40 protein-coding genes and 4 tRNA genes (2 of these 44 only partly in view) are annotated in these 57,671 nt (G+C 37.5%); 10 read left to right on the top strand and 34 right to left on the bottom strand.

Annotation, left to right across the window (positions count from 1 at the left end):
- The 5 genes from csuD to csuAB form a co-directional block, all read right to left on the bottom strand.
- On the bottom strand, positions 1-1,567 hold the 5' portion of the coding sequence (csuD, locus tag F984_RS06390; protein WP_004707974.1) for a Csu fimbrial usher CsuD. It extends 923 nt beyond the left edge of the window; 1,567 of the gene's 2,490 nt are visible here — the first part of the coding sequence; its start codon is at positions 1,565-1,567; its stop codon lies off the left edge, out of view.
- Positions 1,564-2,397, bottom strand: a complete 834-nt coding sequence (csuC, locus tag F984_RS06385; protein WP_004707971.1) for a Csu fimbrial biogenesis chaperone CsuC — start codon at positions 2,395-2,397, stop codon at positions 1,564-1,566. The genes csuD and csuC overlap by 4 nt, the downstream gene beginning before the upstream one ends.
- Entirely contained in the window at positions 2,391-2,909 is a 519-nt protein-coding gene (locus F984_RS06380; RefSeq protein ID WP_004707969.1) for a Csu type fimbrial protein, read from the bottom strand. The genes csuC and F984_RS06380 overlap by 7 nt, the downstream gene beginning before the upstream one ends.
- Positions 2,910-2,913: 4 nt before the next feature.
- On the bottom strand, positions 2,914-3,462 hold the full coding sequence (locus F984_RS06375; protein ID WP_004707967.1) for a spore coat protein U domain-containing protein: 549 nt from the start codon (positions 3,460-3,462) through the stop codon (positions 2,914-2,916).
- A 73-nt stretch (positions 3,463-3,535) separates the two neighbouring features.
- Positions 3,536-4,072, bottom strand: a complete 537-nt coding sequence (gene csuAB, locus F984_RS06370) for a Csu fimbrial major subunit CsuAB (RefSeq protein WP_002049140.1) — start codon at positions 4,070-4,072, stop codon at positions 3,536-3,538.
- Positions 4,073-4,654: 582 nt separating this feature from the next.
- On the opposite strand from csuAB, the gene F984_RS06365 reads away from it, so the two are divergent.
- From F984_RS06365 to F984_RS06355, 3 genes are all read left to right on the top strand, one after another.
- On the top strand, positions 4,655-5,293 hold the full coding sequence (locus F984_RS06365) for a TetR/AcrR family transcriptional regulator (RefSeq protein ID WP_004707965.1): 639 nt from the start codon (positions 4,655-4,657) through the stop codon (positions 5,291-5,293).
- Between the two features lie 209 nt (positions 5,294-5,502).
- Positions 5,503-5,889: a DoxX-like family protein gene (locus tag F984_RS06360; RefSeq protein WP_002049193.1), complete on the top strand. Its 387-nt coding sequence runs from the start codon at positions 5,503-5,505 to the stop codon at positions 5,887-5,889.
- Between the two features lie 46 nt (positions 5,890-5,935).
- Entirely contained in the window at positions 5,936-6,769 is an 834-nt protein-coding gene (locus F984_RS06355) for an SDR family NAD(P)-dependent oxidoreductase (protein WP_004707963.1), read from the top strand.
- Between the two features lie 139 nt (positions 6,770-6,908).
- Here the strand turns inward: F984_RS06355 and F984_RS06350 are convergent, their stop codons facing one another.
- Together F984_RS06350 and gltS are read right to left on the bottom strand one after the other, a co-directional pair.
- Positions 6,909-8,744 carry a monovalent cation:proton antiporter-2 (CPA2) family protein gene (locus F984_RS06350; RefSeq protein ID WP_004707961.1) on the bottom strand — a complete coding sequence of 612 codons (1,836 nt, stop codon included), beginning with the start codon at positions 8,742-8,744 and terminating at the stop codon, positions 6,909-6,911.
- Positions 8,745-8,936: 192 nt separating this feature from the next.
- Positions 8,937-10,172 (bottom strand): sodium/glutamate symporter, encoded by a 1,236-nt coding sequence (gltS, locus tag F984_RS06345; RefSeq protein WP_004707959.1) that lies wholly within the window; start codon positions 10,170-10,172, stop codon positions 8,937-8,939.
- Positions 10,173-10,534: 362 nt separating this feature from the next.
- Between gltS and F984_RS06340 the strand changes: the two genes are divergently transcribed.
- Both F984_RS06340 and F984_RS22765 read left to right on the top strand, forming a co-directional pair.
- On the top strand, positions 10,535-11,686 hold the full coding sequence (locus F984_RS06340; RefSeq protein WP_004707957.1) for an alpha/beta fold hydrolase: 1,152 nt from the start codon (positions 10,535-10,537) through the stop codon (positions 11,684-11,686).
- Between the two features lie 713 nt (positions 11,687-12,399).
- A complete protein-coding gene (locus F984_RS22765) occupies positions 12,400-12,726 on the top strand; it encodes a hypothetical protein (protein ID WP_004707954.1) in 327 nt (108 codons plus the stop codon).
- Here F984_RS22765 and F984_RS06330 read toward each other — a convergent pair.
- From F984_RS06330 to F984_RS06305, 6 genes are all read right to left on the bottom strand, one after another.
- Positions 12,723-13,193 carry an AnBLUF65 family BLUF photoreceptors gene (locus F984_RS06330; protein ID WP_002049354.1) on the bottom strand — a complete coding sequence of 157 codons (471 nt, stop codon included), beginning with the start codon at positions 13,191-13,193 and terminating at the stop codon, positions 12,723-12,725. The genes F984_RS22765 and F984_RS06330 overlap by 4 nt on opposite strands.
- Before the next feature lie 163 nt (positions 13,194-13,356).
- Positions 13,357-13,719, bottom strand: a complete 363-nt coding sequence (locus F984_RS06325) for a NirD/YgiW/YdeI family stress tolerance protein (protein WP_004707950.1) — start codon at positions 13,717-13,719, stop codon at positions 13,357-13,359.
- A gap of 282 nt (positions 13,720-14,001) precedes the next feature.
- On the bottom strand, positions 14,002-14,646 hold the full coding sequence (locus tag F984_RS06320) for a glycosyltransferase family 2 protein (protein WP_002049169.1): 645 nt from the start codon (positions 14,644-14,646) through the stop codon (positions 14,002-14,004).
- Positions 14,643-15,242 carry a class I SAM-dependent methyltransferase gene (locus F984_RS06315; protein WP_004707947.1) on the bottom strand — a complete coding sequence of 200 codons (600 nt, stop codon included), beginning with the start codon at positions 15,240-15,242 and terminating at the stop codon, positions 14,643-14,645. The genes F984_RS06320 and F984_RS06315 overlap by 4 nt, the downstream gene beginning before the upstream one ends.
- Complete coding sequence (locus F984_RS06310) at positions 15,217-16,011, bottom strand: PIG-L deacetylase family protein (protein ID WP_004707944.1); 795 nt, start codon at positions 16,009-16,011, stop codon at positions 15,217-15,219. Before F984_RS06310 ends, F984_RS06315 begins: the two co-directional genes overlap by 26 nt.
- Complete coding sequence (locus F984_RS06305) at positions 15,999-16,973, bottom strand: acyl-CoA dehydrogenase family protein (protein ID WP_025469285.1); 975 nt, start codon at positions 16,971-16,973, stop codon at positions 15,999-16,001. Before F984_RS06305 ends, F984_RS06310 begins: the two co-directional genes overlap by 13 nt.
- Positions 16,974-17,271: 298 nt before the next feature.
- Between F984_RS06305 and F984_RS06300 the strand changes: the two genes are divergently transcribed.
- Positions 17,272-17,505 carry a DUF2171 domain-containing protein gene (locus F984_RS06300; protein WP_000105754.1) on the top strand — a complete coding sequence of 78 codons (234 nt, stop codon included), beginning with the start codon at positions 17,272-17,274 and terminating at the stop codon, positions 17,503-17,505.
- Between the two features lie 149 nt (positions 17,506-17,654).
- On the opposite strand, the gene F984_RS06295 is transcribed toward F984_RS06300, so the two are convergent.
- From F984_RS06295 to F984_RS06285, 3 genes are all read right to left on the bottom strand, one after another.
- Positions 17,655-19,052 carry an amino acid permease gene (locus F984_RS06295; RefSeq protein WP_004707938.1) on the bottom strand — a complete coding sequence of 466 codons (1,398 nt, stop codon included), beginning with the start codon at positions 19,050-19,052 and terminating at the stop codon, positions 17,655-17,657.
- Between the two features lie 104 nt (positions 19,053-19,156).
- The gene (locus tag F984_RS06290) at positions 19,157-20,725 is read right to left on the bottom strand and encodes a CoA-acylating methylmalonate-semialdehyde dehydrogenase (protein WP_004707937.1); all 1,569 of its coding nucleotides are present in this window, start codon (positions 20,723-20,725) and stop codon (positions 19,157-19,159) included.
- A 106-nt stretch (positions 20,726-20,831) separates the two neighbouring features.
- A complete protein-coding gene (locus F984_RS06285) occupies positions 20,832-22,214 on the bottom strand; it encodes an omega-aminotransferase AptA (RefSeq protein WP_080631533.1) in 1,383 nt (460 codons plus the stop codon).
- Between the two features lie 97 nt (positions 22,215-22,311).
- Between F984_RS06285 and F984_RS06280 the strand changes: the two genes are divergently transcribed.
- The gene (locus F984_RS06280) at positions 22,312-23,229 is read left to right on the top strand and encodes a LysR family transcriptional regulator (RefSeq protein WP_004707932.1); all 918 of its coding nucleotides are present in this window, start codon (positions 22,312-22,314) and stop codon (positions 23,227-23,229) included.
- Positions 23,230-23,473: 244 nt separating this feature from the next.
- On the top strand, positions 23,474-24,631 hold the full coding sequence (locus F984_RS06275; RefSeq protein WP_004707930.1) for a hypothetical protein: 1,158 nt from the start codon (positions 23,474-23,476) through the stop codon (positions 24,629-24,631).
- Positions 24,632-24,686: 55 nt separating this feature from the next.
- Here F984_RS06275 and F984_RS06270 read toward each other — a convergent pair whose 3' ends face one another.
- The 18 genes from F984_RS06270 to F984_RS06190 form a co-directional block, all read right to left on the bottom strand.
- Positions 24,687-25,247: a TetR/AcrR family transcriptional regulator gene (locus tag F984_RS06270; RefSeq protein WP_004707928.1), complete on the bottom strand. Its 561-nt coding sequence runs from the start codon at positions 25,245-25,247 to the stop codon at positions 24,687-24,689.
- Positions 25,248-25,885: 638 nt separating this feature from the next.
- On the bottom strand, positions 25,886-26,794 hold the full coding sequence (locus F984_RS06265; RefSeq protein WP_004707925.1) for a hypothetical protein: 909 nt from the start codon (positions 26,792-26,794) through the stop codon (positions 25,886-25,888).
- Positions 26,795-27,648: 854 nt separating this feature from the next.
- Complete coding sequence (locus tag F984_RS06260; RefSeq protein ID WP_004707918.1) at positions 27,649-28,074, bottom strand: Imm42 family immunity protein; 426 nt, start codon at positions 28,072-28,074, stop codon at positions 27,649-27,651.
- A gap of 71 nt (positions 28,075-28,145) precedes the next feature.
- Positions 28,146-28,688, bottom strand: coding sequence for an Imm42 family immunity protein (locus tag F984_RS06255; RefSeq protein WP_004707917.1), 543 nt, complete (start codon positions 28,686-28,688; stop codon positions 28,146-28,148).
- Positions 28,689-28,864: 176 nt separating this feature from the next.
- Positions 28,865-29,314 carry a hypothetical protein gene (locus F984_RS06250; protein WP_004707915.1) on the bottom strand — a complete coding sequence of 150 codons (450 nt, stop codon included), beginning with the start codon at positions 29,312-29,314 and terminating at the stop codon, positions 28,865-28,867.
- A gap of 688 nt (positions 29,315-30,002) precedes the next feature.
- On the bottom strand, positions 30,003-30,524 hold the full coding sequence (locus F984_RS06245) for a hypothetical protein (RefSeq protein ID WP_004707913.1): 522 nt from the start codon (positions 30,522-30,524) through the stop codon (positions 30,003-30,005).
- 133 nt (positions 30,525-30,657) lie between these two features.
- On the bottom strand, positions 30,658-31,209 hold the full coding sequence (locus tag F984_RS0103725) for a hypothetical protein (RefSeq protein WP_004707911.1): 552 nt from the start codon (positions 31,207-31,209) through the stop codon (positions 30,658-30,660).
- Between the two features lie 221 nt (positions 31,210-31,430).
- On the bottom strand, positions 31,431-31,835 hold the full coding sequence (locus F984_RS06240) for a hypothetical protein (RefSeq protein WP_004707909.1): 405 nt from the start codon (positions 31,833-31,835) through the stop codon (positions 31,431-31,433).
- Positions 31,836-31,846: 11 nt separating this feature from the next.
- Entirely contained in the window at positions 31,847-32,389 is a 543-nt protein-coding gene (locus F984_RS06235; protein WP_004707907.1) for a DNA/RNA non-specific endonuclease, read from the bottom strand.
- Between the two features lie 580 nt (positions 32,390-32,969).
- The gene (locus F984_RS06230) at positions 32,970-33,371 is read right to left on the bottom strand and encodes a DUF5376 family protein (protein ID WP_004707905.1); all 402 of its coding nucleotides are present in this window, start codon (positions 33,369-33,371) and stop codon (positions 32,970-32,972) included.
- Between the two features lie 14 nt (positions 33,372-33,385).
- Entirely contained in the window at positions 33,386-50,587 is a 17,202-nt protein-coding gene (locus F984_RS23000; RefSeq protein WP_004707903.1) for a filamentous hemagglutinin N-terminal domain-containing protein, read from the bottom strand.
- Between the two features lie 60 nt (positions 50,588-50,647).
- Positions 50,648-52,405, bottom strand: a complete 1,758-nt coding sequence (locus F984_RS06220) for a ShlB/FhaC/HecB family hemolysin secretion/activation protein (protein ID WP_025469283.1) — start codon at positions 52,403-52,405, stop codon at positions 50,648-50,650.
- 188 nt (positions 52,406-52,593) lie between these two features.
- A tRNA-Trp gene (locus F984_RS06215) sits at positions 52,594-52,667 on the bottom strand.
- Between the two features lie 67 nt (positions 52,668-52,734).
- A tRNA-Leu gene (locus tag F984_RS06210) sits at positions 52,735-52,819 on the bottom strand.
- Positions 52,820-52,846: 27 nt separating this feature from the next.
- Positions 52,847-52,920: transfer RNA gene (locus F984_RS06205), tRNA-Trp, on the bottom strand.
- Positions 52,921-52,973: 53 nt separating this feature from the next.
- A tRNA-Leu gene (locus tag F984_RS06200) sits at positions 52,974-53,058 on the bottom strand.
- A gap of 102 nt (positions 53,059-53,160) precedes the next feature.
- Entirely contained in the window at positions 53,161-53,967 is an 807-nt protein-coding gene (locus F984_RS06195; RefSeq protein ID WP_004707899.1) for a protein kinase domain-containing protein, read from the bottom strand.
- Positions 53,954-55,462 (bottom strand): DUF3336 domain-containing protein, encoded by a 1,509-nt coding sequence (locus F984_RS06190; protein ID WP_002049303.1) that lies wholly within the window; start codon positions 55,460-55,462, stop codon positions 53,954-53,956. Before F984_RS06190 ends, F984_RS06195 begins: the two co-directional genes overlap by 14 nt.
- Positions 55,463-55,640: 178 nt before the next feature.
- Between F984_RS06190 and F984_RS06185 the strand changes: the two genes are divergently transcribed.
- Together F984_RS06185 and F984_RS06180 are read left to right on the top strand one after the other, a co-directional pair.
- Complete coding sequence (locus tag F984_RS06185) at positions 55,641-56,522, top strand: ATP-binding protein (RefSeq protein WP_002049146.1); 882 nt, start codon at positions 55,641-55,643, stop codon at positions 56,520-56,522.
- Between the two features lie 101 nt (positions 56,523-56,623).
- Positions 56,624-57,671, top strand: the 5' portion of a protein-coding gene (locus F984_RS06180) for a DUF6670 family protein (protein ID WP_004707896.1). It continues 56 nt past the right edge of the window; the window shows 1,048 of its 1,104 coding nt (coding positions 1-1,048); its start codon is at positions 56,624-56,626; the stop codon falls past the right edge of the window.

Here is a 57,671-nt window from a genome sequence, read left to right as displayed (position 1 = left end):
AGAAGCGGTTTTTAAAGTCATTTGCTTTAGTATTGATATAACCAACACCAAAGGTGCCTGAGTTTTTAGTGGCAAAGTAAGTATTAGCAGTTAGGCTTTTATTACTATTCACTGAAATTAAGTTGCTATATTGCAGCCGTGAAAGGTCGGTATATTCATCATCACGCTGGTTATGGTTAATACTAAAACCAAACCGATTACGGTTATAGCTGTACCCAACCGTATATTGTTTCCCTTCCAAGTCTTTCGTCCGATCTTCAGACATAGATTTATCGGCTTTACTTTGGCTAAAAGAAGCACTCAGTACACCTAAGTTTGCAAGTTTGAGTACAGACCCTGCACCGAATAGCTGTAAGTCTGAAGAAAGCTCGGTACGCCCTTCTACCGTAAACCAGTCATTTACCCCATAACGGGCATCGGCTGCACTTGCAAATTTCCCATAAGAAAAATTCTTAAGTCCGTAGTCTTCACGGATTTTCCCTAAAGACAATGAGTAGTCAAATAAGCCGGGCTTTAGCAAAGTATTAGAAATATAAAACGGGACTGCTGTTGTGACCTGACGTCCGACTGCATCGGTCGTGACCACTACGGCTTCCCCTTTACCGTTAATAAAAGGAACATTATTTAAAATAAACGGCCCGGACTGTACTTCTGTTGAGCTGGTCTTTTGCCCGTTAATAATTAAATCGACTGTGCTGGGTAACGCTGCTTGCCCAATAAACTGCGGCAATGGATAGGTAATTAAATCTGGTCGGGTTGAATAGTTTCTTTGTATCTGAAAACCGCCCAGACGAACAGAACTTCCCCAAGTCGTTTTACTACCCGTAATAATGTCACCAAGCACAAAAGATGTAGCGTTCTTTTGATTATCGAATTGCCAAGAGGTGTCATAACGACGATAGCCGTCATTGTCTAAAGACTCGGCATTACCTTCATTTTTAAATTGATTTTTAACATAGACCCCAGAATTTTTAATTACACCGAGCGGTGAGAAAAAGCGCTGCTCTGTAAATAAACTGCTGGTTGAACCACCCTGATGTGGTCTATAAGTATAAAAATCATAGTTATTGAGCAGCCCTATACCCGACTGAGCAACGACAGGCTTATACCATGAGTCTTTACCTAAAACTTGGGTCGGCATCCAAGCGGGTGGAAAATTAAGCTTAAAATATTGATTTGATGATTGATACTCATAGCTCACATCTTTTAATTTATCTAAAGATATCCAGTCACTCGCATCGCCACTAAATCCCAAAGTTAAAACATCTTGATTGGTTAAAGTAGTCTGGTTGTTGGCCAATAACTCTTGAGGAATTTGAATTTCCAACTCATCAATCAACTTTTTCTTTTGTATAAAGTACTCATCATTTTTAACAATAACAGGTACGACTTGCTGAATTGAATATTGGTTTACGACTAAATCCAGATATAATTTAAAAAGTTGATTAATCTCATTAATATTTTTTGGTGGTGGAGGTAAATCTCCAGCAAGAGCAATATTTAAGCAACCACCCGACAACAAAATTAGCAAAATACTTTTGCATAAATTATTATGCCGACGGATCATGTTGGATCCTCCATTTTGCTGATTTCGATCAACTCTTGTTTTATGCCAGAGCTATCAACACCGTAAATTTTAGAGGTTTTTGACAACTCATTTGCAGTCGACTTATCAATGGTAAACTTCACAGTACTATTCGATAACACATAGCCGAAAGCAGCTTTTCCTAAAGAAATATCATGACCAGTTTTTGATGTTTTAAGCGCAGAAAGACGAGCAAATTTCTGTCCATTATTTTTTAAATATAGCTCAGACTGGCCTTTGTCATTGTTGCGGACTGACCACTGTAAAACAGGTTTGGCTAAAGGATTTTTTGCATTCGCTTTTTGGCTCTCTTCAGTTAAGCCACTGCCTATACCTTTTCCATAGGCAAACAACGGAATTGAATAACGCATTTGGAAACTTACTTTAGAAGCATCTTGTTCATTTCCATCAGAAAGGCGAATCGGTAACTCATCTACAATCAAACGATATGACTGCTCTTTGCCATCTGGCAAATTGGCACTTTTGGTTAAACGAAGCATATGCTTCTCGCCTGCTTTAATTTTAGCTACAGGCGGGCTAGGTATAATTTCTGATTGCTCGCTATAGTCATCTTTTAAACCATTTTGACTCCATTTAAACACCCGAATTTGCACCATCGCATCGGTCTTGCCAGTATTTTGGAGCCAAACCGCGGTTGCTTTTTCATTGGCTTCTATTTTTGGATAAATTGGCCAAATTAAGAAGGTTGCTTGCGCCATCACAGGTGTAACAAGTGATAATGTACTTGCAAATAAAAAAGATTTTAAAATGCCATTTTTAATAAATGCAGAATTGTTCATACAAATCACCATGTAATCATTATTGAAACAGTATCTTTATAAATTCCAGCCGCATGTGATTCATTATTATTTTCTAAATCAACGACACCATATATTTCAAAATTTGCTAGACGGTTTGTAGGTGTTGTAGCAGGCAATAAATATTTATTACCAACTACATATTCACTAGCCAAACTACTCGAATTATATAATTTGTAAGGTAGATAATTAGAAGATGAGCTATTTCTCATTCGCCTTATATTATTTTGTAGATTTTCACCACCATCTATAGAAATACTTACAGGTAAACTTTCTGTACAGCGTATATTCCAAGAACTTTTACTATTTATAATACTAGCAACCACTTTATCTTTTGATAAAGCCGAGTATTGACCAAAATCAATCTTTTGTTCGACATTATCTATCGAACAACCATTTTCAATTTTAGCTTGAACTTTAAAACTCGAATTTAATTGAGGATCAGCTGCATATATAAGTTGACTCATAGATAGCAACAACATTGCCTTAAAATAAAAAAATTTCATTTTCTTAAAACTCAATTGTAATTGGTACTATATCTTTATATTCACCCTTAGATATACCACTACCATCATGTACAGCTTGACCAAAAATATCGATATTCTTTTTAGTATTCATATCATTAAGTATAAAAACATCATTTGCTCTAATGACTTGTTTATTTAAACCATAGAGTAAATTATAAGCGATAAAATCTTTACCATTACTTAATGCATGATAATAATTTTGTGAGAATGAAATAGGAACTTTACTATCATTATTTCCAGATCCAAATATTATTTTTACAGTTGAAATACCAGCACATTGTATTTGTAAGCCGGAATTTCCGTTATTTATTAAACTTGCTTCCAACACCCCATTAAAAGCAGTTGTAGCTTCTCCAAAATCTACAGATCCAAAATTTAAATTTGCTGTATTATTTTCTACAACTTTATTATTGATAGAACAAGAAGGTAATAATTCAATTTGACTTGTTAATTTAGCTCCAATTTCACCCGCATTTAATGAAGTAATTAAAAAATATGAAAATATAAATGCTGAACCGCGATTGAATATCATCTTCCCTCCATTTAAAACAGGTTCACTCGTCTCTGAGTAAACCTGTCACTCAATTAATTATTTCTTTTTATATTTAGAAATTTACAGTGACTAATAGAGTATCTTTATAATCACCTTGTGCTTTTGCTGTACCTGTATTTGGTGCAATTGCACCGAAAATTGGCACCGCTGTAGCTTGTCCACTCACTGTAGTGAACTGTTGTGGTTGGTTCACAACATAGAGGTTTGTACGTGCAGCATCACGGTAAACGTTATATGCAACTACATCAGCAGAAGCAGTATTTTTTAAAGTACGGTCTGTACGTTCACCACCATCAATTGCGACTGTAAAATCAACAGGATCTGTGCCGTCACAAGTTACAGAAATATTGCCACCTGTTGCAGCTGAAGCAACTTCAGCCGTTAATACGTTGTTCCAAGTACCGGAAGTTTTACCAAAATCTAAAGTACCAAACTTGTTCATATTTCCTTCAGTTTGACTACCACCTACAGTACAGCCTGTCGAGATATTTAATTTAACGTCAACCTGTCCAGTAACAGCTGCTTGAGTATTTACCGCATAACCAGCAACTATTAATGCTGCAAGAAGTGATTTCTGAATGTTTTTCATATTCATAACCTACATATATAATGATTAGATTTGTAGAACAAAATGAATCAAACTTGATAAATAAAATACGGCTAATTTGTTTTATATATAAAACAAACTATCTTTTACTATTGTGTGATTCTTTTCACAATTTAATAACAATTATTTAACTTGTATACATACATTACAAAAAGACTATGTTTACTTATTTAAAATTCTTTTTCTAAAGACCATTAAAAAACAAGATTAAATACCCACCCCTACTTTATAAAAATGACTGAAAATCAAAAAAAACAAATATCACTCTTTAAATAAAAATTAGTCAATATTTATTCAAATACAATCATTTATAGACTATGTAAAATTGAACACTATTTATTCTTATTTAAATAGGTCAAATGACCTATTTAAACTATTTCTAAAGAAAAGGAATTAAGTCGCTCGACCTATTTTTTAATTTTAGATTGGGTCGCCTGACCTAAATTATAAAAATATAGGTCATATGACCTATATTTAGTTTAATAGAATTTAAATATTTTATTTATATTTTTCTAATTTCATGGTTTAGAATGCCTTTTTTAAATAGTACTTACAGGCTGGATAATGATCAAAATTGATACCTTTGATACTATACAAATAAAGAAGTCCTTTACTACACTAAAAGGGCAAGAAAGAATAAAGCAAATCTTAAAAAATGCTGAAATAGTTTTTCTTACGAAAGGTTATTCTGGTTTTAGTATGAGAGGAGTTGCCACCCAATCTAATATTAGTTTAAGTACCCTACAGCATTATTTCAAAAACAAAGATCTTTTATTAAAAGCTTTACTTAATAAATTAATTTGTGACTACATACAGCGGATTGAAATTTTAATTAATTTAAATGTGAATGAACCTCCTTTACATCGGTTTATGAATATTATCACCAATATAATGTATGAAATAGAACAACCGATCATTACTCATACATTTAAAGAGGTGTTTTCTATTTCAGACCATCTCCCCTATGTTTACGATTTTTTGTCAATGATACAAAAGTATAATTTCGAACTGATATATAAAATTATACTTCCCATTCATAGTGAAATATCTTCAGAAGAATATAAAGAAAGAGCTATTATTATAATTACCCAACTTAATGGATATTTAGTTCAACATTCAAATAAAAACACAGATGAATATTATAAAGAATTTCTAAGAAATATAATTTTAAAAAATATATCAAGATTAGTGAGTGAACCATAAATTTAGAAACATAGGAGCACTTCTCCTATGTTTTAATAAAAAAACATAAATAGATTAGTCGTATTCTATACAATAATATTCTTAAAAAATAACAATCAAAAAATGATTAAAAAAACAAACCAAATTTCATTTTTATTGAAGAAAAATTTAAATCGAAACATAATAGTTACTATGATGAAAATAGAATTTTGAACTTTTAGAGAGTCTCAATGGGTAATGCTAAAGCGTTAAAATTTATAAACTTTGTACTCGCTTTCTTATGGATTTATCAAGGCGTCGTTCCTAAAATCATTTTTATTAACTCTGATGAAATTTTTGTCTGGCAAACGATAGGACTTTCTTTTGATTATGCAAAACTTGCAGGTCGTGGCAGTGGTATAGCTGAAGTGATTTTTGGTTTATTATTTCTTTTCTCTCCTCACAAATATATTCATTATTTAAGTATTTTAGGATTATTGGGTTTACTGCTGTTAATTGGTTTTTTAATACCCTCTACACTTATTTCACCTTATAACCCTATCGTAATGAATATTTCGATGATAAGTTTATCGATTATTTATCTGCTTTTATTAAAAGAGCAAACCGCTCATTTATGAAAAATTGCTCAATAGCTTTGAGTTTTAAAAATTTATAGAGATTTCAATGAGTTTATCTAACTGTGAAGCTGGTTGTGTAGTCATTACTGGAAGTACAAAGGGTATTGGTTTAGCACTTGCCCATGCTTTTTTAGATCTTGGTTGTTCCGTTGTAATAGCGGGACGAAATGTTGAGCATCTTAATCATGCCCTGTCTCATTTAGAAACTCATTTCAATAAAGAGAAATTTATTGGTTTATGCTGCAATGTGACACAAATTGCTGATGTACAAACACTGTGGGATCGAGCAATTCAGCATTTTGGGCAAGTTAATGTATGGATTAATAATGCAGGTAGTTGCCACCCTACAAAAGAGCTCATTGACCTTCAACCAGATGAATTGAAAACAACCATATCGACTAATATTTTAGGCACAATGCTCGGTTCGCAAGTAGCTCTAAAAGGCATGCTTAAACAAGGTTATGGCCAAATCTTTAACATGGAAGGTTGGGGAAGCAATGGCGAATGGAGTGCTGGAATGACTGCCTACGCGACAACTAAACGGGCGGTAAGTTATTTTAGTAAAGCACTTTATAAAGAGACTAAGTCGACTCCTATCTTAACTGGTACTCTCAGCCCGGGTATGGTAGCAACCGACTTGTTAGTTTCATCTTGGACCCATGGCAATATACAAAACTGGAAAAAGATGAAACGCTTATTCTTTTTTGTAATTGACCCTCCTGAAGTTGTTTGTGCGTATTTAGCAAAACAAATTATTCAAAATAAAAAAGCTAACCGTCGAATCGCATGGATAACACCTTGGAAACTTTTCCTTAGATTTTTACAGCCTTACTACTGGCGCAGAAATCCTGTTAAAGGCACAGCCTTAGAGCATCTCTAGGTTAACTTAATATGATTAGCCATTTAACTTACTAAAGTAAGACAGTTTGATTGGTAAATGGAGGACTTCGTTGTTAGGTACTTCCTCCTATAGAAAAGCTCAGTAAAAGTTCTTTTAAAGCCATTACTGAGCGTTATAACTAATCAGTTCCCTCATTCTCTGAGGCATTATCTTTATTTAGAATACGTCCTTCCCGCTTTGGTCGAATCAATGGTGCAGTTGGTCTTGGATGATAAGTATGGGTATATTGCATACCTACTCCTGCATTTACGTCATCTGCTGCGATTTCAGTCTCAAAGCGTTCATTATCAAGATCACGTATTTCCTCGGTAATTCTTTCTACTTCGTCTTCATCTACACCAAGTTCTTGTAAAATCACTCCACCAAACTTAATCGCAGATTCAAACGTTTCACGGATCATAAAGTCTACTTTTTGTTTGACTAAATGCAGTGAATGCTCACGGTCATATGAACGGACTAATAATTTTGCCAAAGGAAATTCGTGAGTAACCAATTCAACAATTCGATTAGTCGTTTCCTTACTATCTACACACACCACAATCGCCTGTGCTGTTGCAGCACCGGAAGCATGTAAAATATCTAAGCGACAGCCATCCCCATAATAAATTTTAAAACCAAACTTTTCAGCGTTTCGAATCATGTCGGTATTATTATCAATAATGGTGACATCTACGCCTCTTGCCAACAGTAATTGACTGGTGACCTGCCCAAAGCGCCCGAAGCCAATCATTAAAACACTACCGCTTAGTCCATCAGCAATATTGATGTCTTCCAATGAAACCTTTGCTTTAGCTTGAGTAAATCGTTTAAAAATAATACCGACAATTGGAGTCAATACCATTGAAAGTACAACAATCGCAGTTAAGTTAGATTTGACAGTACTATCAATAACTTGGGCACTTAATGCAGCAGAGAAAAGTACAAAGGCAAACTCTCCCCCTTGAGCCATCAGTAAAGCACGGTCTAATGCTTCTGTATGAGGACTTTTGGTTACTCGAGCGACAATATAAATCATGAGCGCTTTAACAAACATCAGGGCCACTACGCCACTTACAATGAGTTGCCAGTTTTGAGCAACCACTGATAAGTCCAGTGACATGCCAACACCAAGGAAAAAGAGACCCAGTAAAATTCCTCGGAATGGCTCAATATCGGCTTCAATTTGATGTCTAAACGTTGATTCAGATAAAAGTACACCCGCCAAGAAAGCTCCCATTGCCATAGTCAAACCACTGACTTGCATGAGCAATGCCGCACCCAACACAACCAGTAAAGCTGCGGCCGTCATGACTTCTCGCGCTTTAGCAGCGGCCAAGAGTCTAAATAACGGATTAAGTAACCAATAGCCTGCCGCAATGAGACCTGCAATTGCCAGTAAACCAATTCCAATGTTTTCCAGACGTACAGATGTGCTTTCGACTACATGATTTGGTGCCATAAAAGCAACAATAGCCAGTAGTGGCACAATTAATAAATCTTCAAAAAGTAAGATGGCTACAATTTTTTGCCCACGTGGTTGAGTCAAGTCACCCCGATCGCCCAATAACTGCATCACAATCGCAGTCGAGGTTAGTACAAACCCTGCCGCGCCAATAAAAGCGACTTGCCATGTGAAACCAAACAATAGCCCTACGCCAGTCAAAGCTAACGCACAAATAATGATCTGCAACGTACCAAGACCAAAAATTTCTCGTCTAAGGCTCCACAAATGTGATGGTTGCATTTCTAAACCAATCACAAAGAGGTACATCACTATTCCCAACTCGGCAATATGTAAAATTGCTGTGGAATCTTGAAAAAATGCAAAACCAAATGGGCCAATAATCAGTCCTGCGATTAAATAACCTAATACTGAACCCAAACCAATGCGTTTAAAAATAGGGACTGCAATGACAGCAGCTGCCAATAACACTACTGGAGCAACTAAGCTTATTGAATGTGCTTCTGAGCTCATACATTTCTCATTTTATTTATCTGCAATTTATTCTATGTGAAACTTGGTGTAAGGGCGATTACTAGTTTTGAGAAAAAGCATCCTAAAAATAAAATGGCTTAAATCATCGGGAAATAAAAATTGAGCCTATACAGGGAAAGAAATATTCATAAACAAACACCCATAAAAAAAGCCCTACCGGGCTTTTTTTAATTAAGCAATAAATTTCAACATGAGCTGAATGACCGTCGCATTAATTAAGTCGACAAAGAATGCGCCACAAAGTGGAACAATCAAAAACGCCTTATGCGATGGACCATACATATTGGTAATGGCTTGCATATTTGCAACGGCAGTTGGTGTAGCCCCCATACCGAAACCACAGTGACCTGCTGCTAATACTGCCGCATCGTAGTTTTTCCCCATGACGCGGAAAGTCACAAATGCAGCATATAAAGCCATGGTGAGTGTTTGAGCACCTAAAATAACTACAAGCGGGCCAGCTAGGTCGGCAAGTTGCCAAAGCTTTAATGAAAGCAATGCCATTGCTAAATAAAGTGATAAAGATGCATTACCAAACACATCAATCGCGCGGTCGAAAATATCAATTTTCAATACGCTTTCTAAAATATTTCTTAAGATTACGCCGCCACCAAGTGCCCAAACGAAAGTTGGTAACTCAAACCATGTTCCCTTACTAAAGCCCGTCATAAATTCAGCAAACGCTAAACACGCTGCAAACATACCGAGTGTGGTAATTGCATTATCGGCAGTAATTAAACGAACTTGATGCGGGTTTTCAAACGGCGCGAGATCATCTGAATTTTGTTCAACATGCGTATCGCGATGGTGAATCTCCGCATTAGTTTTTGCTTGAGCAAGACTATAACGGTTAATAAGTAATTTGGCTAAAGGGCCACCAATCACACCGCCAATAATCAAACCAAAAGTCGCACTCGCCATACCTAGGGCTAAAGCACCTTGAATACCATGCTGACTTTCTAAGATTTCACCCCACGCACCTGCTGTACCATGACCACCAGTTAAAGTAATTGAACCTGCAATTAAACCAATAAGTGGGTCTAAACCCAATAATGTCGCAAGGCTCATACCAACAGCATTTTGCACAACAATAAATGAGGCTACACAAATTAAGAAGATGACTAACGCACTACCACCTTCTTTAAGCTTCATAAAATTGGCACTTAAACCAATTGAAGCAAAGAACACGAGCATAAAGCTGGTTTGTAATTCACTACTAAAAACAATGCTGTACCCCCATAAACTGTGGACAAGCAAAGAAACTACCGCAGCAACCAAACCACCGGCTACAGGTTCAGGGATATTGTAACGTTTTAAAAAATCAATCCGATTAACAAGAAAGCGGCCCAACAATAAAACGATGACCGCCGAAATTAGTGTATAAAAACCATTAAAAACAAATTCCATATATACTACTTTCTAATTACATTTCTAATCGATTGTAAAATAATTATATTTTATTTTTTCATATGTAAAAAAAACACAAATAAACTTTACAAAATTACCCTAGCAATACATTTTTTACTATTCTTAAAAATAGCTTAAATTTTTAAATATTTTATACATAATTGTTCATAAATTCTTATTTAACGATTAATATCAAATGCTTAAATAAAATAATTCAAAATTTAAAGATATTTAGGGTTTGATACCTTAAACAGAAAATCCTGTCTTTTAAGTCACTGAACTCATCTGCTATTCCCGTTAATATTCCTCGAAGACCAGCTCGTTATTTGCTCTGGGCAAAATATTTACAGGTTTTATATTCAATGAGTTTATTGCTTAAAGTTCGACAGAATGTTCCACAAGTGAAGTCGATTAAAACGTCACTTAAAAAGCGTGCTGGTCAGAAAATACCTCACATGCTGACCAATGCATCAGATCTGTTTTTTAGAGGCCCTCAAATTGCCTTGTCAGGAAAAACACCTTTTGATGTGATTTATAAGCATGAAATTATGAGCTTACGTCACTATAAAAATGAGGCTGAAGCTCCTATAGCTAAACACAGCGTACCGTTAGTCATCGTTCCACCATTAGCAGTCAACATGCTTATTTACGATTTGTTCCCTACACGCAGCCTTATACGTTACTTTTTAGCTCAAGGTTTTGATGTCTATTTAATCGACTGGGGCGTACCAACCCGACATCAGGCAAAATACAATTTTGGCACCTATATAAAAGTCTTTATGCCTGAAATGTTAAAACAGGTTCGTATACATAGTGGACAACAACAGCTCTCTTTACATGGCTGGAGTTTAGGTGGTGCTCTTTCACTCTGCTATACCGCGTTATTTAAAGATAAAGATATTAAAAATTTGATTATTCTTGCTTCACCTATCGACACCCATAAAGCGGGTTATATGGGTAAACTTTATGGAAGCTTGACCAAACCTGCACAGTGGGTTCGTAAGCACACCCCTTTTCGTATTCGCCAACATGTACCAAGTGAAGTGTTTCATATTCATGGTTGGCAAAACACACTCGGTTTTAAATTAACGGACCCAATTGGCAATTTAAAAACCTATTGGCAGCTTTTAAAAAATCTTGATAACCGAGAATTTATTGTTGACCACGCCACCTCTAGTTCATTTATAGACAATATGCTGGCTTATCCAGGCGGCGTTATGCGTGACATTATTTTACGTTTCTGGATTGATAATGAGCTATCAACAGGTGTCGTTAAGTTTGGCGAACTTACAGCTCATCTAAAAGATATTGATTGTTCAGTGTTAGCCGTGGGTGGCGATACAGACATTATTGTGACCGCCGATGCCGTTAAACCCCTTATGACCTTAATTGGTAGTAAAGATAAAACATTCAAAACCGTACCAGGCGGCCATATGGGGGTGGTTTCAGGTAGCCAAGCTCCTAGTTTTGTTTGGCCTGAAATAAGTAATTGGTTAGTGACCCGTTCAGACTAATACTTTTAAAAGCACGAAAGCCAGCGTAGCCAGTTCTACGCTGCTTAAAATTCAAACTATGCAAAAGCTTTTTATTTGATTAATCCATATGCATGTAATTGCTTATCACACGTTATAAGTACGATTTTATAAAACACAAAGATAATAAAAAATTGCCACTTTATAGTTAACCAATATATTAATTTAGTCATAAAAACATAAATTTTATTTATCACAAAACCATTTTTAAAATAAAAAATTTTATCAAACGTTAAATTTTTCTTAAAACATATCCATTTTATTTAAATAATATTTTTGACTTTTAAGACTATCTACCTAAAGTCGATGTTACTTTTTGTTATTTGTGTAAAGCTCAACTCAACAGGGATTTTACTCAAATATTTGAAATACAATAATTTTAATTTATTATTCATTGTAAAATATGTACATTATTTGAACAATTGTAGGCAATATCTCACAATCATGTAAGCCAAAGCTTACAACACAAATGATTGTTTTTTCTATAATTAATTTCAGTACATATAAGCACTCTTTACTATTAAATAGAAAGCTGAATATTAATAAAGAGATCTGGAGAAAATGATAAAGTCATCTTTATTAATATAAAAACTCTTAATAATAGAAAAAGAATCTCAAAAAATTAATATGTACTATCTTTCCTCTGGAAACAGAGGAAAGATACCTTTTTATAATCTTCAGATAGGGTATAGAAAATGTTTATCGCAAAAAATATATTTGTATATTTACTATCAATGTTAGCTCTATGCTTAATGATTATTTTTTTTAATTACCTAGGAATGAATGAGACGACTAATCTCTTAATTTCTTCGGCACTCTTTGGAATATTTATTACGTGGTACTACAAAGGTAGTGGACTATGTATTGCTCTTTTTAGTTTTTTTTACTGGGCAATGTTCGTGATTAGTCAAAGTTTAGAAGTGATATGGATGCTTTCGGTTTCATTGATTGTATATTTAGTGATGACTAAAATTGTACCTAAACTCAAGCACATCCATATCGGTATAACGTCAAATAGTTAGAATGGATTTACTCCCCGATTAACCATTCCAACTTTCCTAACCGTATCAACTTTAGTTTGCTCTGCAATTAATAGTTCATTTAAGAAAAATTTGAGATTTTGCTGATTAAGCAAAATTGGGTTAAAAGTACTTTCTCCCATCTTGAGAAAGAAAGCCTCGATATTTGTATTGCGTTGCACATATTTCATTGACCAACGTTGAAAAGAGTTTTCTTCAATGGAATATGTGCATAACCATTTAACATTGTGGTGCCTTTGATCTTTTTGAATTTTCTCAAATAATCTTTCTACTACCTCTTTTTCGCCTTCTAAACATTGAAAAAATGCATTATCGGCATAATAAAGTACTCCACAAATCTCGTTCAAATCATTGAAATCACGAGCTTCTGTTAGGATATCACGCAAATCTTGTAGCAAATCTTCATTATTTTCATTTCGTTGGCTGGCATAACACAGTCGAACGTTCATAAGACTTCCGTGAAATATAAAATTTCATTATTAATGGAATTTTCAACTTAACACACCTTTAACAGAAATACTTTACATTTCATTATTATAAAAAATTCGTAACCTTTCCTAATTTCAATAAAAAAGCCCGAAACTAGTTCGGGCCATGGTATTTATAACCACATTATTTAACACGTTCAATTTGTAAAACTTCAATTTCGGTGGGCTTAATACGATGTGTGTCAACTTCACCTACAATACGTACTTTATCTCCCACTTTTAATTGCCAACCGTTTGCTAAGTCATCATCAACATCAATCACGATGGAACCCGTTTTGTCTTTAAGCTCATAATGGTCGCCAGCAATATGCTTTACGATAGTTCCTGTGAGGGTTACACCTGTTTCATCAGCTAATGTTTTTGCTTTTGAAACAGTGACTACATTTTTTGCGGCTTGATTGAGTATAGCCGGATCAGTTCTTGCAAAGGTTGCACTGCTACCGAATAAAACCAGACTGGTAATTGTGGTTAACACTATTTTTTTCATTAAAATTTCTCCTATTCTTTTATTCATAGTTATCTAAACAATTTCTTAAAACTGTGAGTTTTAGCTTTTGTGATTTTTTGTGTCATCATGTCAGATGTACAATATTATTGTTGGAGAAGCTTTTAGACTGGCTCTTTTTTTTAATCATTAAAATAAAAAAAACCACATCGGGTGATGTGGCAAAAAGATGTAGCTTACTGAACCAAAAAATAACGTATAACAGAGGATATAAGTCTAGAATAGATATTAATTATTAAAATAAACTTAAGAAAAAAATATTAATTAAAGATTTTCTAAAAATTTAGATAAACCTTCTGGTGCCCTTCCTTCTAATCGACTACTAGTGGTTACTCGAACTAAATTGCTCCATGTAATATTACAACACTGTCTTATCAATTTATTAATGAGGGAAACATCTTCATGACAAGGAACTGGTTCAAAACCACCAACTTGCATATAAACAGCAGCACTAAAACTTAAATTTGCACCATGAATATGATGATGATCCATACAGTCTTGATAATGTGACAAATACTTTTTTTGTTTTATAACAGATAATCGGCTCAAGTCATCTAAAGTCACAATACCGCAAATTGCATCTGTAGGCTGATGCAAAATTTGGCAACGCAACCAGTCGGGACTGACGATACTATCGGCATCGGTACAGGCAAGCCAAGTTGCTCCATTTTGAATAACTTGACGAATACCTAAGTCGCGGGCCTTTCCAACACACGCATAATTACATTCAATCCAGCTTACTCCATAACTTTGTACAATTGAGCGCGACTGGTCTGTACAGCTATCGAGCACAACCATAACCTCAACCTGTTCATCCGGTACTTTTTCTATCGCATCTTGAATTGACTGCAAACAGGCTGGCAAATGCTGTTCTTCATTATGCGCTGGAATCACAACACCTATTTTCATCGTAATTGTTCCCGCTGAGCTATTGACGAAGAATTAACAGTCCAAACATCAACCATAAAGTCCGGATCGTTTAGACTTAAATAATGATGAAATGGAAAATATTGTTGAAAGCTTTGGTGTACTTGCTTGGCATTCAATTCAAAATCCTGAATATCATGTCGCCAATGGCAACACAAAATTTCCCCTTCCGGGTTTAAGGCCTGCTTTAATTTTTCAATAAACTCATCTAACTCATCGCATGTGAGGTAATACGCCACTTCGCTAATCACAATTAGGTCAAATTTTTGTTCATAAAAATCTTCAGGTATTTTTCTATTTTCAACAGTCACATGTTCAAATGCTTCTAACCTTTGGGATGCGAGTTGAACGGCATGCTCGGAGACATCTATACACAATAGACGCGCAGCACGCTGAGCTAGATAAACGCTTAAATGCCCATTTGAACAGCCAATTTCTAAAACTTTTTCATAATGAGGTCGTGTTAATAATGCAAGGCAGATTTGTCTTTTACGGGCTTCGTACCAGTGATAATCATAGCCCCATGGATCATTATTACTACGATACAACTCCTCAAAATACATACGAGAATGAGTCACTCAGATATACCTCATAAGGCATTAAAAGACGGCTAATGGCACTAGAAGACAAAACGGCGGAATTGCCTGTACTTTCATCGGCTTCAATTTGTGTTTTAAATTGCATAACTGCTTGAACTTTTTTATTTAATTGGTTTTCAGTTAAGGCATAAGCTTGTGCTTTGGACCAATCAATACGTGGGTCTAAAGGCTCTGCCCAATGCCATGCCCAAATCAGTACATGCACACATACTAATTGATGCACTTTTGCAAAGGCCTGCACTGTTTTCCCGACGGCCTCATGATCTGGATGCCCATCAAATGCATAACTACAAATTAAAATATCTTCAGGTTGAACGATTTGGCTGAGCGCTTGATTTAATAGATGAGTCTGTGAGTGAATCTGACCATCGGTAAGGTTTAAAGCAATTCGTTCAGAATGATCTGAGACACCTAAACTATTCAAAGCAGCAAAAGTCTCTTGCGGACGTAATTCGTTTAATTGGTCTGGGCTATATTTTGTTGAATGGGGATGGCTTTGCGTGCCATTACTGACCGCCACAATAACAAGATGACAATTTTCTTTGATTAGCTGCTGCATTAAACCACCACAGCCAAGCACTTCGTCATCAGGATGCGGAGCGACAATCATCACTCTTTTCGCACGAAACAATTGTAAATTCAGCCCATCTAAAGGATGCGTTTTAAATGCCTCTAGCCACTTAAACTTCGGTGTTCCTTCACCTGAAATTACGCGATCTTCTACTAAGGGATGAGTTAAAGTTCCCATAAGCTTTTCTCCGGCAAACAGAGCTCTGCAATAGACTCATAATCAAAAGCCGCATGGCTCTGACGAATAAAGACAGGCAAATCAGCAATGAGCTGTGAAAATATAGCTTCTTCACAATAAGGACGCGCGCCTAAAGCTTTACCAACAAGTTGAATAACACTCTGGCAGCATTGTTCTGTTTGAGCACGCAATATACGGATTTCTCGCTCATGACTGAGCATAGGCTCTTCATCAATAAGCTTGGCAATATATTGAAAATACTGTTTTGTTACAGAAAGCTGTTGAGCTAATTCCCCTAAATACATTTTTTTAAATGCGTTTGGGCTGAGTTTGCAACTTTCATGTAGGAAGCTAACTAAACGTACCGCTGCACCATACCAGCAAACGGCAACACCAGCCGCACCATGCCAAAATCCAGGACGTTCCAAATAGCGATTTGGCTGACCTATAACCGTAACGGGAGTATTGTCAAAATGTACCTGAGCAGTTTGAGTGCCTTGCATACCAACGGCTTGCCAATGATTTAGGTCAACATGAACCGAAGGATCACTTAATTCAACAATACAAAGCTGTGCTTGGCCTTGCTTGTCCTTATAGCTCATTAAAGCCTTGTGAATAAACTCAGCGCCAGAACACCAAGTTTTGATACCGCTACAATGATTGTTCTCGACTTGTAGAGGTGCAGGCCCGCCCTCTGCTGCCCATACCGCCCACGTTTGCTCATCTATTTCAGCTTGATAACCCAGTTCTTTTAAAATACTTAAAGCATCACAATGTGACTCAAATAATTTAGCTAGACTTAAGTCACTCCCTGCAATTTGAGCGAACATTTGCCACCTTTGGTAGGTTTGACCTGATGCTGGATAGGGTAAACTTTTAGCTAAACTTACTAATTCTTGAAGCAAGTCTTGGCGTAGCTGACTTTTGTTTTCAGCTTCAGCATGTTCGAATTCATTCAACATACTCAAGATTTTCATATTTATAGATATTTTAATATTCATTACAAATAATTATTCAAAAGTATTAACTTAAACATATCGAAATAATTCTGTTTAATTAAAGATATAAAATGTAATAAAAAGATATTTTCTATAACTTTATTAAATGAATATTTCGTTTTATTTCATTGTTATTTAACTATATCGCTTAAGTGAAAATATAAAATAATCATGTAAGGTTTATTAAAAAAGAAAGATTTCTCCGATTTTATCCAGTAATTTAGTTTCTACGATTTTTCTATTTCCAAAGAAGAGGTCAAAAATGAGTACTTTAAATATTAATGATATTAAAAAACATGCAGACGTTATTGCTTCTTGTGGTACCAAAGTAGGAACTGTTGATCACCTTGAAGGTGAAAATCAGTTAAAACTTACTAAAGACGAAAATGATCAACATCACCTTATTCCTACTTCTTGGATTGGTGAAGTAAAAGACGATCAAGTCATCTTAAATAAAAACTCTCAAGAAGTTAAAGAAAATTGGCAAGCCATTTAAATTTCTTTGCACAGTTAGTTTATAACTGTGCATCTTATTTAAAAATATAAACAACAATTAAAATAAAATAACGAGAATTAAAAAAGTAAAAAGCTCCTTTTTATTAAGGAGCTTTTTATTTCTATCATAAAAATTTTAATTCAATATTTTTATAAATTACTCTGATTTATTGCAACCGAACGGGTTGCTTTACGCTTTCGGGTTACAAATAAACCGCACACCACCACACCTAACGTTACCCCTAAAGATAGAGTCGTTTCATAACTATAGGCTGGTGAGAAGAACATATAAGCCAATACACTTAAAATAATGATAATCACAAACCAAGTCAGCCATGGAAACAACCACATTTTAAAGGGAATTTCTGCTCCAGCTGCTTCTAACTTATGTCTTAAACGTAACTGTGAAAACGCAATAACCAAGTACACCAGCAAAGCAATCGAACCTGTGCTTGAAAGCAATAAACCAAACACTTTCCCAGGGAATACATAGTTAATGACACAGCATACTAAACCAATAAAAGTTGAGGAAAACACCGCAATTGCCGGTACCCCCGCATAATTCACTTTAGTGACTGCCTGCGGTGCTTCATTGCGTGTTCCTAAACGGAATAACATACGAGAAGACGTATAAATTGCGGCATTCATACAGCTTGCCACGGCGATAAACACAACCGTATCAATAATAAGTTTAGTACCTGGTACATTTAAGCTCATTAAAACGTATTGGAATGTCCCGTACTTTTGTAAGTCTGGTGAACGCCAATCGACAAGTGAAACGGCAATAAACATTGAAACCACAAAGAAAAGAATAATACGGTACAGCACCAAATTGGTGGCACGTCTAATTTTCTGTTTAGGGTTGGATGACTCTGCCGCGGCAATCGAGACAATTTCTACCCCAAAAAATGAAAATGCCGTAATTAAAATGGCAGATAAAATACCTCCCATACCATGCGGCATAAAGCCAGCGTTGTTATATAAATTGGCAACACCGCTAACATTTTTAGCTAAAGGCCAAATACCTGAAATTGCCAAAATACCAATTATGATAAATCCAATAATGGCAACCACTTTGACTAAAGAAAACCAGAACTCAAACTCACCAAAGCTTTTGGTACTAAAAAAGTTGGCCAAGCTTAAGAACACAATAAAGCAAAATGCATAGATAGAAACCGAAACGCTCGGAAACCACGAATGTAAAATTTCTGCGCCAGCAATCGCTTCTACCGGAATCGCAAGCACCCAAAACCACCAATATAACCAACCAATAGTGAAGCCTGCCCACGGGCCAATCGCTTTACGGGCATAGGTAGAAAATGAACCGGTGTCCGGCTCTAAAACGGCCATTTCACCCAACATTCGCATGACCAGAAAGACCATAATACTGGTAGTGAGATATGCAAGAATGACCGCTGGGCCTGCTTTGGCAATTGCAGAAGATGAACCGACAAATAAACCTGCACCAATAACACCGCCAATACTAATCATTGTGATATGGCGATTTGAAAGTCCTTCGCCTAATTTTTTTGTTCTATCATTATTCATATTTCATTCCTTAAAAATATATCCATAAAACAATCTATTACATGTTTAAAAATCCTTAGCTAATGAAAAAGGGAAAACCTGATGTTTTCCCTTTGTTGCAGACATTAATTTAAAGTTGGCATTGAGAACTGTTTTGCTTCACGGACTTGAGTCGAAGGCCAGCGCTGTGTAATGGTTTTACGGCGTGTGTAGAAACGGACGCCATCTGGACCATACGCATGTAAATCACCAAACAGTGAACGCTTCCAGCCACCAAAGCTGTGGTAAGCCACAGGTACTGGTAAAGGCACGTTAATACCGACCATACCCACTTGAATGTGGCTGCTAAAATAGCGTGCTGCTTCCCCATCACGGGTATAGATACAAGTACCGTTGCCATATTCATGGTCATTAATGAGCTGCATCGCTTCTTGCATGCTATTCACACGCATAACTTGCAACACAGGACCAAAAATTTCTTGCTGGTAGCTGGTCATATTCGGTTTGACTTGATCAATTAAAGTTGGTCCAACAAAGAAACCTTTTTCATAGCCTGCAGGTTTTGCATCACGGCCATCGACCACAATTTTTGCGCCTTGCTGTTCTGCACTTTGAATATAAGCCTGCACTTTGTCTTTATGCGCTTGGGTAATAAGCGGCCCAAAGTCGTTACTTGCATCGGCATAGTTACCGAACTTCAATTTTTTCATTTCTTGAGTGAGCTTATCAATCACGACATCGGCAACTTCATCGCCAATAGCAACCGCAACCGACAGTGCCATACAACGTTCGCCCGAAGAGCCAAAAGCAGCGCCTAATAATGAAGTCACCACGTTATCAATATCGGCATCCGGCATAATGATGGCATGATTTTTTGCACCGCCTAATGCTTGGCAACGTTTACCTGTTGAAGTCGCTGTACGGTAAATATATTCAGCAATTGGCGTCGAACCCACAAAGCTGACTGCCTGAATACGTGGATGATGTAATAAGGCATCTACCGCTTCTTTGTCACCATTGACCACATTAAATACGCCGTCAGGTAAACCAGCCTGTTTTAAAAGTTCAGCAAGGTATAAAACCACAGAAGGTGCTTTTTCAGAAGGTTTTAAAATAAAACAGTTACCGCAGACTAGTGCCATTGGGAACATCCATAAAGCAACCATGGCCGGGAAGTTAAACGGTGTGATACCAGCAACAACACCTAGCGGTTGGAACTCGCTCCATGAGTCGATATCTGGACCAACATTTTTTGAAAACTCCCCTTTTAAAAGCTCTGGTGCGCCGCAAGCATATTCAACGTTTTCAATACCGCGTTGCAATTCGCCTTGAGCATCATGAGAAATTTTGCCGTGCTCTTGCCCAATCAAAGCGCAAATCTTTTCGGCATTTTGCTCTAATAATTGTTTGAACTTGAACATGACACGTGCACGTTTAATAACTGGTGTATCACGCCATGCAGGAAATGCTTGCTCGGCGACCTGAACTGCTTCATTTACCGTTTGAGCATCTGCAATTTCGACTTCTTTACTAATTTCACCCGTCGCAGGATTGTAAACTGGCTGTTTTCTTGCCGTTTTAGATACAATTCGTCCTTGAATGAAATGCCCTAGCACTTTTTTGGCTTGTTCGCTATGCGTACTATTTTCAGTTGAAACTTCGTCATAGCTAAAATCTTCTAGGCCATTTGTCATTGTTGTTACTCCTTACTACAATTAGTTTTCAGATCAAACTGCTTTTTCATTTGGTTTTTAAAGAGCATCCAGAGACACTACCGATGCTCATAAATATCTATAAGGCTTATTTCACTTGATAAAGTGCATCGCCCACTGCATTCAATAAGCGGTCAATATCTGCTTCCGTACTGTTGAACATTGGACCGAACTGAAGCGTGTCACCTCCAAAGCGGACATAGAAACCTTCTTTCCAGAGTTTCATACCGAGTTCAAAGCCTCGAATGGTGGCATCGCCATCACGCGGAGCTAACTGCAACGCACCAATCAAGCCACAGTTGCGAATATCTAAAATGTGCGGTGCGCCTTTTAAACCATGCAGCATTTTTTCAAAACTTGGTGCCAACGCCGCCGATTGAGCCAACAAGTTTTTCTTTTCTAAAACTTCAAGCGCAGCTAAAGCGGCAGCGCAAGCAACCGGATGTGCCGAATAGGTATAGCCGTGGGTAAATTCAATGGCATGTTCTGGTAAGTCTTGCTGCATAAACACAGAGTAAATTTCATGGCTTGCCACCACACCACCTAAAGGAATGGCACCGTTGGTGACTTGTTTCGCAAAGTTCAAAATATCTGGCGTAACTCCGAAATATTCCGCCGCAGTCCATGTTCCTAAACGTCCAAATCCTGTAATCACCTCATCAAAAATTAACAAGATGTCATGCTGATCACAGATCTCTCTTAAACGTTGTAAATAACCCGTTGGCGGCACAATACAACCTGCAGAACCGGAAATAGGCTCTACAATGACGGCTGCAATATTTGAAGCATCATGTAGCTCAATTAATTTAAGCATTTCATTGGCAAGTTCTACCCCGCCTGTTTCTGCACAGCCTTTGGTAAAAGTTAAATCAGGTTGCAAAGTATGAGGTAAATGGTCTACATCCATAAGCTGACCAAACATTTTACGGTTGCCGCCAATCCCACCTAAACTTGTCCCCGCAACGTTTACCCCATGATAGCCACGGGCACGACCAATCAATTTGGTTTTGCTTGGTTTGCCTTTAATACGCCAATAAGCACGTGCCATTTTGATAGACGTATCTGCCGACTCTGAACCTGAGTTGGTAAAGAAAACGTGTTGTAGTTTTTCAGGCATATGCTGAACAATTTTATCTGCCAGCTTAAAAGAAAGCGGATGACCGAACTGAAAAGCTGGTGAATAGTCTAGCTGACCTAACTGAGCACTTACCGCTTGTTGAATTTCAGGCAAAGTATGACCAGCACCACACGTCCATAAGCCCGAAAGTGAGTCATAAATTTCACGGCCCGAATCATCAATTAGGTATGACCCTTTTGCACCGACAATCATGCGCGGGTCTTTAGCAAAGTTTCGATTTGCAGAGAAAGGCATCCAATGTGCCTGATAATTTATGTGCATATTATTATTAGTTTGAGCCGCATCCAAAGTATGCTCAGAGTCGCTGAATTTATCCGTATCAAACATAACCATTCCTGTTTATTTTCAAATTATGGTTTGAGTGTACATAGCGAGATAAGTTTGATAAATTCAAATTATCTTGAGTTTAGATTTAAAAAAACAAAACTAAATGAAACCTAAAAAATTAAATCAAGTCACTGATTTTGATATAAAACTTCTCAAAATATTTAAAACGGTTTGCGACTGTCACAGCTTTACATCTGCCGAAAGTATTTTGGGTATTAGCCGCTCTGCAATTAGTTTGCATATGAGTGATTTAGAAAATCGTTTGGGCATTCGGTTATGCCAACGTGGCCGTGCCGGATTTGCCCTCACCGATGAAGGGCGGGAAATTTTAGAATATATTGAAGTGCTCACAGCAGCGATTGAAGACTTCCGCTCTAAAGTCAACCAAATGCATAACCGCCTTAAGGGGGAGTTTAATATCGGCATTATTAACAACCTTGTGACTATGCCTAGAGGCTATATCACCAACACCTTGACTCAACTTGCCGAAGAGCATGCCGAAGTTATTATTAATATTAGTATGAGTACCCTTTCAGATATTGAGTGTCGTGTACTTGATAACCGATTGCATGCAGGTGTTATACCCCTTGTTACACCTTTGTCTGGTTTAGACTATTTCGACTTATATAGTGAAAGTTCATTTTTATACTGCGGCAAAAATCATCCTTTATTTAACTACTGTAGCAACATTAATTTAAATGAATTAAAAAAATGGCAAGCTATTCTTCCTAATTATGCCATTACCTCGGAAGCCGCAAAGTTGCATCAGCTTTTAGACTGTAAAGCGACAGCAAGTGACCGTGAAGGGATTGCCTTTCTGATTTTAACCGGAAAATTTTTAGGTTTTTTGCCCGACCACTATGCAAAAAAATGGGTTGAAGATGGTGTGATGCAACCTGTTTTAAAAGACAAAATGCACTACAGTACCCCTATATGCTTAATTACTCATAAGGGTAAAAACCACAATAATATTTTAAAAACCTTTATGGAAATGCTTGAGAAAAGAATCAGCAATAGTTAAAAATATTTATATATAGATGTAAGAATATAGATAATATATAAATAACAAGCCCTTTTATTTAAAAAAACTTCATAATAGAAATTTACAAAATTTAAGCTTCATAGTGGCTTTTTAGATAAAAATGACTATCGAGTATATTTAAATATATTTAATACTTAACAAATATTATTTAACAGTCTGTTTTTAATAAATAAAAAATATATAATCACCCCGCAAAGTAAACATAAATACTTAAGGTTTATTCATGAAAAAAATTTCAACTTTAGCAGTTTCTATTTCATTTATTATGTTAACGGGGTGTGGTGGAGGCAGTTCAAGCTCTAATAATACTGAAAATGTATCATCGCAAGCTCAGGAACAATCTACTCAAAATGTATCATCGCAAGCTCAAGGACAATCTAGTCAAAATGTAAATAGTCTAAAGTGTGATAGAGGTATTCTCTTAAACTCTACGCTTTCAGCCAATACAATTTTTGATGAGCCGTTATACTCTCTTACATACAATTATAAACAAGACCCTACAGCTAATAGCTACACTACAGTAAAACAATTGTATGCAGATGAATTTCAAAGAAATGGGCAGATGATATATTCATCTCCAAAAGCAATTTATAATGTAACTGCTGATGAAATTGAAAGTAGTTTGGCTGAAGATATTGTACAAACTTACGATCTTAACTCTTTCGGTCTTTTCACTAAAAAGACCTATCAAAAGCAGAATAATGGTTGGCCTGAAGGCTATATTGTTGCATCACAAGGCTCACAAATTACCACTGCTCAATTTAATGATACTTGTAGTTTAAATTCGGATAATGTGAGTTACGACTACGAAAAAATTGATGTTTCTGGTAAAAAAATAGCTGATATTTTCCCTCCTAATATCATAAATTCAATTCCAAAAGATTCAGACTATATTTATATTGGTGATCAATTTTCTCGTATTCTTAAAGAGAATCAAACAGCCTTTGCAAGCTTAATAAATAGTAATGCAACGTTCCCAAGTGGCTCTTTTATTTATGTACCAAAGTCTGTTGTTTATAACAATACAGAGTTTTATTTGTTTGATAGCTCACTCACTGATTTCAAAACCCTAGCTGAATGGCAACAAAAACTTTATCCGAATTTTAAGTATAAATTTGATACTGTTTCGGGCTATAAAGTGACTTATTTTGTAGACAGTGCAAATAACCCAATGTTTGACAATGGTAAAGATCCAGCCATTGAAATGAATGGCAAAATTTACGATGGTGAATGGCAGGTTAAAGGTAATGTTCTCTCTGAAACATATGGTGCACCACCAACTACATGGAACACCAATTACCAATCAAAAAGTGACTTTGCTTTATTCAATAAAGCGAGTTATGACTTTCTTGCTGCCCAAATCCAAACTTACTATAAGTAAAATTTAAAACCTGTATATCCCAAAGTACTTAGCCAATGTACTTTGGGATATTTATCTAAACCAGTCCAACCCTTAATAAAAAGTAATCTAATGCCTTATTTCCTTCATACGTATCGTTCTTATCTAAATACTGAATAATTGCACCCTCAATCATATACAAAAAGAGTTTCGCTTCATTAAATGTTGCATCGGCCTTGAGTGTTCTAAGTACGCTATAGATTTCATTGGTCAGCCATGTTCTGTACCTTACTGCGGTTTGGTAAGCATTTGGATAGCTATTTTTAGTTTCAAAAATAGCCTTAAATAATAAGTAATATGGTCCCTCTAAGTCGGTATGTAGAACATACAGTTTCTTGAGTTTATCTATTGCATTTGTATCATGTTCATACTCCACCAGTGCAACCACTTGGTCTTGGAGCCGTTCTTTTTGTACGACTAGACAAATATCAATGAAGCGCTCTTTTGAGTGAAAATAATTATAAAACGTCATTTTGTTCACTTCAGTTTCTTTCACAATTTTGTCGACGCCCACAGTGTGAAACCCACCGTGGTGAAACAGATTTATTCCTTTTTTTACAACTTCTAAAGCACGTGTTGGGAGAATTAAATTTGGCATAGTTTTACCGTTATAAAATAAATTTTTGTTGTATATAAATGAGTTAAAAAAAGTCTGTGCCCTTTTTAGGAGAAAAAAAGGCACAGCAAAACCCATAAAGACTGTGCTTGGCACATCTCGAGTTTTATAGTTGCTAAGTTTTTGGTCGTGACGATTTAAAGCTTGATAAACCTAATAGCAATCAAACTTGTTAACAAACTAAGTTGTGTTGTTATAGCTTTTGGCAAAGGCTGCCAAGAAATAATGGATGTGCAAAGCCGACTCCTTTTTATTGGGAGTTCTGCCAGACATTAAAATTATGGTGGCAGAACGAAGGGGGTTCGCAGACTGGTCAAACGAGGCCAGCACACCCAAAGGTGTCCCCCTCCGTTCCACCGTAGAGGGGGCACGAGGGTGTACACACTAAAAGAAGAATCTTTTAATGCTCGTTTGATTCGGTCTGCGACAACCGACTGGCAATGTAGGCCAGCACGCAAAGGATAATAGTCACTCTATTTATCGTCAAGCACAAAAAGTGACAACTGTTTTAAAATAAAACAGACAAAGTATTTGATAAATCAGTGGGTTTTTTGAGGTAGGCTGATATGAGTGACCTATAAAAAATAGGAGGTTAATCCCTCCTATTTTTTTATGTATTTTTATTTACAGGTAAATACTGCTTGACCTGAATAACGTTCGCCTTTTGCAGAAAGCTGATTTGTATAGCTTGCGATAAGTAGAACTTCTTTATTTAAACCTTGGCCCACTTGCACAAGAAATTGGCCATTTGAATTTATACTTGACGTTGGATCAATCGTTGTTGCGCCAGTAATAATACCTGAATTTGTAGCAAAGTCAGCTTTTTGGCCTGGACTATACGTTGCAGTGTTTGTACTTCTGCCATTCGTTGTTGTAATACTGATTTTAAAAGTAGCTTTTCCATCGGCTAAAAGTTCAAACTCTGCTGTACCAGCAGTAGAGGTTGCTAAATTTGGTAAAGTCGATGATGAATCGTCGCCCCAATTCGTCAGATAAGGTTTAGTAAATGCGCTAACCTCGCAGGTCTTTTTTCCCACAGAAGTCGCGCCTTGGGTATATGCGTTATAAACGGCATACGTCCAATATAAGTTTTGCGATTTCTGTAAAACGTCTTGGCTTGAAAGCGTTCCATCAGATTTATATTGTTTAGCCGTTCCATATGACCAACGTCCTATCGCAAAATTTTGATTACCCGCAATATCTTTAACTGCTATTTTATCTCCAGTTAACTCATAGTTCTCAAACTTGGTATAGCTTCCATCGTTATTTTGTACTGCTCTATTTGCATCCATTTTACCTAATGTGAAACCATTAAAAGGTATTAGCATCATGCTTGCCGTTGCTGTCGGAACAAATGCTGCAGTCACAGTACCTGAGCTATTACTTCTGTCCGTTTGCTCTTGGCTATTTGAACCCGTATTAGGTGTTTGCGGCGCACTCCAAGTTCCACCATCACTCCCAGAACCACCACAAGCAGTTAATGCCAATCCCATTGCAATAGAGACCAATGTTTTATTAACTAAAGTCATTTTATTTTCCTTTATAGTTACTTTTGAAGTATATAAATCTAGATATTTTAAAGTTGCGAAAAATAAGCATTCGCAACTGAGAAAATCAATCGAGTCGACTTATACAGAGTAGTATATTTTATAAAACTAAAGAAAAATATCGAAAATGATGACTGTTAAATATAAACCTTACTCAAAACTAATTAGACTGCCCTACTTAGTTTTTTATCTGTGAAAAACTTTATTTAGAATTTTTCATCTCAATCTAAAAATCAGGATAAATAACGAGAAAATTGCTCTTTCACGATAATTGATTCTAATGGTAGATGGATCTCATTAGGATAATTTCTAATTCCATTAATCAAGAAAAAGCCTAACTCTAGAGCATATTTTTTCCAGTTTTCCTCTAAATAGCAAAACTCCACATACTCAAACCAGTTCTCTATTATCATGACTAGATCATGTTTAAATGATTTAAAGTATTACTTTTACCAATTATAAACCTTTAAAATCATAAAATTTGATCTCATCATGAATATATTTTGAGACTAATTCTTCTAATTCATTCAGTATACTGTTACACATTTCAACTACTCTTTTTCTGTCATAATAGTGATTACAAGCTTCCTATCTGGACTTAAAATCACATTTAAATCACCAGATTTATATGACCAGCTTCCATTTTGCTGCTTGATTGGTGATTCATTCTTAATAATATCTTCAACATAATTAGGTGAAAAAGATTGTGATAAAAGTTCTTTTACGACAAAAAATGCAAACTCTCAAGTCTAAGAGTTTGCATAATTAAACGGCCGAATTGTGAGTCAACAATATTTATCTAGGAGATACTAGTAAAACATTCACACCAATAAAGTTTACAACTTAGTCAAAGCTTGTAAAGTAGATACTACTGTTCCTTTTGGCAAAATAATTTCAGAATAGCTTTTTTCATAATCAAAAGTATAAAACAATCTTTCGCTTTCCTTGTTAAAACCTAAAACCATACCAAAGCCGAATTGAAATAGTTCACCAGTATCTAACCATACTAGATCCTTATTATCAATTGAAGAAAAATCTATTTTTTCAATTATTATATCACCTATATCACTATCAAGCGCTTTAATCTCTTCAATATTACTGATTAAAACATGAAAAAGAGATTTTAATGTAATATTTATTCCCTTTGCTGGATAACATGTATCATTAATCCAAAAGTTAAATATTCCAAGATCTAAATTATTTTTTAATGGATAAACAACATCCCATTGTATAAAAAAATCATCACAATATTTTACTATCATTTCAATTTACAACCTATTATTTACAACTTTCCAATTTATTATTCAATAAAGATTAGAGAGCACGATATTTTTTAATTAAGAAAGGTATGCTCAATTTCATAAACCATCTTTTCTAGTTCATTTTTCTTAATAAAGCACTCATTTATTTCATACTGTTTTAAATCTTTTAGAGAGAAATATGTATTAGCTATTTTATAAGAAATTAACCTTACCTCGCCTTTATATCCAATACAAAATAAATCATATCTATCTTCCCCAAACAAACTACTTTCTAAATTAGCGCTATAAATAAATTCATTATAATCATAATAAATCCACTCTTTAGCCATATACTCAGCTTCATTCTCTGCTATAAAATTCAAATATCGAATTGATAGCATCTCTTTAAAACACTCCTTTACGTCCATAAAGAAGTATTTTTCGGAATCAATGACATTACAAAGAGCTCCCACCTTTACTGACTCTTTTTGCGTATATAACATTTGAGTAGACTCCGAACTATATTTATTCCCTTTTATATAAAACCCACAAAAGCAATCATAATCCCGCATGCTTTCAATATATACAATAGGCTCAATAAATAAAGCGAAGGTATTCTTATTTCCAAAAATCATTATTTCTCATCTAATTCCATTAATTTATGTAAATAATCTATAAATTAAAAAATGCTTGTATACTTCTCATAGACTAAGCCCCTATCCGAGACTCAGTTTGTCGGCTACTGTTTTTCTGTGGCTTAGTTCAGTGTGTTCTAGGGAAATCTTGACATTCAGACTGAAATATTTCTATTTTATTCAACAATATAGCCTTCATCACACAAAGCTTTTGGTATACCATCAAACAGATACAACTCATCTCCTAAATTAATAAATACCTTACTTCGTTTATTAAAAAACTCCAATTCAAAACCGACATTATTTTCCTCAAATATGATATTTTTAATATTACACAATCTTATTCCAATAGTCTCATTAAATTCCTTTTTATTACTAATATTAATTACTTTTAAAAAACCATACTCTCCCATATCTACCTCTTCAAGCATAGGGTTATCAATATTGATTTTCAGACCAACACCTACTTCATCACATTCTATTAAAATCTTTCTTCCCTCGAAATTTAATAAAACCTTTTGAATATTATTTTCATCCAAATCTTCAACGTTTATGTTATATTCAACATATACCAAACCAAACACATCTTTTAGTAGTTTTCCCTTTAGAAAATCTAAATTTTTCATTATTTAGCTCCATTTAATACTTGCTTAACTGAAGGATTATTAATTCCATTTCTTGATATAGTAACAAAAGTTCCTTCAGGTTTAGTTACAACAACATCTTAGCCTTTTATTCTAAATTGGACCGCACCTCTTGTAGTGATTAGACTTTTTCTAAAAATGTTCCTCCTCCAACTTTATCAGGATTTCTTACAATATTTTCAATTTGAGCTAATACATATTCTCTATCAATTGCATCAGCTAGATTTCGACCAAATCACTAACATTATTTCCTAATTTTTTTCTATTTTTTTATTGACACATTTAAAATATCATTTATTATCATCCTTATTAGAAGGTATACTGTTTCAGAATACCCTATTAATAAAATTTCATACTACTATTTAGATTGTTTTTTATCCTTATCTTCAGTACTCATACTGATTATCGCAGTCAATTAAATAAAAGAGCTACGCTATCTAAATCAATATTTTTGGGGAAAGTCATTACTACCATTAAAATTAAACTCGGAATTAAATTTTCAACATTACTCTTACAAAAATATGCACTATATTGAGACTAACACCAATAATAAACGTGAAAATTAGTTTACACTGCTGATTATATAGTTACCCTACTTATCTTACTTTTATTTAATTCACTTCGCTTTCTGTGCGGCTCAATACAACTGCACTGACGCTCAGGAGAATATTTACATTGCCCTTATTATTTGTAATTGCTGTAAATTTTCTTCGAAAAGTAGACTATCATCAAAAAGTTCATTATTTGCCCAGTAACGCTTATCATCAAAAATTTCTGTGATATACATTCTCAAATTATCCCTCGCCACTTCACTTTTAGATGTGCTAAATAAATTTAAAAAGAAGGTTAAATATTCATTACTATATTTAGTATTATAAAATTCCACACAATTAGAAAATAAAGATGTAAAGCTCCTAGATTCAAGTACTACTAACATATATTCAACGAGTTTGAAGAAACAATTGGATGGAATTAACTTATTAGTTTCACAACTTGAATAATAATTACTCAAATGTAAGTCAATATCGTTATCTACACTATAACTTTCATAATCAAGATCAAATCTATGAGCATATAATTTCCTATTAAATTCCCTAAAAGCTTCTGGGTTAAGATCTTCAAACTCCCAAGGCATAACAAACTGCAAATCTAAATCACCTATCAACATTTTATCTATTTGACTTAAATACATAATTATTTACCATTCGATATGTTTTTGTTTTTACATGCCTTAATAAAAATTTATTTCGTTCCTTCTATCAGTTTACGATCTCGCTAAAAATTTTTCATTTGCATGTTAATTGCATACAGTTAAATCAAATAAGCTACCACTTATCCTGCAAACATTTTACCCAGCTCTCAGCTGCCCCAGCTCCAAATATCGTTTCTTCTTTACACCAAGCAAATAAAAAATCTTCACCAACAATGTAGAAATTAAAATTATATGTATTTTCAAAAATTCTTGACAAATCATTAAAATTTTTAAAATTAAATATTTTTTTACAGTAAAAAAAATCAAAAAATATATATAAATCTTGTTTTTTAGGATTACAAAACTCAAAAAGCCGTTCCATTTGAGAAGCTCCCATAGGTAAATGTGCACCCTCTGTCTCTTTTTTTAATTCCTGCCAGAGTTCGGAATCATTTAAAGCAGGCGGTTTCCTAAAATATTTTTCAAAAACTTGAACATAAAAATTCTCACTTTTACTAATATCTAGCTCTCTATAAAAAATGTTTAATTCCTCAGCTACTTCAAAAAAATCTTCAATAAAAAAATCTTCACCTTTTAACATAGATAAATCACTCTTTAAAAATTGTTTATCGAACTTTTTCTTTAGATCGATTAGAGAAATATCACCTAAAAAAATATGCCCCACTACTCTTTTCTCACTTTTTTCCTGGAGTCTGCCAACCTACATGTTGCACCTTTTATATCATTATAGGTTTGATAACCTTGGGTACCTGTTGCAACAGCTTGTAGTGATTGAGTATCTCCCTTCAATTTCAAAGCCATTAGTGTATTTTATAAAAAAAGCCTATCTAATATTGATAAGCTTTTTAAATATCTATATGGCTTTTAATCTAGTAATAAACACGTTTACTTTTGCATAAAACTCTTATTTATTTCTTCACCAGCAATAAGTTCATCAGTTTCCTCATAACCTTCTGGCTTGTTATAGTCATATTGGATATTAAATTTCCCTGTTGGGTATAGTGTAAAAGTTAATCCCCAGATACGATCGCCTGTTAAATCAAATAAATGTTTTCTAAGAAAATAAATTTTCTCCTTAGCCAATTTACGAACATCTCTAGGAATATCATTACCAAGTTGGTCTAACTCTCCATTATATTTTGACCACCATGTACTACTAATCATTTTTCCAAAGATTTCATATGTTGCGCCAGCCTCATCCCAAGAGTTTTTCCCAACAAAAGCTAAAATCTCTTGAGCAATTGCTTGATATGCCTCAATGACTAATCTATTTTCAATTTGTTGACTCATTGATCAAACTCTCAAGTCTTTTTCACACCATCAATAACGGCTGTTACATTAAATTCGTTTGGTCTTGCCGAAGATGAATTAGGATAACCTACATCAATTTTAACACTAACAGCTTTCCCAGCTTTTAACTCATTTGCTAACTGTCGCTCCATCGCTTTCCAGTCCCCACGATTAAGTGTACTGGCTAGCGGTACAAGGTTAATTTTATCACCCGCACCGCCTAATGACGAGGCAATTAAATGCCCACCATCACCTCCTTTCGCATTAACACATTTACCTGCACAATTTTGCTGGTATGTATTTCTATCCATAGTTGTTAACTTGAGTTCCCCTTCAACTTGATTTACCCGACCATGATTATCTGTTATGTAAGTATGACCATTTGATAACTCATAACGGGTATTAGGTTGAATAGTTTTGTTTAATACAGGATCCCAATTCCCCTTAGAACCTGCATCAGCATGAATAGTTGAAAGTTCTTGACTTGAAGATTTCGGATTATCAGTAATATTCTCCCCACCTTTCCCCTTTGCAATACCACCAGCCCCTAACACTACACTCGCTAAGAAACTTACACCATCTTTAGTACGTTGTAGCTGCTCAGAAACTTGTAAGGCTGTTTGTGAGGCAGGGTCAGTTAGACCTGACAGTTGTTGTTTTGTACTATTTGACGTATAGCCAGAAACTGTATCATAGCTCGTATCTCTAACAACCGCTGTAACCCCATTGTTCAGTGCATCACTACCCTGTGCTAGCGGTTCTCCTACTAACGTATTGGTTATTAAATCTTTTGCTAACCCAACTGGTCCACCAAAGGCTAGAGATAATGCTAACCCTGCTGTTGCTGAATCAATTCCCGTTTTCTCTATCGCCTCGTTAATCTTATAACTTACCGCTGCACTCTGATCAAAGAGTTTAATTGCGATGTTATTGCCATCAATTACTTCGGCTAAAAAACCTTCATGAAATAAAAAAGCATGTCAATTTAGACATGCTCTATATTTAAAAAACTAAATATCAACAGTTAATATTAACTTTCATCATAAATAAATTTAGTATGAAATCTATCATTTTCATCCAACCTTAAAATAAATAGGGATTTCAGGCACAGGAATAGAATCATAAAATAAAAATTTAACACTCAAATTCCACGATATTTGTCTCGTTTGGTTCTGTCTTGAGGAATTGACTCCATTCTCTTAAAATTGTGTAAAAACTTTCAAAACTCATATTTTCTTCACGTTCAGTGTCATCATATCCCCAATAAATAAGAACATTTTCTTTGGAGATTTCTGCTCCCCACGCATGCCCCCACATATCATAAAAATCTAACGTACCATTATAAATTTTTTCTACCTCAATTACTCCTTCATCTATCCAATTACTTAAATATTCTAGACCATGGCCTTCATCATCCAGCAACAAATTAAAAACTAAACCTTTAAAACTTTCAGAAACTTCTGAAAAATCACAATCCGGTCTAAGTATTCCATCATTCCATGTATCAGACTCACGCCACCGATATATAACTTTCATATTTTGATTACCTTTTATTTCATTAATGGATAAACTGTTGTATTAGGTTCTAAATAACCAGTAACTTTAACTCCACTTGGCGTAATTCCTTCCCACATACGTTCTCCCCTAGAGTTAGTTACAATAGACTTGTTCTTATAAGCAGCATCAACCTCTACTTTAACCCTATCTGCACTCCAGCTATCTGGAAACATTGTTGAATTTTTCGTTAAAAATTTATTAGGATTCTTTGGATCAGAGACACTAATTTTTGCTTCATAAACACCCTGAGCATTTGGAGCACTCTTTGATACAATATTTACTTTGCCATTCGCAATGCTATGTCCTCCGGTTAATTTCCCTCTTTTACTAATTTCAACATTCAAAATATGCCCATCAAAATCAATAGGTGCAGTTACTTCATCAACACGTTTACTCGCTTGTTGATTGATAATAGAATCTGATGACTTGTTTGATAAGTCAGTACCCTTATCATTCTCTTTTATCCGATTTAAAGCTGATATTTCTTCATTAATATTATTCGTAGAACTAATATTTCCATTTTCACCCTTCTTAGCAATATCTTTACCAATACCACCAACAATAATTCCTGCAGCTGCATTAATTAAATACTCAGCGCCCTGCTTACTGCTACTTAATTCATTTGATAATGACTCATAATTATCCCGTTCAGCTTCAGGCACTTCTTTGGCATATTGTGGATTGATCATTTTCTCTACAACATCTGTACTCGTTGAATGTGCTGATGCTGTAAAGGCTGTTGCTAATACATCTATTCCCTTTTTCTTATATGGTCCTGCTAATGCGTCCATTCCTAAAGATTGTGCTGAACCAACGACTAAACGTACAGGTCCCGAAATCATTAAGCCAACCGCTAATTGCACAGTTTCTAAATCAACTCCTGTATCCTTACTAATCTCTTCAATACTATTACCTATGAAATTAATCTCTTGTAATAGTTTCATCCCAATTGTTGATTGATTTTGTATCTCAACCTTATAGTCATTAAAGGTAATTTCATCATTCGCAGTCGGTGACTGGTTCCTATCTGTTCCTAAAATGTCATTTATACTTAGACCTTGCTGTTTCAAGTGATCTATTTTGTTGTTCAGATCATTTAAGTTTTCTAAAACTGTGGTCATTCCCGCTGCTTTGTCATCAAACAACTTATTAATTGTTTGTGGCTCTACCCCTTGTTTGATTAGTCCTAAAACAACCTCACTGCCTAAAGTACCAGAATCTTTATACTGCGTTGGCATTTTATAAAGCTTCGCTTGAACATTATTTAATGTCTGTAAAACTTGACTTTTATATTCACTTTCAGGCAATGCTTTAATAACATTTTCAGCACTTTGACGTAAATTTTCTGGCAAATCTTTCTGCTGCTGAACAATCTCCGCTCTTCCACTTTCACTCAGTAAACGATGATCAACCGTGACACTGCCATTTAACATTCCTGTAGTTTGATCGCGGGTAATCTCTTGAGTAGTGTTAATGTCTCGATTGGTCAGTTCAGTTGTGTTTTTAACCGTACCAAGCCCCATCGTGGCTTTGGTTAACTGCTCTGTTTCCTGTCCATTGCTTTGTAAGCCAAGCGTCGTACTACCATTCGGATATTTGCCTTTCTCACCGTCTTTCTCTTGAGTGGTTTTACCAATTGTGGTCGAAACATTAAATCCACGGCTACTGTTATAGTTATGGTCTTGAAGGTCTTTGAGCTCTAACGCACCGCTATAATTCAGGTCTTTATGGTCAGTCAGGGTGCCATCTGCATTCTTAGTCGCATTTGCAATCACACCACCAATATTCGTAACCTGTTTAACTCCCATTGCATCAAGGTTTGCATCGTGGTCTTTATCACCGATAATTAGCTTACTTGTGTTATTGACCCACGCACTGTCACTACTACCTTTGCTTTGGTTATAACTGGCACTAACATTACTGATACCACTTGAACCAAAACCAGCTCCAATACTGCCGCCTTTACTACTGTTACTACTTTTCGCCGTATCTTGTAAGCTTTCTACAAGTATTTGATTGAACTGCAAATTACCCCGGTCTGCAATGGAAACTTCACCGCCCTGAATATTAAGTTTATTCAACTGACCTTCTGTACGGTTTAATGCAACCTCACTGTTCACATGGGTGAGGCTTTCACTTTGTGATTGACTGGTTTGTTTGCCAATTGAAGCACTTCCACTACCACCTGAACTATAACTAATACTTTGATTATTAGTTTTACTGCTGCTTTCTCGTGAACTATGTTCTATACCCGCCGTTATATTCAGATCTTTGGTACCGTTGAAGATCGTTGTGCCCGTAGCACTTAAACGACTGCCCTGAATGTTGGCATTTTGGTCTTCTGATTTAAGTGTCAGATTATTCAGATCTAAATTACTACCTTGCCATTGTCCCTGAGTCGTAGTCGTTGTTGTTGTTGTTTCTATATGTTCACCATTCGCACCAATGGTAAAACCATAAGTCGCGGAACTGGCAGCTGCCGCGGCGGCTGAAGCACCCACTGCAATTTGTGCGCTCGCTAAATTTGCTGTAGCCATCGCAACATTAGCTTTACTATCATCTAATGCTTCTTTGGTGAGTTTACCTGCTGCATAATCTCGCTGAGCTTGGCTATATGCATTCTTGGCATCTTTCAATGCCGATGCAGCATCTTTAACTGCAACCACTGCAAGAGCAGCATCTAAATAAGCATTCCTTACGCCGACTTCTGTACTTATTTTTTCATTTTTTGTTTTTTCTTCTGTAGTGGTTTTATTTTCATAACCACCAATATTAAGTTCTCCTCGACCATGGTCTATCGTGGTATCGCCTGTTGCCTTAATATTCTGTCCTAAAACATCTACTCCTTCTGTCCCTTTAATACTCAGGTTATCAGTATTAATAGTCCCTGCTTTATGAGTAGTTTCAGTCGTAGTTAAAGTATTTTTATCTTTTTCGGAAACAAAACCACCTAAACGTATACTATCTTTATTTAGCTTTACACCTAAACCTTCAATGGTTTCAATAGTATGACTACTACTTTCAATACTTTGTTCTTCAGCAGCATTTAACGTCACTTTTTGACCTGATAATGCCACATTCTTCGCAGTCAAATCTGCACTAGTTAAAGTCGTTTGACCCGATGAACCAACTGCAATATTTTCTGCACTTAAACTTGTGCCTGCTTGATGAGTCTCCTCAGTTCTATGACTATTTGATTCACCCACAGTCAGTTTTTTTTGCAAGTCCAAACCAGGGGCTGCTGCCTGTAATCCTGGTAAACCAATCGCTAGTCCTTTGACTAGTTCTTTAGCTATACCACGATATCCTTTTCGTTGCTCTTCCCACTGTTGATCATGAGTCTCTAAAGTAGATAAAGTCACATTTTTAGGCATCAATGATCCATCAGCAGATTTTAATGTTCCATCTGCTTGTCTTTGCATCAAGGTATTGCCTACATAAATACTTTTTCCTGCGTCGGCATCAATCGCTTGTAGGGAGATATCCTTCTTGGCATTAATATCAATATTGTTACTAGCTCTCAGTTGGCTTTGTGCCACTTGTTGGTGAACATAACCGCTTTGACTACTACTACTTTTAATCCAGCTGGTTTTATGGCTACTGTCTTGCCCACTTTGTTCATTAATAGCTGAAGTCAAATGAACATTACCTTCATCGGCATGGATCTGGATGATATTCTCCGCCTGTCCTTGAAGGTTTGTGGTGTTAATATCTCCATGCGCACTATGCAAGATCAGGTTTTGTCCTGCATTGATCTGACTCGCTTGTGAAGAGCTGGTATTGGCATCATGGCTGCTGCCATTCTTTTTATTACCAGTCGTGTAGTGTTCTTCATTGAGACTACGCCCATCGCCCAGAGTCAGGTTGTGCTCTGCCAGAAGTGCAACATCACCTTGCTGGCTGCCCAGCTTGACCGCTGTACCATGAATGTTATTTCCAGTAATCACAGTATTGCCGACACTTGTGATACTACTGCCAATCTCCTGACTTGAGCCACTGCTGTAACGGCCCGAACCAGACACACCATTGTCATGTTGTTGTCCGACTTTAATAGTGCCGAGTTCAACATTTCCCTGAATTTGAATGAGACTGGCACCATTGCGGTTTTCTATTTTTGCTGCAGTTAGGGTGCTTTTCCCGCCAACATTCATCACTAAACTGACATTATTTGGGTCAATCGGGCCTGTACCATCTCCAACATAAAGTCCTGCAATTCGGTCAATACTGGTCTGGCTTGTGTAATTGCCACTGATTCCATTCATTCCACCCTGCCCAAACACAGGATTGCCACTAATCGAGGTGCTACTGGTGCTGACATGGTTAAAGTTGCCCCCGACATTTAACGCCATGGCACTGCCGGCTTTGAGTGTGCCCCCAATATTATTCAAGTCTTTTTGCGTGGTTAAAGCCACCTGATTACCCTCAATGCGACCACCGATGTTATCGATTTGCTCAGCACTGATTTGTAATGCATGTCGCCCTGCAATGGTGGCTTCATTCAACACATTGCCTTTGAGCTTTAACTGGATATCATTGGCTGCAATTAAGCTGCCATCTCCAAGTAAATCTCCTGCTTTTGCCCGCACATAGACTTGTGGGACCAAGGCTCTGGTCGTCGTGCCATTGGTTAAAGTGACTTCTTTTTCAACCAACCAAACGATATCACTGGTCAACTCGGCCATTTGCGCAGCCGTTAAAGCTACTCCTGGACGTAAACTATATTGCTGGGCAAAGGTCACACCTGCATCAAGCAGGGCTTTATATTGTTCTTCATCGCTATGATAACCCACCAAATATCGTGAGCCGGTCAACTTGGCAATCTGGTCTTGTACCTGACGTTGTTCATAGTAACCATCCCCAAGACGTTTTTGTTGAAAAGCCGGGTCAAGCCCTAATGCATTTAACATATAGTCCGACGATAACCACTGACGGTACTGGCTAAAGTCCGGATCCGTTTCAATGATATAACCTGAACGGCTATCTGGATTAATTCGATACAAGGCACTATTTGATATTTTTTGTCCATCTGTATTGATGGTCCGAATTTCATAACTTGGTGCTGTGACCGCTTTAGTACCTGTCGCTACACTGCTATTCGTCGCATTCGCTTGTGCTTGCTGCGCTTGCTCACCGGTCAGCATACTTGCTTGATTTACAGTCGTACTGTTCTTGACCTCACCATCTAGCCCTGAACCACCGATATTACTCGTTTGAACCTTCAACGTGTCCAGAGGACCTGCACTGCCATGTTCTGGCCCAGCCAAAGACACAATCGTAATGCCGGAGTCAGTCACTTGAACACCACTCACTGCGGTTGAACCACTCACCTGACCAGTTTGCCCAATACTGACCTGTTGTTTTGCCACTGTAGTGGCGGTATCAACCTTGAGCGCGGTATTGCTGTTACGGATTGTATCGATCGCTGTATTTCCAGCACCCACAGTAGCCTGATCAATTGCCCCTGTACGATTCCCGACACCCTCTGCAGCATGTATATTTAAGCCCTGTTGACTACTATTTTTAATCGCTTCAACTTGAGTCGCCTCACCACCTTGTGCCGTCGTCCCATGGACTGTAGTGCTATTATTTAAGCTTTGCTGATCTTTACTTCGACCGTCTGTACCTGTTGCCGTTGCAATACCTGTCCCAATTTTGTCCGTATTACGTGCATCAATGCTCGGATTAAGACGAATAACTTGCTGATGTCCCGTAATAGGCGCAGATGAGAACAGCTCAAGAGGCGTGGTCTTGGTCGGAATATTGGTGGTACTATCCTGTATACCAATATGGTCATGTCCACTTCCACCATAATAACCAACATAGTGATCAACTTGTCCTGAAATACGGGTCACCTGATCAACACTCATTCCTAAGTTAGCAATGCTTTGACCTTGGTCACCCAGCAGCGTTCCCCCGACTAAAATCTGACTCTTGTCATTATTGATCGCACCGCTAAAGCTCAAGTTCCCTCCAACACTGATCACACCAGCTGCTGAATTGGTTACATAAGGTGCCGTTACGGTTTGTGTACCGTAGGTATGGTCGTAGGTATCTGTAGTATAGAGTTTTCCATTCAACACCAGATAACCTTTGGTCATCTGGCCTCTTGAACTATCAGCATAATTACTGACAATAAAAAATTTCCCTTCAGATTGTGCGAGATAGTCTTCTAGCGAGCCATTACCATTTCGACTACTAAACTGCGGTAATGAACTTGAAGTTGATTCAAGATTACTACTCACTGCTGTGGTCGTACCACTTAAATGGCTCAATTGTGCTGCCATCTGTGCATACATGACATCGGTAATTAAGCTGTCCGCACCTGGATTATATCGACCGTTCAACCACATCCAACTCGGATTATTGGCCTTCATATCCCAATAGTCGATCTGTTCTGGTGCACTGCTGCGAATCTCGGTATTCACATACAGATTTTGGTTATTCACCTGATCGACATCCAGTCGCAAATTACCGTCCACATTGATGGTTGCGCTACGGTTGTTCAACGTGCTGGCTTGCCCCGTCACTTGTCGGTTGCTATCCAATGCTCCGCCAATGTGCATATCACCCATTGAAATGATCTGTGCACCGTTATTTGTACCCTGCATGCCCTTATTTTGGTCTGTCGGGTTTTCCATGTTGTTGAGGGTTTGTACCCCTAACAACATATCACCACGAGAGGCAATCACCGGAGCAACGCCACTGCTATTCGGCGCATTATTTAAGGTATTGGCACCTATCGCTAAACTCGTGCCATAAATTCGTCCTGTTCCCGTATTATTTACCGTATTGGCACGTAAAGTAGTCAATTCACCATTAATCAGTCCCTGATTATTAATCTGTTGTTGTGCGCTTAATTGTGTGTCATAACTTTCCAGTCGTGCAGTGCTGTTATTTAAACCGTTGTTGATATTGGCTGCATTCAAGCTTAATGTCTGGCCCGCCTGAATCACGCCATCATTGTTAATATCCCCAGTCGTATTCAGCGTTAAATGACCATTGGCTTGTAGTTGACTACTGTTATCTGCCGTTTGTGTATAACTGCTTCCCAAGTTGAGCGTCGTATCTCCCAAACTTAAGATTCGACCATCACTACTTAAAGATTGACTGCTTAAGTCAAGCTGCTTTCCTGCACTTAGTAAACCTTGACTGTTGGTGACGACCAAACCACCACTTGTAGTACTGCCGACCACACTCAACAGGTTCTGCCCACTGATACTGCCTTGATTGTTATTCAATTGCTGAACAATATTAAGCACTGCACGATCATTGGCACGAATTGCACCAGACTGGTTATTTAAGCTGTTTACATTGAGATTAACCGTCGTTGCATCTATACCCTGTGTACCTAAATTGTTATTGGTATTCTGGTTATCGAGTACATTGCTGGTCAAATTCAGTTGATTCGCTGCAACCAGATGACCGCCTTGATTGTTGATACTGTCAAAATGTACGCTGATATCATGTCCAGCATTGACTTGTCCGGACTGATCATTTAACAACATACTGCCAGAGGCACCATTGCTTTGTAGATTTAAATCATGTGCAGCAATCAGTTGTCCATGACTGTTCAGGACTTGATCTACATTACCATTTAGGTCATTGCCACTTGCGATATAACCTGACGTATTATCCAGCTGACTGATTTGATTTAGGGTTAAATCACCACGACTGAGTATCCCACCGGTGTCACCGCTATTTTGGTTGTTCAAGGCTTGACCATGCGTATTAATGCTCAACAGAGCACCCGATTGAATTAAGCCACTCTGTCCATTATCTAATGCACCAGAAGAAAGCTGAACACCCGTTCCATTGATTTGACCTTGCTGGTTTTGTAATGCCTGACCACGGCTGTCTATTGATAGCGCCTGATTGGCAAATATATGGCCTGTTTGGTTATCAATACCTGTCGCTGCAATGCTTGCATTCTGGCCTGATTGCAAATCACCACGCTGATTAGACAATACACCTGATCCGGCATCGACATTTAAGTCACCATTTACACTCCCAATGTGACCAGTATCATTAATCAAACCATTACTATTGACCGTGACATTGTTAATTGCAGCGATCTTCCCTGCTGTATTATCAATCTTTTGAACTGTATTTAAGGTGGCAGTATTTTTACTATGAATATCACCATGGTCATTCTGAATTGAGCCACTGCTGATATTGAGCTGATTTGAACTGCTGATTTGTCCATTCTGGCGATTATCCAATATCCCGCTTTGTTTGAGTACAATGTCTGGTGATACGCTATTATTTAAGCCTTGGGTCAGAATAATACCACCTAAGTTGCTGAGGTCAGACGATTGGCTATAAATACTACCGCTGTCCGCAACAATTTGTCCGTAATCGTTATTCAGACGGTGTTGACTATTTAGCTCAATGTTTTGAGCAGCATGAATATACCCACCATTTGAGCTATCAATACCATCGGCACTGAGCTGAATACTGCGACCTGCTTGCAGAGAGCTGCCCTGATTAGTTAGAGCACCACGACCTGCATCAATATTGAGATTGCTATAAACACTACCAATTTGAGAGACATCCATACTGCCAGCAGCATTGCTCACGGCATTGTTATTAAGTCCATTGCTGTGAAGGTTCACATCATTGAATGCTGCAATATGTCCACCAACATTATTAATCTCTTGGTTGATCGAAACAGCCAAGGTATTTTGTGCACTGAGATCACCATGGTCATTATTAAGTGATTCACTCTCTATACTTAAGTTTGTAGCTGACTGAAGCTGTCCATGCTGATTCGTTAGTGCGCCACTTGTGACAATGCCTAAGTCATCCAGACTATTCATTAACCCCTGATTATTGTTCACTTCAGTGCTATGTATGGACAGGGTTTTCCCTGCAACAATTGCGCCCTGCTGGTTGTTTAAGCTCTGCTGACTAATGAGTTGCAGTTTTCCACCAGCTTTGATCCCGTTAGACTGAGCAGCACTGAGGGTATGACTATTATCAATACTCCCCGACTCAATATTCAGATCAGTTGCGGCTTGTAATAGACCTTGCTGGCTATTGTTGAGCAGGCCTGTCCCTATATTGAGGTTCAGCATGCCTTGTTGGCTACCAATTCGCCCAGCATTGTAATTATCCAGCCCGTCTGAGTGAATACTCAGGTCCTGTTTGGCAATAATCTGACCTGCGTCGCTGTTGCTTAGCACTTGATCACTGTTGATATTTAACTGAGCCTGTGTGTTGATTTCACCTTGTCCCGAGTTATCAATTCCTGCTGCATGCAAATCCATATTGCCAGCCGATAATAGCTGACCAGCATGGTTAGTCAAACTGCCCGATCCAGCATCGACCTGTAGCTGTCCACTGGCACTACCGATGAGACCTGAGTCATTGATCAAACCAGTGCCGTTGATGCCAATATCCTGATTGGCAGTAATTTTGCCTGCAGTATTATTAATGCCTTGTTTGGTTTGTATGCTTGCCATCTCTTGGGCAAGAAGAGTACCAAGGTGATTGTCCACTGAACCACTAGATATATTGAGGCGATTGCCACTACTAATCGTACCTGACTGGCTGTTATCCAGAGTATCCTTCAGGGTCAGATCAATATCATGGTTTAGATAGGTTTCAATCAATCCCTGTTGGTTATTCAAACCATTGGCTGTAGCATTGATATTGCCTGTTGCTGATACGATTTGCCCATGATTCTGATTACCGAGCGTACCTTGAGTTTGTATCGTAATGTCATTTTGAGCATTGATTTTACCGGCATTCGAATTGTCGATATTCAGTGCATTTAACTGGACAGTGGTGGCAGCCAAAAGTTTACCACCCCGATTGCTCAAGCTATCTTGTCCGGCATCAATGCTTAATGCATCATGAACACTGCCGATCTGCCCAGCCACAAGATGACCTTCTGTATCCACAGCAGCATCATTGATTAAACCATTGCTATGAATATTAACGGTGTTTCCAGCAGCAATATGACCCGCAGTGTTATCAATACGTTGTGCAGTGGTCAAGCTCAATGTATCCTGCGAAGCCATGCTGCCAAACTGATTATTGATTGAGTTACTGCTGATACTGAGCGAGTGTCCACTATTTATTTGCCCTGCGGTTCGATTGAATGCACTGTTATCCAACATCCCCTTTACATTCAAATAGATATCATGATCTGGATAGGTTTGTATCACCCCCCCCTGATTACCGAACTGGTTGGCTATAACACTGATATCACCTGCACCAGATACAATTTGTCCCTTATTCTGGTTGTTTATTTCACCCAAACTTTGAATCTGAATATCGTTGTGTGCATTGATGATGCCAGCATTCGAGTTATCAATATCCGCAGCTTTTAAATCAGCTGTTGTTGCCGCCAAAAGCTGACCACCTTGCTGGTTATTTAACAAACCTTGGCCAGCATCAATATTCAATGCACCACTGACACTCCCAACTAAACCTTGCTGTGCATTATCTAGCCCTTGGCTGCTCACCTGAACATCATGATTCGCAGTGATTTGTCCGGCGCGATTATTTACCAATTGGCTACTTTGAATATTTAAAGCACCTTGGGTTTTAATCTGCCCACCAGCTGAGTTATCTATACCAGCGGCATGAAGTATGCTATCCATGGTCGCTTGAATGAGTCCACTTTGATTGTTATTGAGCAATCCTGTACCCGCATCTAACCACACTTGCCCTTGCAGACTGGCAATTTGTCCACTCTGGCTATTATTTAATCCTTGACTTTGTAAATGAACATCGTGGTTGGCAATCATATGCCCAGTATGGTTATTGATCAGTCCAATACTGGTAATGGTCAACTTATTCTGTGCTGACATACGACCCTGTTCATTATTCAATGAACCACTACGTAGCGTCAGATCAGTACCTGCCAGTAATTGTCCGCCCTGATTGGATAGACTCCCTTGTCCTGCATCAATGTCAAGTAAACCCTGAACACTACTGATTTGTCCTGCAACCATTTTCCCAGAACGATCTACAGCATCATTGCTGAGTCCCTGACTATTCATCGTGATGTCATGATTCGCTGCAATAACCCCTGCTCTATTATCAATGCTTTGAGCAGCATATATGCTTGCACTATTTTGTGCGGTGATACTGCCAGACTGGTTATTGATTACACCGCTATTGATGGTCAGTGTATTTCCACTACCGATCATACCCGTCTGGCTGTTATCCAGTAAATTAGAAACAGATAACCCCACGTCAAAACCGGAATTGCTTTGAATGCGACCTGTCTGATTATTTAAATCACTCGCTATGACTTTTATATTGCCTGCTGTGCTTGCAATTTGACCGGTCTGATTAATCAATGCCTTTTGGCTCGATAATGAAATATCCCCAACAGCCTCAATTGAGCCAGCAGTATTATCAATACTGTTTGCAGACAAGTTTAGCGTCTTAGCAGATTGTAAATGTCCACCTTGGCTACTTAAGATGTCACGACCAGCCTCAATCACAAGTAAACCCTGAGCACTACCAATCATCCCCTGATTATTATTCAGGCCCTGACTCGTCAGGTTGACATCCCCATTAGCGACAATGTTGCCTGCAGTATTATTGATATCCTGAGCGGTTTTTACTGTTGCAGTCCGTTGCGCACTGATTTGTCCCGTACTGTTATTCAGTTGACCCGATTGCAACAGTGCATTGGCACCACTGAGAATCTGCCCCTTTTGACCATTGTCCAGCATCCCCACGATGTTTAGATGAATATCGTTGTCAGGATTCGTCTGGATCAAGCCTGCCTGATTGTTCAGCGTTACAGCAGATGCATTGATCGTACCTGTTGCCGACTCAATTTGACCACCTTGGTTGACCAACCCAGTTTGACTAGTTAATAGCACATTACCCTGTGCATCAATAAGGCCCGATGTGTTATCGATATCATGGGCAATGACAGTAGCCGCGGTTGCAGCTTGTAATTTACCGCTTCGACTCGATAAAGCTCCATTGCCCGTGTTGAGATTCAATAAGCCGTTGGCACTGCCGATTTGACCCATATTGTTATTCAAACCTTCGCTGCTCACATTTAAATTGTCGTGAGCAATCAGGCGACCACTTTGGTTCGTGATGATCTGACGACTATCTACAGTTGCGGTGCCTTGTGAGCTGATATTACCAGCAGTGTTATCAATCCCTACTGCTGTTAAAGCAATGGCAGTTGCCGCTTGTATGCGACCAGACTGATTACTCAGGGCAGCATTGCCTGCATTGGCATTGAGTACACCAGTGATACTACCAATTTCACCCGCATGATTACTCAGACCTTGGCTCGTCAAATTGACATCATGGTTGGCAATGATACTTCCCGTATCGTTGTTAATCAGACCTGTGCTAGTTAAGGTCACAGCATTCAATGCACTTATCAAACCCTGAGCAGTGTTATTGATACTCGCTGCTGCTGCAGTCAAATTGGTGCCAGCTTGTAATGTTCCTACTTGAGAGCTTAAGACACCTGTGCCAGCATCGATACTCAATAGACCTTTTGCACTTGAAATTTTACCTGCATCGTTATTCACACCCACACTCGTGGTGGTGACATCATCATAAGCAACAATACTGCCGTTGTTATTGTTGATATCCTGATTAATATTTAAATTTGCCGTACTTTGTGCAGTGATTTGTCCACTATTGTTATTGAGTTGTCCAGCAGATATCCCAATACGGTGACCAGAATTAATCTGTCCTTGCTGACGATTATCAAGAAGGTCCGAAACAGTAAGCGTAATGTCATGTTGCGGATTACTCAGAATGAGACCTGCTTGATTATCTAAACTGTTCGCTGTTGCAATAATGCTTCCAGCGGTAGTAACAATGTGACCACTCTGGTTATTCAGGGCTGTCGCGCTGATGATCTGTATATCATCCTGTGCCTGGATAGAACCCGATGTACTATCAATATCAGCAGCATTGAGATCTAAGCGGGTTGCTGCCTGTAAAGTACCATGCTGGTTGCTTAACAAACCTTGTCCAGCATCTACCGTGAGTTGTCCCTGAACACTTCCGATCGTTCCCTGATCATTGATCGTACTGGTACGGTTGAGTCCTTGATTACTCACATTGACATCAGCATTTGCAATAATACTTCCCGCAGTATTATCAAGACCATGGTCAGCTTTTACACTTGCCAGACCTTGTGCAGACAAATGCCCATGCTCATTGTTCATGGAACCACTAGCAATCATTAAATCATGACCACTCTGTAGCTGACCACCCTGACTGTTATCTAACTGACCTGTAATATTTAAGCTTAAGTCATAGCCATCACGAGTTTGTAATGTACCACCACGGTTATCAAACTGGCTGGCATCCAAATGAAAGTCTGTCCCCATTTTAATGATACCAGCGGTATTCATCAACCAAGGGGTGGTAGAAGATAGGGTGGATTGGCCTGTCTGGATTGGCCCACTCATCTGCAATCGGCCTGCCGAGTCAATCGTACCCGAGCTGTTATCAATCCCTCTTGTAATCAGGTTCATATTACGACCGGATTGCAATAAACCTGCCTGGTTAGTCAAAGCCAAACGACCCGCATTGATATTTAATTCATCTTGAATACTCGCGATAACACCCTGATTATTATTTAAACCCTGACTGCTGAGTAAGACTGACTTGTTGGCAACAATCTGTCCTGAACTGTTATCAATATCCTGATTGATCTGTGCCTGGATTATGCCTTGAGCACTGATTAAACCTGCTTGAGTTTTTAATTGATCGGCCTTGATCTCAATATTTTTATCTGCCTGTAAAGAACCCGACTGGTTCGTAAGTTTCCCTTTACCAACATCTAGTGTTAATCCAGCCTGTACCGAACCAATCTGACCACTGGTGTTATCCAGTCCTTCTGACCGAATACCAACATCGGCATTGGCAACGATTTTTCCAGACTGGTTATTGATGAGCCCCAAACTGGTCAAGGTTAATGCATTTTGTGCAGAGATTTGCCCAGCCATACTGTTATTGATAGAACCAGCATGAATATTATTGTTCATACCTGCATAAATTTGACCTGATTGGCTGTTATCGAGTAAACCCGCCACATCAAGCTGTAGATCATGATCCGCTGCAGAACTTAACTGACCGCCCTGATTATTTAAGCTACCTGCTGTAATATAAAGTGCCATTGGACTTTGAATAAATCCTAACTGGTTATTGATTTGATCTGTAATGGCTAATGTAAGCGGTTTTAATGTTCCGCGTTGGATCATTTGCCCTTTTTGGTGGCTCAAGTTATACGCGGTAATATTAATTTGATCTGCTGATGTAATAGCACCATCTAGTATAGCTTGCTCTGTAGCTAACACTAATTGTCCATTACTCAGAATCTTACCTTGGACTCCCTGCAATTGATTACTATTGATATTCAATTGCTGATTTCCAGAGTGAATAATTTGGCCTGCTTCATTGTTTAGAATAGAAGTATTTAACTGCATTAAAACTGCATTACTACTAATTTCACCTGATTTATTATTTAGACCATTTACAAAGTTCAGAGTAAATTCGTTATTTCCAGTATGCTGAATTTTCCCTTGGCTATTATCTAGTTGTTGAGCAGAAAGAATAATATCCTGACTATTTAACTGTCCTTGCTGATTATTGATCAGATTCTGGCTGGTCAGTTTGAGTTGATCTTGAGCAACAACTGTCGCTGCCTGAGTTGAAATATCAGTACCCGCGTTCAGTGCAATCGTCTTCGATTGTAATTGTCCCTGTGCTGCATTAATCGTTCTAGTTGCATCCACCTGTATATTGCCACCTGCGAATGTTTGACCATGTAAATCAGCTCGATCCACATTGATCGTAAGCATACCTGTATCAGCTAATTTACCTTCACGATCTAGGCCAGCGGCAATTAAACCATTCTGTGCATGTTCTAATGCTGAGCTTGTGATTTTTACATTCTCCCCAGCCGCAAAAGAACCAGAATTTTGAATATCTTTTCCTGTAACCGTTAAATCCTTATCTGCATAAATACCACCGGTATTTTTAAGCTGATCATGTTGCAACTGAACAGTTGTTGCTTGTAATTGCCCTTGATCATTGTCAAATTGCTGGGCAGTACTGTTTAAATTTTGCTTGGCAATAATAGCTCCTTGGCTATTATTGACAGTGCCATGTTGTTGTTGAATTTGATTGCCTATGATGTGCCCAGATGTATTATTCAGCGCTTGGCTATTTAAATTTAAATCAGTTTTTGCCTGTATAAACCCCTCTGTATTATCAATCGCTTGGTTGGCTTTGATATTTACAGATTGGTTTTCTGAATAAATCACACCAAACTGATTGCTTAAATCGCCTGCACTTACCTGAACATTGTCACTACTAGCAATGTAGCCCTTATTGTTATTTAATTCACTGCCTATAGCTAAATCAAGCTGCCCAATTGACTGGATCTTACCACTTTGGTTATAAGCATTCTGACTTTGAATTTTTAGTGTGCTACTCGATGCGAACTGACCTTGTTGGTTGGTAAAATCTAGCGTTTGAATATCGGCCTGTTTAACATTCAATTGGCCTAGATCATTATTGAAGTTGCTGCCTTTAATGGTGACGGTACCTAAATTCAGTTGCCCACCTTGGTTATCCAAACCATTTTGACTCTCGACATCAACACCGCCATGGGCAATGATCGTTCCCTGATCATTACCCAATACACCCGAAACATGAATGAAGCCAATATCATAAGTTTTTGGAGTGGTATCTATTGGAGAAACAACCCCCAGACTTCCTCCATCCTTTGCCGAATCAACAGGAGCCCTTGGAACTATTACCGTACTACCTGTATTACCAGAGCTATTTCCAGCTGTACCACCACTCGTATTACTCTTGGCAACTCCAATTTTACCACCAAGGTTTGTCATTGAACCTGACTTTAAATCAAGTCCTTGCAAACCTGTTTGTTCGATAGAACCACTATTTTTTAGACTACCCGCATCAATAACAAGGCGAGCAGCATTCAATGTGCCACTATTACTTAAACTATTTTGTTGATTAAGACGTAACTCATCAGCACTACTGATTAAACCGGAGTTATCTAGACTTTGACTTTCAATAGAAATTTGTGAAGTTGCGCTACTTACATTACCTGTATTTTGAATATTTTGAGCTTTTAGCTGTACCTGATCTTTATTCGCGATCAAGTTACCATTATTGACCAAATCACCATTTGCATTTAGCGTCAGAGTCCCTTGAGTACTATTTATCGTACCTGCGTTACGTACACCTAGCCCTTGCTCTGTTCCAACTAAAAAAATTTTTCCAGCATACATGCCACCGAGTTGGCCTACATCTAAAGCAAAGTTTGGCGGAGGCGTGGTTGTCGGTCCTGTTGTTGCCGTGATTTGAAGAGCTACTTGGTCTTTGACTTGAATATCATTTTGTCCAAGTACCATATTGAGTTCATTTGCATATAGGCCAGCGTTGACTTTTAAAGCACGCGCATAAATATCTGTATAAGGGGTTAAACTTCCGTTTAAGCCTTTACCTTCAATCGTGACCTGCCCCTTGCGGACACGGAATGATTCAAGATAACCTTGATTCATCACCGCTTGACCCGTAGTTAAAGTAAAGCGATCTGCATTAATCACACCACAGCCATCACAGATCAAACCAGATGGATTCGCAATAACAACTTGTGCTTGTTTTCCGGCAACTTCAATATAGCCTTTGAGTTGACTTGGATTATTACTATTCACTTCATTCAAAATAACTTTGGCTTCGCCTTTTGCAAGCCATGGGTTACCTTGCACCCAGCCTCCTAATTGAGTTTGGGTGTTATTTCGTGAGTTATTTAAAATAGCGCCTTCTTGCCCAACATCAAACTGAGTATAAGTATTACGTGAAACACCACCAGCGCTTGGTGTCTGAATGTTGACCTGAGTCGTCCCATTTGCACTATTTAAAATTGTTGGCTGCTGCGATGTTGGCGCGCCTTTATCTGCACTAATCTGGGTTTCAGCCACACTGCTCATTGGCAAGCTAATCACCAATGCTCCCAAACAGCCAATCACAGCAAAGTTGAGTGGATTTAACTTCTTATAATGAATAGGTAGAACCGAGACTGTCGTCGAATCAGTTCCAGATACCCCCTGACTTTGACCTGCTTGCTTGGTTTTGCTTTTTACAATCTCGGCAACAGCAATAAACATCCCACGAGCATGGCTAAAAATAATACGATAACGATTCTTATTCACTTTAAAGTCTCACTAAATTTTTTATGTAATCAAATAAATATGTAATTGGGAGAGGATGTATTAATAAGTCCAGTTCACGCTAAATCCAGTCGTGTAATCATCTGTTTCGAAGTGATCTGGTTTTTTCAACGGCGCTCCGACAAAGGTGTCATAATTCAAACGCAAGGGAGCAATTTGACCACGCAACCCAATAACTGCACCTAATAAACTCGTGCCTGGTAAAGGATTCGGATAATATGCAGTTTTTCCACCAACCTCTCCGTAATCGATACCTGCGTACCAAGAGTGGGGTTTATTCATGATTGAGCCACTCAGTTCATTGCGAACTAGAAATCCATTATCGGCCAATAAAGTTTGCTCACCATCAAAACCTCTTACGGTATAACGGTTTCCAATTGAAAATCTGTCTTGAGGAGTTAAAGGTTGATTGCTGTGTTGAGTACGCCATTCAGCTAGATATTGCAGATTTTGCTGACCTACTTTAAAAGGAACTTGTAAACTGGCATTGGCTTGTAAAATCCCCACACGCGTATAAGCTTCACCAAAGTCTTCTTCTGGTGCTCTCATCGCATTCAACCAACCTGTACCACGTTTATAAGTCAGATTGCCGCTTAAAGTAGCATTAGAAAAATATTCGATATGATCAAGAGTTGCTTTCCAACCCGCAGTTTTACGGCGTTGTACTTCAACTTCTACATCATTAATATAGTTTTGTGATTCACGATACCACCCCCCAAAACCTAAAGTTGTTTTCCGGTGCGCATCTCGATAAATCACCCGAGTTAAATCTGCATTAATGAGTTCACTTTTACCGCTATATTGATAAGTTTCACTACTTCCAGCGACTGTTTGCAAGTAATTAGAGCGACTATAACTGGTTGAAAATAGCCAATAATCAAATGGAATGGTATAGCTTGCATAAAAGCCATCAGTACCATGTTTACCAGAGTTTCCACCGCCTAAATCATGGTTATAGCTGACATAAAACAGATCATTTAAAGTCAGCACATGATCAAGTGATAAAGTCGCTGTACCTTGATATTTTCCTGTCGCCTCACTCCCTGAATCATCAACCCCTATATGTAAGCGATAAGGTTTAGCCTGTTGCCAAGCCAAAACCACATCACTATAGCCTGGTTCTTTTTTTTGTTCTGCTGGCTGGATTTTAAAGTCAACTTCAACCGTTGGCACTCGTTTAAAGTTTTCTAAACCTTGTTCCATATCACGAATATTTAACAGCTCACCAGACTTCATTGGTAAAGCATTCCATAAATGTGCACGTTTAGAAGTACCCTCAGCAAACTTAATCTGATCCACTCGTCCCGGAATAACACGAACACGCACACTACCAGATGCAATATTTTGTTGAGGAAGCAAAACTCGTGTGGTTACATAACCGTTTGCTATAATTTTATTTTGTACAAGATCAAGGGCTTGGTTTAGTCCATTTACCCCTAAACATCTTCCAATAATATTGTTCTTGCCAGTCGTAATAACATTAAAATCTGATATGAATTGATGGGCTTCTTCACTTTCTAAAAGTATTTTCTTAATTTCAAAACAAGGGGTTTCACTGTTAGAACGTAAATATTGTAATTGCTGAGCTGAAATCTTATTTTGTTCTTGCCCTAGATTTACGTTTACATTCGGCTGAATTTGTTTTTCTAATGCAGTGTCACGCTGTTGTTGTCGAATGGTTTGGTCAGCCTGAATTCTCTGGCCAATCGGATCACCTGAGTCCGCAGCATAACTTAAGCCCCCCATTAGCGATAAGCAGATGAATAAGACGCTTTTATTAAATTTTTTATAGTTCAACATATAAATCAAATCAAAATTTACTTTAATTAATCATATTTTAACAAAACATTAACAAAGTAAAAATACTTTATACAGATTAGTCTGTATGAAATTAAATTTTATTTAATATAAGTAATAATTTTTAAGAAAATTTAATTAGAAAATATACGAGACAAAAAAAGCTCCCGTAACAGGAGCTTTTTGAATCTTGGCAGAGGATCAAGGATTCGAACCTTGACGAACGGTTTTGGAGACCGTCATGCTACCATTACACCAATCCTCTATATGCATAATTAAACCCTTTAGATTTAATCATAAAAAAAGCAAGATCATCGTCTTGCTTTTTTCAATGGTGGGGGCGAAGAGACTCGAACTCTTACACCTTGCGGCGCTGGAACCTAAATCCAGTGCGTCTACCAATTTCGCCACGCCCCCATCTGGGACATTTATTTAAAATAAATGTGGCAGAGGATCAAGGATTCGAACCTTGACGAACGGTTTTGGAGACCGTCATGCTACCATTACACCAATCCTCTTCCAAGATTTAAATGATTTAACATTCAAATCAACTTTAAGTCTTAACTTAAAGTGGTGGGGGCGAAGAGACTCGAACTCTTACACCTTGCGGCGCTGGAACCTAAATCCAGTGCGTCTACCAATTTCGCCACGCCCCCGATGGCTGTGTATATTAGCGATAAGATCTAACAGTGACAAGTGTTTTTTTTCTAAAAAAAACTGACCGTGTAAATTGTATACAGATACTAGATCAATGATTTTTATAAGTTTGAGAGAGCATTTAAACAATTGATTGCTTCAAATGCATTTGAAAATCGATTTTTCTGCTGTTTTTGCAATAACCCCACCAGTAACGGGTAAAAAATTTGAAATGAATCTGGTAATTGAATGTTTAAGTTTTGGCAATGCAATACAGCCCAGTCATGATAAGTGTTTGCTTGTAAACGTATTTGACTTAGCCATTCATATAAAACAACTCCAAAAGCATATAAATCGCTTTGTATATTCTTCCTAGTTCCATGGAACAGTTCAGGTGCCATATACCGTGGTGTAGCATCAATGTTTGAATCAGGAGTAGTTATAAGCCGTGCTTTTTCAAAATCGATTAAATAAAGTCTTTGCTCAAACTTTCGAAAGTGTTCTTTTTTAATATCGCCATGAATCCACGCTAGCTCATGAAGTTCTGCTAAAGCCATAAGCGCTGTATAGATCATCTCATGAATATCTTTTAAATTTTGCTTTTGATCTAACTCATCAAACCAGCAATCGGTGCCTGGCAAAATTAATACTTTCCCTTTAAGCAGTTGTAGTGGGGAAATAATGTCAGCATCAACTATTTTAAATGGCAAAATCCAATTTATATTTTTATGCTGAATATCTTCATAAAATTGCAATTCATGCAAAAAATCTTGCTCACCTTGAGCATGTACATGCGGCACTTGATATTTTAGCCAATATTGATGAGCATCTATAGAACATGTCCATAGATGCCTTCCTAAAGCTGAACTTTTAGGTTTCGTTACGCATTTTAAGTGTTCTATATGAGAAGCAAAATCATGCTTCAGCATAATAAGACTCTGGCTGTTGTTTCTTTTCTTCAAAACGTAAAACTTCTAAACAATGCTGAATTGTTTTACCAATACGCGCATGAGTTTCTATAGAAGATATTTTCGGCCAAGTCGCACGCTCACCTTCTCGCTGTAATCGTTTAAATAAATGTGGACGAGGGTTTTGTAACGTATAGGCATAATGTTTTAAGCTATATTTGGCAATAATATTAACATCTCCATAATATCGCTGCCCTACTACACCATATCCGTGATCAAGCAATCTCCTTACTGGAGAAATGGCTCCTAATCTTTGACGGGTAAAATCCATTATTCCCATCGAAAGCACTTTACCTTGGCGTCTTAAAATACGTTCTGGCCAACTTAAAACATCCTTACGGAAACGGTGTGCATCATCTTGCATAAATGGCACAACATGCGGATTCACTTGACTAGCAATGGTGTAATTTAAATTATAAAGCCTTGCCATTCTTTCTTGTGGGAAGTCACTACGCACACTGCCATCTACCCATTTAGTGTTTGCCATATACGGCGTATGTTCACCATCATAACGCTTACTGGTTAAACGCACAGGCGGAAATAAAACTGGTACAGCACAAGAAGCCAACACAGCACTCCAAACTAAAACATTGGGTGTCATAATTGCATTCATAATCCGAGGATTTTCTGTTGCATCGTACGGCGCAACAGCGACATTAATATTCAAACCTGATTTTTTGAATGCTTCTTCAAAAGTAAGATCGCCCAAATTTTCAATGAGGAATTTTTTTAAATAGTGGACATCTGCAATACCACCATTCCCTTTTATAAGTTCACGAAGTTTTCTAAAGTGAAACGCATCACTAAAAAATTGCTCGCCATTTAACAAATTTTGAATATCTTCACTGGCAGAAATTCCCAACATACCAGTCATAATAGCGCCCGCACTTGAGCCTGACAGTACCTTAGGCATTAAATCTTGTTCAATTAGAGCTTTACATACACCAGTATGAAAGAGACCTAAAGTTGCACCACCCGAAAACATAAGAGCAGGCTGACCATAAGCTTTTTCACAATTTTCAAAAAACTCGATTTTTTCTTTTCTTTGAAACGTAATACATTCACTAGATGCAATATAAGCCAAGCTTTGACTGACTTCTTCAATATAATCTTCAATTAATTTTTTTGTGCCTACATGTGTGGCAGCAAACAACATAGGATGACCAATATTTGCAATATCGTAGGTTAGCCCTTCTTTTAAAAGATAAATCAAATCCAGAGTACGGTGTTGCTGACGATATCTTTTCAGTAAAGTGTAACGATAAGAAATGAGCTCGGCATCGAAGTAAGGCGAACTATTATCAAACTTCCACTCTTGTGCACCTGTTTCTTCATCCAGTTTTAATGCAAAAGACTTCCATTCTTCATAAGATTCAGCCATGTCTAATTGACGTTGTAATTTTTTGATACGGTAAGCCTGATGTGGATTCATATCACTTCGTATTTTTTCAAACATATTTCGTCCTCATCTTCACAGATGATTTTACTGAATAGACATGACAACACTATGCGCGGTCTGAACATTTCAATCAATTGCAAAACCGATAAACTGCATTACCAGTATCTTTTTTGTCAGCTTGCAAATTTCGGTGTTAGTATCCTAGTAAATTACTGTTTAACATGATTGATTAACCATGGCTACCATTGATTTACCCGACAATTTAGTTCAAACCTTATCACTTGTATTAAATCAGTTACAGCAGGTCTTACCTGAACCGAAGCAAGAAACTGATTTCACTGCACCAGCTTTTAGATGGGAAAACCAGCAACTTAAAGCCATTTATACGCCTAAGAATATTTATCTTGATGACTTAAAAGGCATCGAACGTCAAAAAGAAAAAATTATTCAAAATACTTTGCAGTTTTTAAATGGCTTACCCGCAAATGATGTACTGTTAACAGGCTCACGTGGTACAGGTAAATCCTCTATTGTGCGTGCTTTACTCACAGAGTATGCATCTCAAGGATTACGTTTAATTGAAATTGAACGTGATGATTTAGCAGACTTACCAAAAATTCAAAAAATTATTCAAAACCGACCTGAAAAGTATATCGTTTACTGTGATGACTTAGCGTTTAATGCTGAAGATGAAAATTATCGTAGTTTAAAAAGTGTATTGGATGGTTCATTACAGTCAGGTTCAACAAATTTTATTATTTATGCGACCAGTAACCGTCGCCACTTGTTACCTGAGTTCATGCACGAAAACACACCTGTAACCAAAGTAGATGTGCCCCAATATACCGAACTACATCCTCAAGAAGCGATTGAAGAAAAGATCTCTCTATCAGACCGTTTTGGTTTGTGGTTATCTTTTTACCCAATGGATCAAAATTTATATTTAGAAATCGTAGAACATTATCTAGATAAAGCGAACATGCCTTTCAATGATGAAGTTCGAGCTGAGAGTTTACGTTGGTGTCAAATGCGTGGTCAGCGCTCTGGTCGTGCGGCTTATCAGTTTTCTAAGCATTGGATCGGTTTAAACGCTTTAAAAGAACTGTCTAACAGTTAAATAAAATGTCCCACAAAGCCTTAGCTTTGGCCTATAAACCGCTTAGCTTTGGCAATTGTTTTTCATAACCTAAATATAGATAGTTTTCTTTAGGTTTATATATGAAAAAACAATTGCCAAAAATTTCTCTAGTAAGCAAAACTGTTGCTAAAAGTTTGTTATTCGCACAAGGCTTTTTAGATCAAGCAAAAAAATATTCAACCCTTCCTTTTACTCAATCTTATATCATTCGCCCACGTGTTGACGAAAAATACTATAGCTGGACCCACTACGGAATCTTTTTTCCACTTTTGCCAGAACCTCATCGCTATTTAAATATTATGATTTTAATCGGTACGCCTGGCGCACTTGCATTTGATCATGATGATATTATTGTTGGAAACCCTAGAAAAACAGCTACTTTCTTTTCAAGTACAGCCGTACTTGAACAAGCGTTATTGAAAGCCTATATCATTCCCGAAGAGACAAAAATTAATAAAGATGGAAGTTTAATAGAACTTGGTCAGGAAATTTCAATTCAAGGAAAATTCCCTCAAATTCATATTAATGGGCGTTATGAGGGTCTAGATTTCGACTTTGATATTGATGTGACCTCACATATTTCATGGTTTATAAAAACACCAATCTATGATCATTTTAGTTTATTGGCAAAATTTAAAGGTTTTTTAAAATATCAGGAAAAACGCATTGAAAGTGAAGGACTTTGCACTTACGAATATGCTCGTGCAGTTGGTCTCCATTCATTCACAACTCAACTTATATCTGAGAACTATAAACTACCGCTTGATTTTTTCACTTATCAAATCATCAATTTAAATGAAAACACTCAACTTCTTCTAACAAAAGCAGATATTGTGGGGCAAACAGTAACCTATACCTTGCACATTAGACATCTTGATCGACCAGCTGAAATTTATACAGATGTTAGCTTTGATATTATTTCACACCAAGTTGATGACTTCATTTCTCCAACGGGCAAAAAAATGCGACTTCCCAAATACTTTTCTTGGATTGCCCGAAATGATGCAAAGCAAATTATCTTAAACATTCAGGCAGAAATTGACTGCCCATTCCGCTATGGTCATGGGCAAGGTTATGCAAGTGGTTATATATTTACGGGCCATTATTTGGGCAATGAAGTACAAGGTC

The sequence above is a fragment of the Acinetobacter nosocomialis NIPH 2119 genome (assembly GCF_000368085.1).
In the GTDB taxonomy this organism is placed as follows: domain Bacteria; phylum Pseudomonadota; class Gammaproteobacteria; order Pseudomonadales; family Moraxellaceae; genus Acinetobacter; species Acinetobacter nosocomialis.
The sequence above is the reverse complement of the archived record's forward strand: the minus strand, read 5'-3'. Positions and strand labels throughout refer to the sequence as shown.

Bases quoted from the DNA above. Each gene is read 5' to 3' on its own strand.
- csuC (WP_004707971.1), bottom strand. From the start codon at position 2,397: ATGGTGATTTGTATGAACAATTCTGCATTTATTAAAAATGGCATTTTA.
- F984_RS06380 (WP_004707969.1), bottom strand. From the start codon at position 2,909: ATGAAATTTTTTTATTTTAAGGCAATGTTGTTGCTATCTATGAGTCAA.
- F984_RS06375 (WP_004707967.1), bottom strand. From the start codon at position 3,462: ATGATATTCAATCGCGGTTCAGCATTTATATTTTCATATTTTTTAATT.
- csuAB (WP_002049140.1), bottom strand. From the start codon at position 4,072: ATGAAAAACATTCAGAAATCACTTCTTGCAGCATTAATAGTTGCTGGT.
- F984_RS06365 (WP_004707965.1), top strand. From the start codon at position 4,655: ATGATCAAAATTGATACCTTTGATACTATACAAATAAAGAAGTCCTTT.
- F984_RS06360 (WP_002049193.1), top strand. From the start codon at position 5,503: ATGGGTAATGCTAAAGCGTTAAAATTTATAAACTTTGTACTCGCTTTC.
- F984_RS06355 (WP_004707963.1), top strand. From the start codon at position 5,936: ATGAGTTTATCTAACTGTGAAGCTGGTTGTGTAGTCATTACTGGAAGT.
- F984_RS06350 (WP_004707961.1), bottom strand. From the start codon at position 8,744: ATGAGCTCAGAAGCACATTCAATAAGCTTAGTTGCTCCAGTAGTGTTA.
- gltS (WP_004707959.1), bottom strand. From the start codon at position 10,172: ATGGAATTTGTTTTTAATGGTTTTTATACACTAATTTCGGCGGTCATC.
- F984_RS06340 (WP_004707957.1), top strand. From the start codon at position 10,535: ATGAGTTTATTGCTTAAAGTTCGACAGAATGTTCCACAAGTGAAGTCG.
- F984_RS22765 (WP_004707954.1), top strand. From the start codon at position 12,400: ATGTTTATCGCAAAAAATATATTTGTATATTTACTATCAATGTTAGCT.
- F984_RS06330 (WP_002049354.1), bottom strand. From the start codon at position 13,193: ATGAACGTTCGACTGTGTTATGCCAGCCAACGAAATGAAAATAATGAA.
- F984_RS06325 (WP_004707950.1), bottom strand. From the start codon at position 13,719: ATGAAAAAAATAGTGTTAACCACAATTACCAGTCTGGTTTTATTCGGT.
- F984_RS06320 (WP_002049169.1), bottom strand. From the start codon at position 14,646: ATGAAAATAGGTGTTGTGATTCCAGCGCATAATGAAGAACAGCATTTG.
- F984_RS06310 (WP_004707944.1), bottom strand. From the start codon at position 16,011: ATGGGAACTTTAACTCATCCCTTAGTAGAAGATCGCGTAATTTCAGGT.
- F984_RS06305 (WP_025469285.1), bottom strand. From the start codon at position 16,973: ATGTTGAATGAATTCGAACATGCTGAAGCTGAAAACAAAAGTCAGCTA.
- F984_RS06300 (WP_000105754.1), top strand. From the start codon at position 17,272: ATGAGTACTTTAAATATTAATGATATTAAAAAACATGCAGACGTTATT.
- F984_RS06295 (WP_004707938.1), bottom strand. From the start codon at position 19,052: ATGAATAATGATAGAACAAAAAAATTAGGCGAAGGACTTTCAAATCGC.
- F984_RS06290 (WP_004707937.1), bottom strand. From the start codon at position 20,725: ATGACAAATGGCCTAGAAGATTTTAGCTATGACGAAGTTTCAACTGAA.
- F984_RS06285 (WP_080631533.1), bottom strand. From the start codon at position 22,214: ATGGTTATGTTTGATACGGATAAATTCAGCGACTCTGAGCATACTTTG.
- F984_RS06280 (WP_004707932.1), top strand. From the start codon at position 22,312: ATGAAACCTAAAAAATTAAATCAAGTCACTGATTTTGATATAAAACTT.
- F984_RS06275 (WP_004707930.1), top strand. From the start codon at position 23,474: ATGAAAAAAATTTCAACTTTAGCAGTTTCTATTTCATTTATTATGTTA.
- F984_RS06270 (WP_004707928.1), bottom strand. From the start codon at position 25,247: ATGCCAAATTTAATTCTCCCAACACGTGCTTTAGAAGTTGTAAAAAAA.
- F984_RS06265 (WP_004707925.1), bottom strand. From the start codon at position 26,794: ATGACTTTAGTTAATAAAACATTGGTCTCTATTGCAATGGGATTGGCA.
- F984_RS06260 (WP_004707918.1), bottom strand. From the start codon at position 28,074: ATGATAGTAAAATATTGTGATGATTTTTTTATACAATGGGATGTTGTT.
- F984_RS06255 (WP_004707917.1), bottom strand. From the start codon at position 28,688: ATGATTTTTGGAAATAAGAATACCTTCGCTTTATTTATTGAGCCTATT.
- F984_RS06250 (WP_004707915.1), bottom strand. From the start codon at position 29,314: ATGAAAAATTTAGATTTTCTAAAGGGAAAACTACTAAAAGATGTGTTT.
- F984_RS06245 (WP_004707913.1), bottom strand. From the start codon at position 30,524: ATGTATTTAAGTCAAATAGATAAAATGTTGATAGGTGATTTAGATTTG.
- F984_RS06240 (WP_004707909.1), bottom strand. From the start codon at position 31,835: ATGAGTCAACAAATTGAAAATAGATTAGTCATTGAGGCATATCAAGCA.
- F984_RS06230 (WP_004707905.1), bottom strand. From the start codon at position 33,371: ATGAAAGTTATATATCGGTGGCGTGAGTCTGATACATGGAATGATGGA.
- F984_RS06220 (WP_025469283.1), bottom strand. From the start codon at position 52,405: ATGTTGAACTATAAAAAATTTAATAAAAGCGTCTTATTCATCTGCTTA.
- F984_RS06195 (WP_004707899.1), bottom strand. From the start codon at position 53,967: ATGCTGAAGCATGATTTTGCTTCTCATATAGAACACTTAAAATGCGTA.
- F984_RS06190 (WP_002049303.1), bottom strand. From the start codon at position 55,462: ATGTTTGAAAAAATACGAAGTGATATGAATCCACATCAGGCTTACCGT.
- F984_RS06185 (WP_002049146.1), top strand. From the start codon at position 55,641: ATGGCTACCATTGATTTACCCGACAATTTAGTTCAAACCTTATCACTT.